Source organism: Micromonospora sp. NPDC005163 (genome assembly GCF_053599835.1).
Genome location: NZ_JBSFYP010000053.1, coordinates 1 through 46,524 on the forward strand (window position 1 = coordinate 1; position 46,524 = coordinate 46,524).

The 46,524-nt window shown below is 69.9% G+C and carries 44 protein-coding genes and 6 pseudogenes; 35 read left to right on the forward strand and 15 right to left on the reverse strand.

Annotation, left to right across the window (positions count from 1 at the left end; genetic code table 11):
- Window positions 1–386: 386 nt before the first annotated feature.
- Complete coding sequence (locus ACWD6N_RS27995; RefSeq protein ID WP_354968817.1) at window positions 387–791, forward strand: hypothetical protein; 405 nt, start codon at window positions 387–389, stop codon at window positions 789–791.
- Window positions 792–1,234: 443 nt separating this feature from the next.
- Window positions 1,235–1,759 carry a pantetheine-phosphate adenylyltransferase gene (gene coaD, locus ACWD6N_RS28000; RefSeq protein WP_450005303.1) on the forward strand — a complete coding sequence of 175 codons (525 nt, stop codon included), beginning with the start codon at window positions 1,235–1,237 and terminating at the stop codon, window positions 1,757–1,759.
- Between the two features lie 182 nt (window positions 1,760–1,941).
- Here coaD and ACWD6N_RS28005 read toward each other — a convergent pair whose 3' ends face one another.
- The gene (locus ACWD6N_RS28005; protein WP_354968815.1) at window positions 1,942–2,604 is read right to left on the reverse strand and encodes a Type 1 glutamine amidotransferase-like domain-containing protein; all 663 of its coding nucleotides are present in this window, start codon (window positions 2,602–2,604) and stop codon (window positions 1,942–1,944) included.
- Between the two features lie 546 nt (window positions 2,605–3,150).
- Between ACWD6N_RS28005 and ACWD6N_RS28010 the strand changes: the two genes are divergently transcribed.
- The gene (locus ACWD6N_RS28010; protein WP_354968814.1) at window positions 3,151–3,342 is read left to right on the forward strand and encodes a hypothetical protein; all 192 of its coding nucleotides are present in this window, start codon (window positions 3,151–3,153) and stop codon (window positions 3,340–3,342) included.
- 123 nt (window positions 3,343–3,465) lie between these two features.
- Here the strand turns inward: ACWD6N_RS28010 and ACWD6N_RS28015 are convergent, their stop codons facing one another.
- From ACWD6N_RS28015 to ACWD6N_RS28025, 3 genes are read right to left on the reverse strand one after another with little or no spacing between them, the layout of a single operon-like run.
- Window positions 3,466–4,086, reverse strand: coding sequence for a dihydrofolate reductase family protein (locus ACWD6N_RS28015; protein WP_354968813.1), 621 nt, complete (start codon window positions 4,084–4,086; stop codon window positions 3,466–3,468).
- Window positions 4,086–4,592 carry an SRPBCC family protein gene (locus ACWD6N_RS28020; protein WP_354968812.1) on the reverse strand — a complete coding sequence of 169 codons (507 nt, stop codon included), beginning with the start codon at window positions 4,590–4,592 and terminating at the stop codon, window positions 4,086–4,088. Before ACWD6N_RS28020 ends, ACWD6N_RS28015 begins: the two co-directional genes overlap by 1 nt.
- A gap of 3 nt (window positions 4,593–4,595) precedes the next feature.
- Window positions 4,596–4,937 (reverse strand): ArsR/SmtB family transcription factor, encoded by a 342-nt coding sequence (locus ACWD6N_RS28025; protein ID WP_354968811.1) that lies wholly within the window; start codon window positions 4,935–4,937, stop codon window positions 4,596–4,598.
- Window positions 4,938–5,312: 375 nt separating this feature from the next.
- Between ACWD6N_RS28025 and ACWD6N_RS28030 the strand changes: the two are divergent.
- The 3 genes and pseudogenes from ACWD6N_RS28030 to ACWD6N_RS28040 form a co-directional block, all read left to right on the forward strand.
- Window positions 5,313–5,642: pseudogene (locus ACWD6N_RS28030) on the forward strand (PhzF family phenazine biosynthesis protein); the annotation flags it as partial.
- A 143-nt stretch (window positions 5,643–5,785) separates the two neighbouring features.
- The gene (locus ACWD6N_RS28035) at window positions 5,786–6,664 is read left to right on the forward strand and encodes an IS5 family transposase (protein WP_387329961.1); all 879 of its coding nucleotides are present in this window, start codon (window positions 5,786–5,788) and stop codon (window positions 6,662–6,664) included.
- Window positions 6,665–6,686: 22 nt separating this feature from the next.
- Window positions 6,687–7,217 (forward strand): annotated as a pseudogene (locus ACWD6N_RS28040) (PhzF family phenazine biosynthesis protein); the annotation flags it as partial.
- Window positions 7,218–7,400: 183 nt separating this feature from the next.
- Here the strand turns inward: ACWD6N_RS28040 and ACWD6N_RS28045 are convergent.
- The gene (locus ACWD6N_RS28045) at window positions 7,401–7,718 is read right to left on the reverse strand and encodes a TetR/AcrR family transcriptional regulator C-terminal domain-containing protein (protein ID WP_354968267.1); all 318 of its coding nucleotides are present in this window, start codon (window positions 7,716–7,718) and stop codon (window positions 7,401–7,403) included.
- 378 nt (window positions 7,719–8,096) lie between these two features.
- Between ACWD6N_RS28045 and ACWD6N_RS28050 the strand changes: the two genes are divergently transcribed.
- On the forward strand, window positions 8,097–8,411 hold the full coding sequence (locus ACWD6N_RS28050) for an FAD-dependent oxidoreductase (RefSeq protein WP_450005310.1): 315 nt from the start codon (window positions 8,097–8,099) through the stop codon (window positions 8,409–8,411).
- Between the two features lie 391 nt (window positions 8,412–8,802).
- On the opposite strand, the gene ACWD6N_RS28055 is transcribed toward ACWD6N_RS28050, so the two are convergent.
- On the reverse strand, window positions 8,803–10,035 hold the full coding sequence (locus tag ACWD6N_RS28055) for an RNA polymerase sigma factor (RefSeq protein WP_354968266.1): 1,233 nt from the start codon (window positions 10,033–10,035) through the stop codon (window positions 8,803–8,805).
- A gap of 15 nt (window positions 10,036–10,050) precedes the next feature.
- Window positions 10,051–10,407: a YciI family protein gene (locus tag ACWD6N_RS28060; protein WP_354968265.1), complete on the reverse strand. Its 357-nt coding sequence runs from the start codon at window positions 10,405–10,407 to the stop codon at window positions 10,051–10,053.
- Between the two features lie 398 nt (window positions 10,408–10,805).
- On the opposite strand from ACWD6N_RS28060, the gene ACWD6N_RS28065 reads away from it, so the two are divergent.
- Complete coding sequence (locus ACWD6N_RS28065; protein ID WP_354968264.1) at window positions 10,806–10,946, forward strand: hypothetical protein; 141 nt, start codon at window positions 10,806–10,808, stop codon at window positions 10,944–10,946.
- Between the two features lie 107 nt (window positions 10,947–11,053).
- Here the strand turns inward: ACWD6N_RS28065 and ACWD6N_RS28070 are convergent, their stop codons facing one another.
- The 3 genes from ACWD6N_RS28070 to ACWD6N_RS28080 all read right to left on the reverse strand — a co-directional run bounded on the left by ACWD6N_RS28070 (window position 11,054) and on the right by ACWD6N_RS28080 (window position 14,442).
- Window positions 11,054–12,898 (reverse strand): LamG-like jellyroll fold domain-containing protein, encoded by a 1,845-nt coding sequence (locus ACWD6N_RS28070; RefSeq protein WP_354968263.1) that lies wholly within the window; start codon window positions 12,896–12,898, stop codon window positions 11,054–11,056.
- Between the two features lie 377 nt (window positions 12,899–13,275).
- Window positions 13,276–13,905: a VOC family protein gene (locus tag ACWD6N_RS28075; protein WP_387329938.1), complete on the reverse strand. Its 630-nt coding sequence runs from the start codon at window positions 13,903–13,905 to the stop codon at window positions 13,276–13,278.
- Window positions 13,906–14,025: 120 nt separating this feature from the next.
- A complete protein-coding gene (locus ACWD6N_RS28080; protein WP_387329935.1) occupies window positions 14,026–14,442 on the reverse strand; it encodes an SMI1/KNR4 family protein in 417 nt (138 codons plus the stop codon).
- Window positions 14,443–14,990: 548 nt separating this feature from the next.
- On the opposite strand from ACWD6N_RS28080, the gene ACWD6N_RS28085 reads away from it, so the two are divergent.
- The gene (locus ACWD6N_RS28085) at window positions 14,991–15,431 is read left to right on the forward strand and encodes a hypothetical protein (RefSeq protein ID WP_354968260.1); all 441 of its coding nucleotides are present in this window, start codon (window positions 14,991–14,993) and stop codon (window positions 15,429–15,431) included.
- Window positions 15,432–15,654: 223 nt separating this feature from the next.
- Here the strand turns inward: ACWD6N_RS28085 and ACWD6N_RS28090 are convergent, their stop codons facing one another.
- Window positions 15,655–17,913: an SDR family NAD(P)-dependent oxidoreductase gene (locus tag ACWD6N_RS28090; RefSeq protein WP_450005304.1), complete on the reverse strand. Its 2,259-nt coding sequence runs from the start codon at window positions 17,911–17,913 to the stop codon at window positions 15,655–15,657.
- Between the two features lie 315 nt (window positions 17,914–18,228).
- On the opposite strand from ACWD6N_RS28090, the gene ACWD6N_RS28095 reads away from it, so the two are divergent.
- Window positions 18,229–19,494, forward strand: a complete 1,266-nt coding sequence (locus ACWD6N_RS28095; protein ID WP_387329926.1) for an MFS transporter — start codon at window positions 18,229–18,231, stop codon at window positions 19,492–19,494.
- A gap of 168 nt (window positions 19,495–19,662) precedes the next feature.
- On the opposite strand, the gene ACWD6N_RS28100 is transcribed toward ACWD6N_RS28095, so the two are convergent.
- Complete coding sequence (locus ACWD6N_RS28100; RefSeq protein ID WP_387329923.1) at window positions 19,663–20,580, reverse strand: NADP-dependent oxidoreductase; 918 nt, start codon at window positions 20,578–20,580, stop codon at window positions 19,663–19,665.
- 107 nt (window positions 20,581–20,687) lie between these two features.
- Between ACWD6N_RS28100 and ACWD6N_RS28105 the strand changes: the two genes are divergently transcribed.
- The 3 genes from ACWD6N_RS28105 (at window position 20,688) to ACWD6N_RS28115 (ending at window position 24,179) form a co-directional block, all read left to right on the forward strand.
- Window positions 20,688–21,086: a winged helix-turn-helix transcriptional regulator gene (locus tag ACWD6N_RS28105; RefSeq protein WP_387329920.1), complete on the forward strand. Its 399-nt coding sequence runs from the start codon at window positions 20,688–20,690 to the stop codon at window positions 21,084–21,086.
- A gap of 204 nt (window positions 21,087–21,290) precedes the next feature.
- The gene (locus ACWD6N_RS28110) at window positions 21,291–22,514 is read left to right on the forward strand and encodes a hypothetical protein (protein WP_387329917.1); all 1,224 of its coding nucleotides are present in this window, start codon (window positions 21,291–21,293) and stop codon (window positions 22,512–22,514) included.
- A 489-nt stretch (window positions 22,515–23,003) separates the two neighbouring features.
- A complete protein-coding gene (locus ACWD6N_RS28115) occupies window positions 23,004–24,179 on the forward strand; it encodes an IS110 family transposase (RefSeq protein WP_450005305.1) in 1,176 nt (391 codons plus the stop codon).
- A gap of 309 nt (window positions 24,180–24,488) precedes the next feature.
- Here ACWD6N_RS28115 and ACWD6N_RS28120 read toward each other — a convergent pair.
- Window positions 24,489–25,693: pseudogene (locus tag ACWD6N_RS28120) on the reverse strand (IS110 family transposase).
- A 524-nt stretch (window positions 25,694–26,217) separates the two neighbouring features.
- Here ACWD6N_RS28120 and ACWD6N_RS28125 point away from each other — a divergent pair.
- From ACWD6N_RS28125 to ACWD6N_RS28220, 20 genes and pseudogenes are all read left to right on the forward strand, one after another.
- Window positions 26,218–26,514, forward strand: a complete 297-nt coding sequence (locus ACWD6N_RS28125; RefSeq protein WP_354968254.1) for a pilin — start codon at window positions 26,218–26,220, stop codon at window positions 26,512–26,514.
- Between the two features lie 11 nt (window positions 26,515–26,525).
- Window positions 26,526–27,443, forward strand: a complete 918-nt coding sequence (locus ACWD6N_RS28130) for a hypothetical protein (RefSeq protein WP_387329911.1) — start codon at window positions 26,526–26,528, stop codon at window positions 27,441–27,443.
- Window positions 27,440–28,330 (forward strand): PrgI family protein, encoded by an 891-nt coding sequence (locus tag ACWD6N_RS28135; protein WP_387329908.1) that lies wholly within the window; start codon window positions 27,440–27,442, stop codon window positions 28,328–28,330. Before ACWD6N_RS28130 ends, ACWD6N_RS28135 begins: the two co-directional genes overlap by 4 nt.
- Before the next feature lie 20 nt (window positions 28,331–28,350).
- A complete protein-coding gene (locus ACWD6N_RS28140; protein WP_450005311.1) occupies window positions 28,351–30,078 on the forward strand; it encodes a VirB4 family type IV secretion system protein in 1,728 nt (575 codons plus the stop codon).
- On the forward strand, window positions 30,075–32,537 hold the full coding sequence (locus ACWD6N_RS28145; RefSeq protein WP_450005306.1) for a type IV secretory system conjugative DNA transfer family protein: 2,463 nt from the start codon (window positions 30,075–30,077) through the stop codon (window positions 32,535–32,537). Before ACWD6N_RS28140 ends, ACWD6N_RS28145 begins: the two co-directional genes overlap by 4 nt.
- A 325-nt stretch (window positions 32,538–32,862) precedes the next feature.
- Window positions 32,863–33,303: pseudogene (locus tag ACWD6N_RS28150) on the forward strand (replication-relaxation family protein); the annotation flags it as partial.
- 597 nt (window positions 33,304–33,900) lie between these two features.
- Window positions 33,901–34,593: a hypothetical protein gene (locus ACWD6N_RS28155; RefSeq protein ID WP_387329955.1), complete on the forward strand. Its 693-nt coding sequence runs from the start codon at window positions 33,901–33,903 to the stop codon at window positions 34,591–34,593.
- A 94-nt stretch (window positions 34,594–34,687) separates the two neighbouring features.
- Window positions 34,688–35,419, forward strand: a complete 732-nt coding sequence (locus ACWD6N_RS28160; protein WP_450005307.1) for a hypothetical protein — start codon at window positions 34,688–34,690, stop codon at window positions 35,417–35,419.
- 14 nt (window positions 35,420–35,433) lie between these two features.
- On the forward strand, window positions 35,434–36,024 hold the full coding sequence (locus ACWD6N_RS28165; protein WP_354968247.1) for a hypothetical protein: 591 nt from the start codon (window positions 35,434–35,436) through the stop codon (window positions 36,022–36,024).
- 177 nt (window positions 36,025–36,201) lie between these two features.
- On the forward strand, window positions 36,202–37,425 hold the full coding sequence (locus ACWD6N_RS28170; protein WP_387329899.1) for a helix-turn-helix domain-containing protein: 1,224 nt from the start codon (window positions 36,202–36,204) through the stop codon (window positions 37,423–37,425).
- Window positions 37,426–37,499: 74 nt separating this feature from the next.
- Window positions 37,500–37,757, forward strand: a complete 258-nt coding sequence (locus tag ACWD6N_RS28175) for a hypothetical protein (RefSeq protein WP_354968245.1) — start codon at window positions 37,500–37,502, stop codon at window positions 37,755–37,757.
- A 77-nt stretch (window positions 37,758–37,834) separates the two neighbouring features.
- A complete protein-coding gene (locus ACWD6N_RS28180) occupies window positions 37,835–38,824 on the forward strand; it encodes a DUF932 domain-containing protein (RefSeq protein WP_387329896.1) in 990 nt (329 codons plus the stop codon).
- Window positions 38,825–38,943: 119 nt separating this feature from the next.
- The gene (locus ACWD6N_RS28185; protein WP_387329894.1) at window positions 38,944–39,345 is read left to right on the forward strand and encodes a hypothetical protein; all 402 of its coding nucleotides are present in this window, start codon (window positions 38,944–38,946) and stop codon (window positions 39,343–39,345) included.
- Window positions 39,342–39,788: a hypothetical protein gene (locus ACWD6N_RS28190; RefSeq protein WP_387329891.1), complete on the forward strand. Its 447-nt coding sequence runs from the start codon at window positions 39,342–39,344 to the stop codon at window positions 39,786–39,788. The genes ACWD6N_RS28185 and ACWD6N_RS28190 overlap by 4 nt, the downstream gene beginning before the upstream one ends.
- A 100-nt stretch (window positions 39,789–39,888) precedes the next feature.
- A complete protein-coding gene (locus tag ACWD6N_RS28195) occupies window positions 39,889–40,218 on the forward strand; it encodes a hypothetical protein (protein WP_387329888.1) in 330 nt (109 codons plus the stop codon).
- A 237-nt stretch (window positions 40,219–40,455) separates the two neighbouring features.
- Window positions 40,456–40,635: a hypothetical protein gene (locus ACWD6N_RS28200; RefSeq protein ID WP_387329885.1), complete on the forward strand. Its 180-nt coding sequence runs from the start codon at window positions 40,456–40,458 to the stop codon at window positions 40,633–40,635.
- A 75-nt stretch (window positions 40,636–40,710) separates the two neighbouring features.
- Window positions 40,711–41,730: a C40 family peptidase gene (locus tag ACWD6N_RS28205; RefSeq protein ID WP_354968239.1), complete on the forward strand. Its 1,020-nt coding sequence runs from the start codon at window positions 40,711–40,713 to the stop codon at window positions 41,728–41,730.
- 610 nt (window positions 41,731–42,340) lie between these two features.
- Complete coding sequence (locus tag ACWD6N_RS28210; protein WP_387329882.1) at window positions 42,341–43,351, forward strand: mechanosensitive ion channel family protein; 1,011 nt, start codon at window positions 42,341–42,343, stop codon at window positions 43,349–43,351.
- Between the two features lie 92 nt (window positions 43,352–43,443).
- Window positions 43,444–43,944: a hypothetical protein gene (locus tag ACWD6N_RS28215; protein WP_387329879.1), complete on the forward strand. Its 501-nt coding sequence runs from the start codon at window positions 43,444–43,446 to the stop codon at window positions 43,942–43,944.
- A 61-nt stretch (window positions 43,945–44,005) separates the two neighbouring features.
- A complete protein-coding gene (locus ACWD6N_RS28220) occupies window positions 44,006–45,199 on the forward strand; it encodes a hypothetical protein (protein ID WP_450005308.1) in 1,194 nt (397 codons plus the stop codon).
- Window positions 45,200–45,220: 21 nt separating this feature from the next.
- On the opposite strand, the gene ACWD6N_RS28225 is transcribed toward ACWD6N_RS28220, so the two are convergent.
- On the reverse strand, window positions 45,221–45,385 hold the full coding sequence (locus ACWD6N_RS28225) for a hypothetical protein (protein ID WP_450005309.1): 165 nt from the start codon (window positions 45,383–45,385) through the stop codon (window positions 45,221–45,223).
- Window positions 45,386–45,587: 202 nt separating this feature from the next.
- Between ACWD6N_RS28225 and ACWD6N_RS28230 the strand changes: the two are divergent.
- Window positions 45,588–45,758: pseudogene (locus ACWD6N_RS28230) on the forward strand (DUF7586 domain-containing protein); the annotation flags it as partial.
- Between the two features lie 113 nt (window positions 45,759–45,871).
- Window positions 45,872–46,228, forward strand: a complete 357-nt coding sequence (locus ACWD6N_RS28235) for a hypothetical protein (protein ID WP_354968235.1) — start codon at window positions 45,872–45,874, stop codon at window positions 46,226–46,228.
- Between the two features lie 110 nt (window positions 46,229–46,338).
- On the opposite strand, the pseudogene ACWD6N_RS28240 reads toward ACWD6N_RS28235, so the two are convergent.
- Window positions 46,339–46,524 (reverse strand): annotated as a pseudogene (locus tag ACWD6N_RS28240) (IS110 family transposase); the annotation flags it as partial.

Consider the following 46,524-nt stretch of genomic DNA (forward strand, 5'->3'; position numbering starts at 1 on the left):
AGAGTAGGAGGTCCGGGGAGTTCCGAGGTATGAGGTCGTCCGCCCAACTCGGACCCGGACGGCCCGATCGTTGACCAACTGCGCGCTCATCGGCATGACAGGACGTTTCGTCGGCGGCCAACCTGCCGCCCCCTAGATCGCTGGAACCTGTCGCACATCTGTTGGCGGAGTTGTGTCGCAAGTCAGTTGTCGGATCACACGCCAGCAGCCGGCTGTCCTGCGCCGGGTGATGCTTGACGTCGTGGCCTCGGACGACGCTTGACATGATCGCGAGGCGACAACCGCGCGACTCGCGGCAGATCAGCGCATTGCCCTGCGGCTGTCTGACCGCTGAGCTGTCATGCGATCGTGGAATCCTGGGACCAGCGTCTGGCGGAAGGAAAGCGATGGCCATACTCGCCGAGGGTCTGGATGCGCTCAACGTTCGAGCACGCGCTGTCATCGAGATCGCTCAGATATGTGAGCCCGACGGGTACCTCCAGGCGATCCAACTGGTCTTCACCGACGGTCTGTCGCTTACGCTGACGGTCTGGACCGATTGGCGACTGGTAGCCGAACTCCGGTCCCAAGTCGAAATGCCCGACTACCTTTGGCCCCCCGAAGCGATGACGCGATCGGTGATCGATCAGATGACCGGCCCAGTCTCAGATGTGGTACCCAGCCACAACCAGGTCGGTGAGCTCGTCGAGGTCCGTTTTACAGTCGGCAACCGGCGGATGCTCGTCGGCTCGTTCGCCGGCGACCTCACCATTGAGCTTTCGCAGGCCGACGACGACGGCGGCCGACGATAGGTCATCGCGGCACGAGGCGATCAACCGAATGACCGCTCATCGGCATGTCCGAGCGTCGACCGCGCCGGTTCACCGTAACGCTGGGTAGCGCGCGGATCGCGGCATGAGGGTGCGGTGCGGTGGTCGTTGATGTGGCTACCCGGCGGCGGGAGACGGGATGGTGGCTGCCTGCAAGAGCCGGCGAAGAGCCGACAGGTCGCCTGCGGCGACGACGCTCCCGTCGGACACGGCAGCGTCGAGCGCGGCCGGGTCAGCGCGGAGGCATGCGTCTGCCCTGCTGGGTTCGCCGGGCTCGACATGCACCTGACCGGCCGCTGTTCGGATGGTCCAAACGCGGTCGTCGAGCTCGACCCAATAGATGGTTGCGGGCGCCTTTGAGGCAGGGCGCGCGGCGGTTCGCAGAAAGAGCAGCACGGAGGTGGCGCTGAGCGTGGTCGGCGCGGATGTACGGCTGGGATGATCGTGGCCATGTGGTTGGAGTCGCGGTGACGGCTACGTCGGATCGTGGAGTGGTGCCGGTACGCGGTTCGTTGGCGGTCTATCCCGGTACGTTCGATCCATTCACCGCGGGGCACCGCGACCTGGTGGCCCGTGCCCGGGTGATGTTCGACCAGATCATCGTGTTGCTGGCGGTGAACGCCGACAAGCGACCAACCGCCGAGGCCACGACCAGGGCCGTACGCGTGCGCGACGCCATGCCGGCAGCCTGGGGCGATGTCGAGGTGGACACCTGGACCGGCCTGACCACCGCCTACTGCCTGCGCCGCGGCGCCACGGTCATCGTCCGCGGCCTACGTACGGCTGCGGACCTTCGCCATGAGTACCAGCTCGCTGCGATGAACGAGCAACTCGGCATTCAGACCGTCTGGTTGCCGTCCCGTCCGCAGCTGGCCGCCACTTCGTCCACGGTCGCACGCGCATACCGCTCGGCACAGTCGGCCCGTCCGTCCCTGAACGCTGAAGAGTGACCCCCAGGGGTACCGGAACGGTGGCAACGCCTCGAGGTGGGATGCACTCTTCTCGGCAGATCCGCGCACAGTCGGCGGCAGATCCGAGAGCGCACGCGACCTGCGACATGGGCAGGCGCTCTCGGAAATGCTGCAAGTCGATGGGTCACGTCCAACGACGCGACGTCACGGATGCCGGGCGGCTATGACCCGAACTTCTTCCATTGCCCTTCGGAGACCACCTCGACCGAGCCGTCGACGACCTTGATGGCCGTCTGTTCGTCGATGGCGTAGGCCGGGACACCGATTTCGGCGGCCCACCGCTCTGCGTCGGCCAGGGTGTTTGTTGGGAAAGCGTCCAGGTGCGGGAAGATCGAGAAGTCGACGACTCCCAGGGTGCGGTCGTCCGGTGCGGACGGCCACTCGACGAAGTACGTTCCGATCCGGGGCGTCATCACCATGCTTCCGGCACTCACTCCCACCCAGACCGTGTCGGGCAGCGATGGCAGCAGATCGGCCAGCCCGGACTCCCGCATCCAGTGGCACAGGTACGTCGCGTCGCCGCCGTCGACCAGGAGAACGTTGGCCTCCCGGACCCAGGGGACCCATCGCTCCGCGCCGATGGTGGGCAGTGCGGTGAGCTCGAGGACGCCGAGCGATGCCCAACCCAGGCCGGACAGGTACTGAAACACGGGCTCGGCGGCTACGAAGCCCCGCACCGATTTCGGACCGCACATCGGGTGACCCCATTGTGCTGTCGGGACGCAGAGGGCGTGGCACTCGGCGATCGGCTTGCCGAGGAGCTGCACGAGCGCCGAGTGGATGCTTGGGTTCGTGACGCCGCCTGACGTAAGCAGGAGCTTCAAGGTGCCTCCAGATTCACGCGCGGAGGGTGGATGTGCCTAAGACCCGGGACCGTGCTGGAACTCATCGGAGGTCGAGCAACCTCTTCAGAGGTCCCTCAGGTCGCCGGGTGCGATTGCCCACTAATCCTCCACCCGGTCCTACCCGCACAGCACGTGCGCCCGACCGACGCACGCAGGATGCGCATGTCGCGGCGACCGCTCATCGGCAGTTCAGGATGCCCGCTCGACTCAGGCCACCTACCGACCGTGGCCGCTCTTGATCAGTCAGCATGTACGGACGGCGGCAAATCCGGATGCGTTGGCGTCCGCCGAGTGGCGAAATGCGCCGTCGTGCTGAGGCGGACGCTTCTGCGACCTGCGCACTACCCTGACGGCTGAGCTGGCGCCTTCTTTCTCGGTGTTATGGTCGCGGCGCAAGCCCGTCCTGCGCACGATCGCCGAGCCACCCGAGGCCAAGGCACGGCCGGCCTCGGGGTACCACGCGGCGTTCAGCGGCCCCTACACGGTCGCCGCGCCGCCGCCGCCCGTGACCCCCGCCGCCTCGCCGTGGCCGCCCTGGTGCGCTGCGTCGAGGACGAGCGCTGCAGCGCGTCGTTCTCGCACGCCTTCCCCGCCGTCCTGCGCGTGACCACCCGCACGGCCGAGGAACTCGAGGCCCGCGTCGAGGTCAACCGCGGCGGCCTCGGCAACCCGTGTCCGACGAGGAGCTGGCGAGGAAGTTCCACAACAACGCCGTGAGGTCCCTCCCGGAGGAGCGCGCGGCCGAGATCGCGGCCCGAACGCTCGCCCTTCCTGACGCTCAGAGCGTCGGGGATCTCACCGCGCTGCTGACCTCGGCGGGGAGCGCTGAGGTCGAGACAGTTACCGCTCCCGGACTGCGTAGGTCAGGTGGGTCACCCGTTGCGTCGGCTCTGCGCGGACTGGCTCCAGGGCCACGCGGCCCGCGTCCACGCCCTCGAACAGGCGGATTCCGGAGCCGAACAGCACGGGTGAGAGCGCGATCGAGAACTCGTCGATCAGGCCGGCGTTCACGTACTCCAGGATCGTTGCGCCGCCGCCCGCGATGCGGACGTCCCGGTCGCCGGCGGCCTCGCGGGCCTGGTCGAGCGCGGGCTCGATGCCGTCGTTGACGAAGTGGAAGGTGGTCCCGCCCGGCCGCTCCCAGGGGTCACGCTTCTCGTGCGTCACGACGAAGACCGGCGTGTGGAACGGTGCCTCCTCCGGCCACGCCTGCTCGCCGGCGTCGAACATGCGCTTGCCCATCACGCTCGCGCCGGCGCGCTCGAACGTCTCCCGCACGATGTCGTTGTCGCGCCCCTCCGCGCCGCCCTCGCCGAGCTTCAGGTTCTCCCGGATGAACCGCTGCGGGAAGATCCACTGCTGCAGTTCCATCCACTGCTGCCCCATCAAGTCCTCGAGGGACTCGGGCGCGATGAACCCGTCCAGCGACATCGACACGCTGAAGAACACCTTCCCGGCCATCAGCCCTCAACTCCCTTCCGAACGATCTCGGTGACGTAGGCCGCCAGGTTGCTCAGGGTCTGCTGGCCGCCCTCGATCGCGTGGTACTTCTCGACCGCCTCGTCGCGCAGCTCCTTGGTGGGGAAAACCGTGCGCATCTCGATCCGGGTCGCCACACCGTCGGGCGCGAACGTCAAGACCGACTCGAAGGCGTTCGGGTCGCCGCGGGACTCACCGTGCAGTAGCGCGATCCGCTCCGGCGGGGCGATCTCGTTCCAGGAGATCCACTCCTGGTAGTCCGTCCCGTCCGGTCCGTGCATCACGAAGTCCCACTCCCCGCCGACGCGGAACTCGAACGCCCGCGTGGTGGTGGTGAACCCCTCCGGTCCCCACCACCGCGACAGGTGCCGCACCTCGGTGAACGCCTCGAACACCAGCTCCCGTGGGGCATTGATGACCCGCGAGATCACGATCTCGCGGTCGGCCGTCGCGGACTGCGCCGGCGCTACTCGTCCCGTCGCGCTCATCAGCTACTCCTCCTGCCTTGCCTGCTTGAGGTCCTGCACGTACGCGTCCAGCCGGTCGAAGCTCTCGTTCCAGAACCGCTCGAACCCGCCGATCCACTCGTGAACCGGTCGCAGCCCGCGGGCGTCAAGGCCGTACAGGCGCTGCTTGCCTGCCTTGCGGTCCCGCACCAGCCCGACCTCCCGGAGCACCCGCAGGTGTTTGGACGCCCCCGGCTGGGTCATCCCCAGCTCCTGCGCCAACTCGGTCACCGACCGCTCACCCGCCCGCAGCAGTACCAGGATCTCTCGGCGCTGCGGCTCAGCGATCGCGTTGAAGACGTCCGACGTCGTCGCTGCTCGTGCCATGGCAACCATCATATACCCATAACAGCATGCGTCATGCCGAGAGGAATCAAGCGGGTCTTGTGAGACGACGATCGTGACCCTTGTCAGCGGCGAGGACCATCCACAGGTTCTGATCATTGCTCCCCGTCGTCGAGCTACGGCAGCTGGTGGATGATCACGTCTCTGTCGTCACGCACGCCGTCATCGATCGGGGCGATGGCGCCAATGATCGTTGGACGCGACGGTAGCGGCGCGTCAGCCCGGTTCTCGGCAGATCCGGTCGTCTCCGACGCGCTGTCAGCGGCATGTGCGGATGCCGGGTGACGGGCTGCTCTTGCGGCGTGACGGGTGGATTGGCACTCGAATTTGGTGAGGCGCCACCCTATGATCGTGATCATGGAGATCCTGCGGTACGCCGCGTTCAGTGCCGATCCAGCCGGCGGCAACCCGGCTGGTGTTGTGCTGGATGCCACCGGGCTCGGCGACGCGGAGATGCAGCGGGTGGCGGCCGATGTCGGGTACTCCGAAACGGCGTTCCTCGTGCCTGGCGGGAATGGGCATTTCAAGGTGCGCTATTTCAGCCCGAAGGCAGAGGTCCCGTTCTGCGGCCACGCGACCATCGCGTCGGCAGTTGCCTACGCCGAGCGGCACGGTCCGGGAGTTCTGTATCTGGACACCCGCGCCGGCCTGGTCGAGGTCTCCACCAAGGTGCAGGCGGACGGCACTAGGCCGTGTTTCATAGCGGGGGCTGGCGGTCGACCTTGATCAGGGTTGTGGCGTGTCGGTGATCGATACGCAGTGAGGTCTCCGGTAGATGGTTCAGCGACCAAGCAGAACCTGAAACCGGAGACCTCGTGGCCACCATACCGGTGACGAGGCGGCACGACCTGACCGACGCTCAGTGGGCGGCGCTTGTGCCGCTGCTGCCCAGGGGTAAGAGGCCGGGTCGGCCGCCGAAGTGGAGTAAACGGCAGCTCATTGATGGGATCCGGTGGCGGGTGCGGGTGGGCTCGCCATGGCGGGACGTGCCGCAGTGCTACGGACCTTGGCAGACGGTCTACGGACTGTTCCGTCGCTGGCAACGCGCCGGGGTGTGGCAGCGGATCGTCGCCGGGCTGCAAACCCGCGCCGACGCGGCCGGTCTGATCGGCTGGGATGTCAGCGTCGACTCGACCATCGCGCGGGCGCATCAGCACGCCGCAGGCGCCCGCACCCAACCCGAGCGGCAGAAGGAACCACCCGGCGGAGTCGAGGACGAGCCCGCTGATCACGCATTGGGCCGGTCGCGGGGCGGCTGGACCACGAAGGTGCACCTGGCCTGCGAGCAGGGCCGCAAACCCCTGGCGATGCTGGTGACCGGCGGGCAGCGCGGCGACAGCCCGCAGTTCAGCCGGGTCCTGGCCTGCATCCGGGTCCCCCGGCTCGGCGGCGGCCGACCCCGCACCCGACCCGATCGGGTCTTGGCGGACAAGGCATACAGCTCACGCGGCAACCGGGCGGAACTACGCCGACGTGGCATCCCGGCCACCATCCCGATCAAGATCGACCAGGCCGCCAGCCGGCGCAGGAAAGGTGCGAAGGGCGGCCGGCCACCGACCTTCGACCCCATCGCCTACCGCCAGCGTCACGCCGTCGAGTGCGGCATCAACCAGCTCAAACGCCACCGAGCCATGGCCACCAGATTCGACAAACTCGCTGTGCGCTACCAGGCCACACTCCACGTCGCCGCGATCAACGAATGGCTCTGAACCGAGCTATGAAACACGGCCTAGCACCGCCACGCTGATCAGCGTCGAACCGCAAAGCAAACCTATCTCCGCCGGCGACCTTGCGGCGCTGCTCGAAGCGCTGCACTGGACGCCGGGCGACCTCGACGCGACGCTGCCGCCGCGGATCGCCTTCGCCGGGGCGTGGCATCCCATCGTGGCCGCCGCGAGCCGGCAACGCCTGGCCAGCCTGGACTACGACATAGCGGCGTTGGCCAGCCTGATGGCCCAGCGCGACTGGACAACCATCGACCTGGTCTACCGCGAGTCCGCGCTGGTATTCCACGCGCGTAACCCGTTCCCACCCGGTGGTGTTGTCGAGGACGCCGCGACCGGTGCGGCGGCCGCGGCGTTGGGTGGCTATCTGCGCGAGATGCGCCTGGTGGCGCCGCCCGCGACGGTCACCGTGCACCAGGGCCAGGACATGGGCCGTCCAAGCCTGCTCACGATCGAGATCCCCGCCCAACCCGGAACCGGGATCGCGGTGACCGGCACCGCCGTTGCCCTTCCTGACATCCAGGCGAGCGGGGTCTGACCAACCCAGTCGAGCCGTCAAGACTTGTCGTCGACGACTTGGCAATGCACTGTCATCGCCACGACCGCGCGCCGTACGCTGCCGCTCTCTCGTCACGTACTGTGACGCGCGATCGGCGGCAGATCCGGATATCTGATCAAGGTGCATCGGCTTCCAGCCGGCCGCTGGCCTCAGAGCGGTAGGTCACGTGGGGGGTCGGCTGGTGATGCCGTCCAAGACGGTGGTCAGGTTGTGGTTGAAGGTTTCCTCGGCATTGAGGTGGGCGCCGTCGATGACGAGCCGGGCGACGGTGGGGTATCGGCCGGTTTTCAACATGCGTGTGAGGTAGGGGCCGAGGCTGGCCTGCCAGGCGGCCTCATCGGTGCCGGTGGAACGGGCGGTGCGTCGCTCGGTGACCTCTCTGCGGACCGCTCCGATGATGAAGGCGTTGAGGGCGCCCAAAGCCTCGCGGCGCCCCCGCGACCTGACGGGGGCTGGGAACTGACGTTCGATGGCGGCCACCGAACCGGCTGCGACATCCTCATCGGCGCGGACGGCGCGCGCTCAGTCGTCCGGTCGCTGCTGACCGACGTCCAACTGTCCTATGTGGCCACACTCGTAGAGCTGAACATCGAAGACGTCGACCGGCGCCATCCCGATCTCGCCGAGCTGGTTGGCCCCGGGAACCTGTGGTGCGTCGGCGTGAACCAGATCCTGGCAGCGCAACGCCTCGGCGACGGCCGCCTACGTGTCGGGATCTCGCTGCGCGCAGACGATCGCCCCATCGACACATACCGTATTAAGCGCGCTCTGCTGGACATGTTCGCTGGCTGGGACCCACGCCTCACCGCACTCATCGAGGCCGGCGACAGCGCGCCGACGCCGCGCCCGATCGAAGCGATGCCCATCAGTACGCGCTGGTCCAGCCGGCCGGGCGTCACCCTCATCGGCGACGCCGCGCACCTCATGCCGCCGGTCGGCGAGGGCGCCAACCAGGCCATGCTCGACGCCGCCGAACTCGCCAGCCGACTCGCCGCCAACCCCGCCGACCCTGACTCGGCGATCCGGACGTACGAAGAGGCGATGTTCACCAGGATTCATCCGATCGCCGAAATGTCCGCACGAGTCCAGGCGATGATGCTGTCCCCAACCGCAGCGGAAGACATCATCCGCTTCTTCACGGCCCGGCCCGCCGAACCGGCACCCGCAGACTGAGAACGCGCTGCGGAAAGACCGCAGCGTGACCGACCCGGCACCTCACCCTGCCGTCCCCACCCGAGCCGAACGCGAGGCACTCAACGCCACCCTGCTCGCCACCGGCACCGAGACCGGCTTCTGGGACGACAACGGCCGCCACGCATTGTTCCGACTACCCAGATCCGCGCGAGGGTAGGCGGCGACTGACCAACGTGGGTCAGCCACCGGTTCATGACCCATGGCCCGGCGGGGTAGTCGCGGATGTCCTGAGCGGGTCCACCTCGACAGAGCGCGATCAGGATGCCGTCGCCATCGAAGTCAACCACTACAAGATCGGTAGACACGCCTAGCCGCCGTGGCCACTATGGCATCGACGGGTACTCCAAGACCGTCCGTGGAATGCTGACGATCACAGATACTGCTGCAGTTCGGTCAACCGCTCAGTGAGGAAGACCCGCTCGACGCTGTTGTCGGTGAGGGTCAGCGCCTCTTCGTAGGCCGTCGCGGCCTGCGGCCACTGCCCCAACTGGCGCAGGAAGTCGGCGCGGGCGGCACTGAGATATCCGTACGTGGCCAGGGCCGGATCGGCGAGCAACGGCGTCAGCGCGTCGAGTCCGGCCCTTGGTCCGTCGCGCAGGCCGATCGCGACTGCCCGATTGAGATCGACCACAGGCGAAGGCCACAGCCGGAACAGGGCATCGTAGAGGCCGACAACTTCTGTCCAATCGGTGTCCTGCCATGTCGGCGCCTCGGCGTGCACGGCCGCTATCGCAGCCTCCAGGGCGTACCGTGTGGGTGGCCGTCGGCGCAACGCATCGGTCAACAACGACTGGCCTTCGGCGATGAGCTGCCTGTCCCAGCGTGAGCGGTCCTGCTCAGACAAGAGCACCAGGCGCCCGTCGTCGGACACGCGGGTGTCCAGACGCGACGCTATGAGCACTAACAGCGCGAGCAGGCCGCTGATCTCGGCGTCGGTCGGCATGAGCAGATGCAACATGCGGGCCAACCTGATCGCGCTGTCCACCAGGTCCCGGCGGACCAGGTGAGCGCCGAGCGGTGCCGTGTGACCGGTGGTGAAGATGAGATGAACGACCTCGAGGACGGCGCTGACCCGCTCCTCGAGTTGGTCCGGGCCCGGTACCCGGTATGGGATGCGTGCCGTGGCGATCTTCTTCTTGGCCCGGGTGACACGCGCGGCCATGGTGGCCGGCTGCACCAGGAACGCGCGGGCCACCTCAGGCGTGGACAGCCCGCACACCAGGCGCAGGGTCAGGGCGGCCTGCGCCTCCCTGGACAACGCAGGGTGGCAGCACGTGAAGATGAGCCGCAGCCGGTCGTCGACCAGACCGTCCTCGGGGCCCGGCACCGCCTCGTCCCGAACGAGTAACGGCATCTTGCGACGGAACACCGACTCGCGGCGCAGGACATCGCGGGCCCGGTTGCGCGCGATGGTGGTGAGCCAGGCGCCCGGTCGCTCGGGAATGCCGGTCTCTGCCCAGGTCTCCAGGGCCTGGGCGAAAGCGTCCTGGGTGCATTCCTCGGCGAGGTCGAGGTCACGGGTCAGATGGGCAGTGGTGGCGAGCACCTGGGCCCAGTCGCGGCGGTGCGCCTGCGCCACCGCCGCGAGGACGTCATCGTTCATCCGTGCCTCACCACGTCATCCGCGGTCGACCACCGGGCGGATCTCCACACCGCTGTGCGTCTGGTGCACCTCGCGTAGCAGCGTCACCATCGACAGAACCTCGTCCAGGTCGGCCGCCTCGAGCAGGTAGTAACCGCCCAGCGCTTCCTTAGTTTCCAGGAACGGCCCATCCGTCGTGTGGATCTGGCCGGACGCGTCCGAGCGCAGCGAGGTCGCCGTGGGCACCGGCTCCAACTGCTGTCCGTCGATGATCCGTGAGCCTGCTTTGGCGGCGAACGCTTCGTGGGCGGCGTGGTTCGCCTTCCACTCCTCATCAGTCATCGCGTTCCACTGCTGGGCGTCGCCAAAGATGAGAATCAGGTACTTCGCCATTTCTCATAGCCCCATCGTGTGCCGGCCCCTCTGTGGTGGCCTCTACCCTACGACGAGCCCGGAGGGTGGCAGATCGACAGCCGGGACGAAATTCTGGCGCGACGACCTGGGAACGATCGCGGGCCGTCGATCCGACCGAGAGTGCTCTGCACGACGTTTCCGCCGGTAGGTCCCGCGGCGGACAGCCCGATTCGTCACCGTCCTCGACGAGGGGACGATCAGCTGGCCGGACTACGTCGGCAACTCCTTCTTCATGAGCCTCGGCGGCATGCAGCTCGATTCCCGAACCGGGCTCGTCCACCCCGACTGGGAAACCGGCCGCACCCTGTAGCTCAACGGAACCGGGCGGATCAACTGGGACCCGGAGCGAGCGAGCCGGTTCCCCGGTGCACGGCCGGATGGTCGAATTCGAGATCGACCACGTCGTGGAGATCGAACAGGCCAGCGCGCCTCGCTGGCAAGTGCGCGCCTGCTCCCGGTTCAACCCGCCGGCACCGACGGATGCGTCGCTGGAAGGCTCCTCCGCCGTCTCCGATTGAGCCCGTTCCAGGCCCAGCGACAGGTGCTACGCCGTCGGCGCCAAGACGCACGGAGGTGGCGTGGACCGGTGCCGGACCGCCCGGCCCACCCCACGCCACCTCCACCGTCAGGCCCGCATGAACCGGCTCACCGGCAGCGGACGGTTCACCACCCGCATGTCACCGATCCAGCCGTAGAAGCCCTGCTCCACGATCCGGTCGTAGTGGTACGCCCCGACCAGCCACGGCTCGTTCGACGTGGCCAGGCCGACCGCCGGGGTGGACGGGTTGCGCAGCAGTTCGGCGCCGTCGACGTACAAGGTGGTGGTCTTCCCGTCGTTGACCACCGCGACGTGGAACCACTCGTCGGCGGGCATCTCGTGGCCCCAGTTGCTGGAGATGTCGTTCTGGTTGAGCGGGAAGACGGCCCACTGCAACGCCATGCCGTCCGACAGGCTCAGCGTGGCGATCGGCTCCGACGGGTCGCCGCCGGTCTTGCCCGCGTCCCGGCCGGCGCCGAAGCGGCTCAGGATGCTCATCCACGCGTGGTTGCTCGCCCGAACGTCGGCGGGCAGCTTGACGAACGCTTCGATGGTGTAGCCGTCGCGGAAGGTCTCGGCGTTGAGCGGGGCGCCGTCGACGGTCCGTAGGTACGCGCCGCGCGCCGGCTTCTTGGCACCGTCGAAGCGGAGGCTGGCGTGAGCCGGCTGGTCGGGGTGGTGCTCTCCGGACCAGCGCAGCGCCTCCGGCCCGCTACCGGCGAGGGTGGCCCGGGTGAGATGGTTCCCGCGCCCGGAGAGATCCTCGATCCGGCCGCCGTCCGGCACTGCGACGCCGTCGCCGCGCCCCTTGTCGAACCGCCAGTAGGCGAGCGTGCCCGGGACCAGCATGGTGGCCGGGTTGCGGGGCGCACGAGGCGGCACCGGGTCGAAGCCTGCGAACCGCGCCGCGAAGTCGACCCCGATGCTGAACCGGTTGGTTGCGCCGGTCAGCTCCATCTCGCGCTGCTCCAGGACGTTGCGCTGCTCGGGCCGCTGCCCGAGGATCCACGGCGAGAAGGTCTCCACGTCGATCGTGTTGCGTGCCAGGTCGAACTGGTAGAGCCGGATCATCGCGCTGCCGCCGTAGTAGCGGTCCTGGTAGTTGGTGATGTGCAGGTGCACGTCGTGCCCGGCGGCGTTGCGCAGCACGGTCCGGCCGGGCGGCCAGTAGTGCCCGTTGAGGGTGAGGAAGATCTGGTCGCTCTCCGCGACGAGTTCGTCCCAGAGCCGCTGACCGTGCCCGGAGAGCGTCGCCGCTGCGGTGTCGTCCGCGTACACCATGTCGTGGGTGGTGAGGATGACCGGGATGTGCGGATGCGCGGCCAGGACCGACTTCGCCCAGGCGAGACCGGCGTCCGACGGACGCCAGTCGAGCGCTAGCAGCAGCCACTGCCGCCCCGCGGCGGTGAAGACGTGGTACGTGTTGTAGCCGTCCTTGGTCGCTCCGCCGTACGTCGGCAGCTTCCGGAACCGCTCTGGCCCGAACACGTCGAGGTAGGGGCTCGGCCCTCGCTGGTCGGTCGTGGACGAGTTGATGTCGTGATTGCCGGCGAGCACGCTGTACGGCATCCGTTGACGGTCGAAGGTCTCGAACACCTTGCCGGCGGCGGCGAGTTCGTCGGCGCGCGCGTTCTCGACGATGTCGCCGAGGTGGGCGGTGAAGACGATGTTCCGCTGCGCCTGGTTGTCGATGATCCAGCGCAGACTCGCCGCCAACGGCGCCGGGTCACCGCGGTCGGTGTCGAAGAGGTACTGCGTGTCCGGGATGACGGCGAGCGTGAAATGGGGCAGGTCGGGGTCGGGCCGACCGCCGCCGCCGTGCGCGCTCGCCGACGCGGGGGCCTGGGCCCCGACGGTGCCGGCGCCGACCAGACCGGCACCGACCAGGCCGGCGTTCTGAAGGAATCGGCGCCGACTCGGGCCTTGTTGCATGGGGTTGCTCCTCAGATCGATGATGCTCCAGGCTCAGTACGCCCCCCGACCACGAACGTTGATCATGGTGCCCGGCAACGCCGCCCGAACTCCCCGTGAATCTCGACCACCTGCCGCCACCGACGCACCCACGGCTACGCCCGCAGCTCGCGCCGCCGGCGACTACACGCGTACTCCCGGGTTAACCCGCCGGGCACGCCCCGGTCGCCCCTCCGGGCTCGCACCACGGCCCCCGACCGCCGATGGATCGTGAGCTGCCGACCCCAGGGCCTCGGCTGGCACCAGCGCTGGCTCCCGACGCCGCATCGGTCGATTTGGGGGGCGCGCTCACGAACGCCGCGCATTGTCAGCGGCATGAGAGTGTGCGGGGCGGCCTGTTATCCGCGTCCAAGCCAGGTGGCGACGCACGCCTCGTTGCCCTCGGCGTCGGCCAGGACCCACCACATGGGCGCGTGTGCATCGGAGACCAGTCGGCCGCCCGCGGCCAGGGCGGCGGCTATGCGGGCGTGCGCCTGATCGTGCGGGACGGCGACATCGAGATGCATGCGGTTGCGTTGTAGACGCGTGGTATCCATTCGCTGCAACCCAAAGCCCGGGCCACGGCGCGACGGGTCAAACAGGTAATCCTCGCCGATCTGGCGGTAGCCCAGCACCGCGCGCCAGAACGGCAGCACTTCCGTTCCGACGAGTGCGTCGAGGGTGACGTTGATGAGCTGCACGGCAGCCGGGTCAGCCGAGATGTCCAGATCCCTGGCGGCGGCCGAGATACGTCGGGCCAGAGCTATGTCGCGCTGCCCGAGGGATACGGTGACGCCGGCGTCGCGCAGGTCGATGTTGAGGTAGCGCTGTTCAGTTTCGTCGGCGAGCCGGCCGATTTCATCGACGAGCGCGATGCCTTTGGCAAGCGAGCCGGTCTTGAAGTAGGCCGAGACCACATGGTATAGGGAGCGCCAGTCCTCGACGCCGTCGGCCTCGTGGAACTGCCCTGCCGTGATCTGGCCAGTCATGCCAGCGAACATAGACGGTGTGTCACCGTCGCGGCACCGGCAACGCCTCTAAGCGGCAGATTCGGACGTCGGGCGGAGGCAGATCGGTGAGGGTGCGCCAGTCGTACGGATCCCCCGTGCCTACTTGGTTGCGGAATTGACGAGCGCTGTCAACGCGGGTAGCTCGGTATCGGCGGCGGCGATCAGTGCCGCAACGGTCCGTGGCGCAGTGTCGGTGTATCGCTGAGCAAGGGCGACGAGCTCCGGGACGGGCTCGGGTACGCGGTGAAGGCCGTCGACGGTCTCCAAGGGTCCAACGCCGCTCGCCAGCAGCCAGAGGTAGTCACCCAGGTCTCGGGCGATGACGTGCAGTTCGCCCTCCGAACCGAGGAACACGATGGGTTGTGTTTCGATTGCGGCTCCCGGCGCACGGATCCAGAAGGCAGCCAACCCGCCGGACCCGTCGCGCCCGAAGACCCGAAACGGTGGGGCGTCGGCGGCTGAGTCGCCGGTCCAGTGACGCCACCACTCGGTGGTCCCGGCGGACCCCATGAACATGGCGTCCGGCTGGAAGTCGTGGCCATCGTGGTCCTCGAAGAACCCCGATGCGTGTGCTTCTTCGACGACGGCCGGCAGTGTTCGGTCCTCTTCTGTCAGCAGGCGATCCTACGCAGACGGACACGGCTGCCCTGCCGGGAAGACCTCGCCTGCGGTCGCATGACGGACAAACCGCCGGGCATCCACTCATCGTCAGTCGTGCGCGCAGGTGTACTTGTCGCCTCAACCCCTCGCAGCTGGCTGAAGGATGTGTGGGCTGCCGGTGTGCGGCGTCGGATGGTAGCCGGGGTGCGGCTGCGGCAGTGCCGCCACGCACGCTGCGGAACATGCGTTCACCAACAGCGGCAGTACGTCGGTGGCGACCAGGCCAGAGATCCAGACTTGGTGCAGCTCACCGTCAACAGCTGCCATCGGCGGTGCGATATCGCACCGCGATTCAAGGCGGACGGCGCAGGAGAGCGAATTCCTTGCACCCCTTTACGGACTGGCGGCGCTCGCCGCGGCCGGGGCTGTCGTTGGCCGGGGGGCTGACAGGCTAGTTTGCTCGGATGAGTCTCCTCGATGACGTCGCGAGGCGTGACAGTTGGCGATGCTGGGTGTGCGACGAGCCGGTCGACGCCGACATGTCGGTGAACGACCCGCGTGGTCCCAGCGTCGACAGCCGCACCGCCGACAAGAAGGCCAAGGTCGCCGAACGACTTGCGCACCGTGCGTGCAACACCCGCAAGGGCGCTGTCAAGGTGATCATCGCCTGGCCGGACCGTCTGCACGTGGTGGAGCCTGCGCCATTGATCACCGTCGCCGAGCGACTCGAACGCAAGGGCGGCCGCGAGCTGGTCGCCCGCTGTCCGAGCAAGAAGGACGCCCAGGAGGCGGCGGACTGGCTGGTCGACCGGTTCTCCCGGCTGGTGCCCGGACTGCCGGTGACCGCGAGCGTCGACGCAGGCGGCGGACAGTTCCTCGTTGCCCTGGCCACCGGCCGCCGCTGACCGGTGGCCTTGGTCGGCGGGCCCCCGCCGACCCAGGGCAGCCCGGGCTCGAGCCACTACCAGCGCTGCTGCACCACTGACGGTCCCGACGGTCATCGATCAGGGACTTCACGGGGCGTGACCTGGCCCGGCTGGCGTCACTCGGGATGGCCCAGCCGCAGGTCGCGGCCGTCGTCGTCCCGGCCGTTGATGGTCACGGTGTCGGACCCGGGCGGGTACTTGGTTACCGGTCCCGGGTCGGCTTGCCAGTGGCCGAGCGGGGCAACGTCGTGACGATGACGATGTCACGGGGCAGTTCGGCGCGGGTGAGCCGGTGCCGTAGCCACTCGCGGAGGCTGGCCTCGGTCAACGTGCGATCTGTATGCACCTCGACCGTGGCCAGCAGGCGCTGGCCGAACCCCTCGTCGGGTACCGGCCGCAGCACGGCGTCTGCTACGTCGGGGTGGCTGGTGATCACGGCGGCGACGGGGGCGGGGTACACGTTCTGTCCACCGGAGACGATCATGTCGTCGATCCGGCCGTCCAGCAGGAGCCGGCCCACCAGGTCGAGGTGGCCGAGGTCACCAGTGGCGAGCCAGACTCTGCCCGGCTGCCATCCGCTGACCTGTACCTCACCGACGTGGCCGGGTGGGAGGGGCGCGCCAGCGCCGTCGACGACCCGCAGTCGTACGCCTCGCGGTGACCGGCCGACGGTGCCGGGCGCGGCTCGCAGGTCGGTAGGCGTGGCCATCGCGGCCCAGCCTGCCTCGGTCGTCGCGTACATGTTGAAGACGCGGTCGCCGAAGAGTCCGCGCAGCCGCTCGCCGAGTTCGGCCGGTAGAGGGGCGGCGCCGCTGATCACCGCCCGCAGGTGGCGGAGCGGGGGGCGATCGGTCACGGGTAGGTCGCACATGCGCCGCAGTTGGATGGGCAGTGCGACGAGCAACCGGGCGCGGTGCTCCTCAACCGCGTCGAGGATGTCCTGCGGGTCGCGGCCGCTGACCAGCACCACCGGGCTGCCGAGGGTCAGGCCGGCCGAGAGGTACGTCAGCCCGTAGCCGTGGTGGATCGGTGCGGCGACGGCGATCGGTTCCCCAGGGCGGACCGGGGTGAGCCGCAGGTGGGTGATGGCCGGGCCGAGGAGCATGCGCACCGGCAGGGGTCGGGACACGCTGCGAGGGGTGCCGGTGGTGCCGGACGTGAGCACCGACATCCGGCCCTTGCCGCGCCCTCGGGGCGGATACGTCGCCGGGTCGCCAGCCAACAGCACGGATATCGGCACGGCGGGCACCGGGCACGCCGGCGCGCCCGACTCGTGTACCAATGCGACCAGGCGTTCCCGGGTCACCAGGTCGGTTAGCCGGTCGGCGGGCAGGTCCGGGGGCAGCAGCAGCACGTCAGCGCCGGCGCGGGCTAGGCCGGCCGCTGCCGCGACGAAGCCGCGGTGGTCGCGGCAGGCGAGGCCCACCCGGTCACCGGGCTGTACGCCGAGGGTCGCCTGGGCCGCCGCCGCGCACCTGCCGGCGGCCGCGTCGAGTTCCGCGTACGTGGCCGGTCCGTCCTCATCGATCACGGCGACCGCCGTCGGCGACCCGGCGGCGACCGCCGTGGCGAGGGTACGCCCGTGGCGGCGGCCAGCCCGCGCCAACCGCACCAGCCGGCCCGGCCGCAGAAGGCCCGCGCCGACCATGACCCGTACCGGTTCGGTCGCCGCCACCACCTGTAGCCCCGCGGCGAGCGCCCGCTCCACCGCGCGGGGCAGCGTGGCCGCCGCCGCCGCCGAGCCGAGCCGAGCCCACCATGGCCACCAGATCCGCGGGCGCGCGACGGCGCGGCACACGATGCCCGCCGCCTCGTCGGCCGACATCGCCGGCGCACGCCGGTAGTGCGCGGTAGGTGCAAGCATCCGGGTACGCACCAGGTTGCAGTACACGGTGCTGACGGTGACGTCGTCATGCCGCAGCTCCGCGGCGGCAGTGCGCAGCCACGTGTCGAACGCCGCCTTCGAGGCGTGGTACGCCGACCAGTGCGGGGCGTTGATGGCGAGTCCGGCCGTCGAGACGTTCACGACGTGCCCACCGCCGGTGGTCCGCATGCCGGACAGCAGCACCAGCAGCAGTTGCGCCGGCCCCAGGTAATTCAGGTTGATCGTGCGTTCGAGGTCGTGGAACCGGTCGGCGGTGTCGGCCACCGCACGGCGGATCGACCGCCCGGCATTGTTGACCACCACATCGATCCGGCGGTACCGCGTCAGCAACTCCTCCGCCAGCGCGGCGGCCTCCGCGGGTACTGAGAGGTCAGCGGGGTGAACGTACGCCACGCCGCCGCCCGCGACGATCTCGTCCCGAACCTGCTCCAGCCGCGAGGCCGTGCGTGCCACAAGAAGTACAACGGCGCCCGCCGCGGCCAGCCGGCGGGCAGTCACCGCGCCGATCCCCTCAGACGCGCCGGTCACGAGGACAGTACGACCGGCGACCGCCGCGCGCAGCCGGTCAGGACTCACGCCACGTCCGGTGACACCCGCAGCAATCCGCACCCAATGCATGAGCCCGCCCATCGCATGATTGTGGCTTCAGCTCGGAACCTGTCAAGATCAATGAGATCTGAAACCGCTATCGGTCCACCGACCTCATCAACGACGCCGCTGACCCGATCTTGTCTTCGTGGCCGAGCCGGTGCGCGATGGCTTTGGCCTGGGCGTGAGGATCAGTACCGTTTTCCGGGAAGGTGAACACTGGACATCCCGGCGGATGCGGCCCTGCCACGCTCAGGCCCTCGCTGGGCCCCACGCCTTGATCCCGCGCCTTAGCGTGGCAGGGTGGCAGCACCCCGCATGGCACCGCCGTCGGAGATGAGCCGCCGGCTGACGTTCCTGTTCGCGTTGGCGGCGGGAGCGGCCATCGGCAACCTGTACTGGGCGCAGCCGCTGCTCAGCTTCATCGCAGGCGATCTACGCGCCGCGACCGCGACGGCCGGCTGGCTCGTCACCGCGACGCAGGTCGGGTACGCCGTCGGCGTGCTGCTGCTCGTGCCTCTCGGCGACGTCCTGGACCGCCGCCGGTTCGTCCCGGTGATGCTGCTGACCTCGGCCGCCGCACTGCTGCTGTGCGCGCTGGCGCCGTCGATCGGCGTACTCCTCCTCGCACTGGGCGTGCTCGGCGTGACGACGATCTCCGGGCAGGTCCTCACGCCGCTCGCCGGGGACCTGGCCGGCGACGCCCACCGCGGTCGGATCGTCGGCGTCGTCGGGTCCGGGACCCTCACCGGTATCTTGGCCTCCCGCACGATCAGCGGGTTCGTCGCCGGCGCCGCCGGGTGGCGTGCGATCTTCGCCCTCGCCGCGGTCGTCGCCGTCCTGCTCGCGGTCCTGCTCTATCGCGCGATTCCACCGCTGGCACCGCGGACGCGCATGCCGTACCCGCAGCTCATCGCCTCGGTCGGCGCGGTGGTCATGCGCGAGCGGGCGGCCCGGTGGACGCTGGTCCTGGCCGCCACCGGGTTCGCCGCGTTCTCGCTGTTCTGGACGGCGCTGACGTTCCTGCTCAGCGGCCCACCGTTCCGGTACCCGATAGCGGTGATCGGGTTGTTCGGGTTGGCTGGCCTCGCCGGTGTCCTTTCCGGCCTGCACGGCGGTCGTCTGCACGACCGCGGTTGGTCGCTTCCGGCCACCGGCGCGGCCTGGGTACTGGCCATCGGCGCCTTCGTCGTCGCGGCGTTCGCCGGCCGGTCCGTCGTACTTATCATCATCGCGATCATCATGATCGATGTTGCGCTCCAGGCGCAGGCCCTCCTCAACCGGGCGCGGCTGTTCGCCCTCTCCCCCGAGGCCCGCAGCCGGCTCAACACGGCGCTAGCCGCCGGCAACTTCATCGGCGCTGCTATCGGCTCCGCCGCCGCGACCACGCTCTGGTCCGCGGGCGGCTGGACAGCGGTCACGATCACGGGAACGGCGCTCTGCTGCTTCGCGCTCACCGTGTGGGCGCTGGGACGTCGTGGTCCACTCGTGCTCCGCTTCGCCGTGATGGACGGCGCTGTAACGGACCGCGGTGAAACCTCCCCTCAACCGCGCGACATTCGCACGTAGTGCTCGTAGTGCTCCGGAGTCGAACCCGCCATGACGCCCTCGTGCGCAGTCCACGCGTCCGCTTCTCGGCACGACCGGATGCCGGCACGATCCACTGGCCGTGACACTCGGTAGCGCGCGGTCGGCGGCAGGAGAGTGCGTGTTGGGGCGGTGATCCAGTGCGGCAGATTAGGGAACGATCACTACGCCGCCTCGCACGCCGCCTTGGGCCAGCCGGTTGTGGGCCGCTGCCGCGTCGGCGAAAGAGTAAACACCGGCGACCCGTAGCGGGATGTCACCGCCTTCTACCAATTTCACCAGTTCGCCTAGCCGGGCGCTGTCCGGCAGCACGTCCAGTGCGAACGTCCGGATTCCCCTCACCGGCTCCGGGCGCAGCGGGGGTGAGGCGGCCACGTAACCGCCGCCGTCCCTGACGAGTTCCATCAGTGACGAGCCGATCAGCGCCAGGTCGACAACCGCGTCGAACCTGTCCGCCGCTGCCGCGATCGGATCGTCCGAGCGCGGCACGAACGCCGCACCCTGCGACTCGACGAACTCGCGGTCCTCAGCCCCCGCTATTCCTGTGGCGTGCAGGCCGGCGACTCGGGCCAGCGCCAGGGTGAACCCGCCGACCTGTCCCGCGGCGCCGGTGACGAGCACGGACGAGCCCGTCGGGAGCGCGAGCAGGTCGAGGGCCTGGGCGGCGGCGAGGCCGTTGGTCGGCAGGGTCGCGGCCTCGCTGGCAGGAACCCCGACGGGCGCGGCGGTCAGCCATGCGGCATCGAGGACCACATACTCCGCGTGGGCACCGAGGGTGGTGCGCAGCCAGGGTGAGACGCCGATGACATCGTTATCCACAGTGAAATCTCCGACGGAACGACCCACCGCGTCGACCGTGCCTGCCACGTCCCAACCGGGTACGTACGGCAGCCCGGCCGGCAGTGGTGCCGGGAATCGACCGGCGCGAATCATGAGGTCAACCGGGTGCACGGCGGACGCGGCGACCCGTACTCGCACCTGCCCCGGCCCCGGCTCCGGCACCGGCATGTCCGCCACCACGTGCAGAACCTCCGGCCCTCCGAACTGTGCATAGCTGACTGCGCGCATCGCCGTACCCTCCGCTGAACGTCATGGTCGTCATTACGGTAGGTATCCTTGGGCACCGTGAGGAAGTAGGTACCTGGAAGTGCCTAGGGCACCGGAAGGGGTGGCACATGGCGACGACGACCGCCGGGCAACGACGAGAGCAGGCCAAACGCGACTATGACGCGTTCCTGGCGGGCTGCCCGACTCGGGAACTGTTGAGCACGCTCACCGACAAATGGGCGGCGCTGGTGGTCGCGGCGCTCGCCAGTGGCCCGCAGCGGCACAGCGAGCTCGCCCGCCGCATCGCCGGCGTCAGCCAGAAGATGCTCACCCAGACCCTGCGCACACTGGAACGCGATGGTCTGCTCACCCGCACCGTGACCGCGTCGGTGCCGGCCCGCGTCGACTACGCGCTCACACCGCTCGGCCACGACCTGTTCCCGGTGATGGTCGCGATCAAGACCTGGGCAGAGACACACATGGATCGCGTCTTTCAGGCGCGCGCCCAGTTCGACGCGCGATCATGAAGTCCAGCGGGCGCTGACCTCCGACCCGGTTCCCGTCCCTGCTGGCCCAGATGCGGCACGTCTTCGGGCACGACGCCCTGACGGTGGTCTGGGCCCTTCCGCGTCCCGGGTTGGCACCTGTACGGCTTCGCCGTGATCCACGCCCGTATAGCGCGTTGATCAACGGGAACCCCGCGGTGGCGCCGCCCTGCGAGCATCGGTGCCATGCGCAAGATTGCCCTGACGTTGGCCGCGGTCCTGCTGGCGTCGGGGTGCGCCGGCACGAGCACCTCGGCATCACCCTCGGGACCCTCCGCGACCGCCGCCAGCGGGTCGCCCGAAGCCGTCGTTACCAACGCGCCGGCACCGGCCTGGCGCCTGGCCACGCTGCCGGAGCTGGCCGGGCCGACCAGCGTGCTGTGGGACGTCGTGTCGGTGGACGCCACGCACGCGTGGGCCGTCGGCAGCGAGGCCTACTCGCCCGAACAGCCGAACGACACCGGCACCCCGTTGGTCCTCCAGTGGGACGGGACGCGTTGGGCACGCGCGGCGCTGCCGGCGATCGCGTGGCGCGGTCGGTTCGACCTCGTCGCGGCCGACTCGCCCTCGAACGTCTGGGCGGTCGGCAGCACGGCCGCCGCCGTCCCGGAGGACCAGGTGACGCACGTCCTGCACTACGACGGGACCGCCTGGCGCGAGGTGCCGTTCGCGCGGGGCAACAGCAAGAGCTACGCGCTGATCACCGGACTCACCGTCGTGGGTGGACACGCCTGGGTGGTGGGCAATCATCAGAGCGAGGTGATCATCGAGCAGTGGGACGGCCGGTCCTGGCAGTCGCACCAGTCGCCCGCCGAATGCCGCACCGGCGGCACGTCCTTCGGTGGCATGCCGAACTTCTGCACCTTCACCGCGATCAAGGCCTTTGGCTCGGATGACGTCTGGGCCGCCGGCAACGGCGCGTGGAAGGGGTTCAAGGGCCCGCTGCTCTTCCACTGGAGCGGCTCAGGCTGGCGTACGGTCCAGGTGGGCATCAACGAACAGGAGTCCTCGTTCGAAGCGCTCGCGGGTCGCTCGTCCGGCGAGCTGTGGGCGGTCGGCGACGGTGGGTTGGCCGTGCGCGGCAGCGGTGGATCCTTCGAGATGCTCCGGGACGCGCCGGGTGGCGCGTTGCCCGACGTGGCGACCGACCCGGCCGGACTGCCGTGGTTGATCGAGAACTCCCGAGCGCCGAGCGCGGCGCTCGCCGCGTACAGCACGGGCGCGTGGGTCGGCATGCCCGCGCCGCAGCCGCTGGACGCGGTCGGCATGAGCCTGCACGGGATCGCCGGGACCCCGGGCAGCCCGCTGATGTTCGCGGTGGGAGCGGTCGATCTCCCCACCACCCCGCGCTACCTGAGGGCGGTCGTGCTCGAGTACGTGCCAGGCCTGTCGACCGAATCGCGACCCTGACCGGTCCGATGCGACGGTTCTGGCCGGTTTTGCGGGCTAACGTCATACGGCGTGTCGCGGCTGACAGCCACCCACTCGGGAAGATCGCGCTTTCCGTGCTCGTGCGGCTGCGGGCGATGCTGGGGGTGGAGAGCTCGCCGAGGCGCTCTACACCCACGCGACGGGACTGAGAAATTCTCTGGCTCGACGCCGAGCGGCACGTGGATCTCCACGATGTGGAGCCATCTCATCGGGCCTCGTCCAAATGCACTCATCTCGGCTACTTGTTTCATTGACCTATGACCCCGGCCCGGCCAGGCTTCGGTCGAGGCGCCCGGGCTGTCGCTCTCATTTCGGCTGCCCACGCTGGTTGTGTGGCTCTCATTTGGCCTGCGCAGGCCCGGGCGTCGCCCCAAGGGCGGGGAGAGGCTCAAGAGGGGTTTGCTCTGCTCGAAGTAGCGTTGCCCTCCCGGCTCGATGAACCAGGTGGATCGAGCATGGGAGGACCTGTTGAGTGTCACGTCGGATCGCGTGGTCATCGGCATGGACCCGCACAAGCGTTCAGCCACGATCGAGGTCATGGCCGGCGACGAGACCGTCATCGGCGCGGGCCGCTTCGACACCGGCCGGGACGACTACGCGGCGATGAAGAATTACGCCAAGCAGTGGCCGCACCGGGTCTGGGCGATCGAGGGCTGCCAGGGCATCGGCCGGCACATCGCCAACCGGCTGCTGGCCGATGGCGAACAGGTCGTGGATGTCCCACCGAAGTTGTCGGCCCGGGCGCGGGTGTTCGCCACCGGCCAGGGCCGCAAGACCGATGCCACCGACGCCCACTCCATCGCGCTGGTCGGCACCCGGATGGCCGGGCTACACCCGCCGGTCAACGACGAACAGCTTGCCCTGCCGCGGATCCTGGTCGACCGGCGCCGCTCCCTCGGCGAGGACCACACCCGAATGGTCTCTCAACTGCACCAACTGCTGCTGGAGCTGATCCCTGGTGGAGCGAAGAAGAGTCTGTCCGCCGCCCAGGCCAAGGCACTGCTGGCCACGGTGAGACCCCGTGACGCGGTCGGCAAGGCCCGACGCCGGGTCGCCGCCGAGCTGATCAGTGACCTCGAACGGATCTACCAACGTTCCAAGGACGCCGACAAAGAACTAAAGGAGCTGGTCGCCTCCACCGGAACCACGCTGATGGACCTGCATGGCATCGGGCCCTCCGGCGCCGCCCGGCTGCTGGTCGAGGTCGGCGACATCGCTCGCTTCCCCAACCGGGCCCACTTCGCTTCCTGGAACGGCACCGCCCCCATCGACGCCTCCTCCGGCGACCAGGTCCGACACCGACTTTCCCGCGCCGGCAACCGACAGATCAACCGGGTGCTGCACATCATGGCCACCGTCCAGCTGCGCAATCCCACCGAAGGACGCGCCTACTTCGACCGGAAAAAGGCATCCGGCAAGACATCGATGGAAGCCATGCGCGCGCTGAAACGACGCCTGTCCGACATCGTCTACCGACGCATGCTCAACGACGCCGCAACCGCGGCAGCGGGCCCGGGAGGACACCGGGAAACGACTACAGACTCCAGCGTGACCAGCTCGCATCCCCATGCCGGTTCTTCGGAGAAGTCACTTCCCGGACCCGCCGAGACCCAGCTTAGAACCCCGCTCGCGGCGGTGTCTTGACACAGAGGGGAGCCAGATCCGGAAGTTGAGCGGTTAGCCGCGCACAGGGCATCTGACACGCAGGGTCACCGACCGCGCTGACCGTCAGATCCCGCGGACGTCGGATAGCTGCTCTCTGAAGGAAGGCCTACCTGCTGTCCAGTTTCACTCCGAGCACTCTCCTGGCTCTGTTGTTGGGCCGCACGCCGATCCCTTACTGGTCTCGGCACAAGGCCGTCTCGTGCGAACGCCCGGGACGGCCTCTTGGCGTTCCGGTCCGCGCCAACCTTCCTGGTTCGCGGTCCCGGGGGGGGTGTCCCTATGGTTTTGTCAAGCGGCGACGGTTGCGGTGGGCAGCGGGCGTTGTTGGTAGGGGACCTTGTCGCGGAGCATGGCGAACAGGACGTCGACGCGGCGTCGGGCGAGGCAGATCAGGGCAGCGTTGTGGCGTTTGCCCTCGGCGCGTTTCCGGTCGTAGTAGGCGCGGCTGACCGGGTCGGCCAGGGCCGCGAACGCGGCGAGGAAGAGGCGCGTTTCAGCTGCTTGTTGCCGCCCCGGGGTGGGTGTTCACCGCGGATGCTGCTGCCGGAGCGGCGGGTGACAGGTGCCAGGCCGGCGTAGGCGGCCAGATGGCCTGGGCTGGCGAACGCGGTGCCGTCGCCGACTTCGAGCAGGATCCGGGCTGCGGTCCTGACGCCGATGCCGGGCATCGAGGTCAGGACCTCGGTAAGAGGGTGCGCATCAAGCATCCTGTCCACCTCGGCGGCGACCTGGTCGCGCTGTTTGAGCACGTCGCGCAGGCTGTCAGCCAACCGGGGCAGGACCGTTTCCGCAGCGGTCGTGCCCGCGACGACTACGGTCTGCTCGTCCAACGCGGTCATGACCTGCTCGATGAGGCGTTCGCCCATGCGGGGCGCGTTCTTGCTGGCGATGGCGGTGAGTTTGCGGCGGCCGGCCTTGCGCAGCCCGGCCGGTCCGCCGCAGCGCGACAGCAGCTCCAGGACGGCTTTGTGCTGCACCTTCGGCCCCAGCACCCGTTCCAGAGCAGGGTGGATCTGCGTGAGCAGCCCGCGGATGCGGTTGGCGATCCGGGTGGACTCGCCGGCCAGGTCGTCGTCGAAGCCGACCAGGACCTCGAGTTCGGCCAGGGTCTCGTCGCCGACGTCGACTCGGCGCAGCGTGTGCGGCAAGGTGCGGGCGGCGTCGGCGATCACGTAGGCGTCGCGGGCGTCGGTCTTGGCGCTGCCGGGGTGCAGGTCGGCGATCCGTCGCATCGCGAGTCCGGGCAGGTAGGCCACTTGATGACCACACGCTCGGGCTACCGCGACGGGCAGCGCGCCGATCGTCGCGGGCTGGTCGACCACGACCAGGACGCGGCCATGGCGGCCGAGCTTGTCGAACACCTGCCGCAGTTTCGCCTCGGTGTTGACCAGCGCCCCGTCGTGCAGCCGTTTGCCGTCCCGAGTCAAGGCGACGGCGTGGTGGCCGTCCTTGCCGACATCGAGACCGAGAAACACCTGGTAGTCGCCGTGCACCGCATCGCCTCCCCGCGACGTCACCCGTCAACCCGGTCGATCAGGCGTCGACTGCCGGCAGCCACGTTACGAAGAGACCTACCCCAACAAAGCGGGTGGCCGTGTCCCTATCAGCGGTCCATCGGCGCCACCCGGCCCGGCGACAACACCCCCCGGATCATCCGAACGACAGGGGCAGTAAGTCATACCGAGCCGGGCGACCGAGCAGTCCCCGGCTGGGGACGATCAAAAAGGTAACGGGGGGGACTACGTGAGTCGCTGACCGGTCTTGTCAGGTCGTGACAGGCGCCAGGCGAGTTCGATCGGCCTGACAGCCGAGATCTGGGCAGTGCATGTCATCCACGGCATGCCCGCCCGGTGGGGACCTCCCATCCGGCGAGGCCACTGGTCCGGCACGGCTGGCGCGGCGTACTGACACCGCAACCCATCCCATAGCGCAAGGGAGGAGCGCCCCCACCGGCCCAGTCGAAGCTCCGCCCTGGTCCCCACCGCGGCGGCCCGCCGATCTCCTGTGGAGCGTCGCAATGCACACGACTCTGTCAGTCCTGTCCGACCTCGCTGCCGCCGCGCCGCAGCCACTCGCGGCTCCAAAATCCATCAACGAGGTCATCTCCTCGATCACCACGTGGATCATGGGCATCATCGCGCTGGTCGCGACAATGTTCCTGGTCATCGGCGGCCTCCGCTACATGGCCGCCGGCGGTGACCCGGCCCAGGTCGAGCAGGCGAAGGGCAACCTCAAGTCCGCCTTGATCGGCTACGCGCTGACGGTCCTCTCCCCCGTGATCCTGCAGGTCCTGCAGGGCATCATCGGCGGCTGAGGACATCTGTCATGGTCAACTGGATGATGAATGGCCTGGTGGAATGGCTCGCCGAGCGGCTGCAAGAGCTCCTCGGCGGGCTGCTGGCCTATCTGACGTCGTCGATGTTCCTGTCGCCGGACGTCACCGTGTTGCCGCAGGTGCAGACCATCGCCGCGAAGAGCGCGCTGGTCGTCAACGCCTGCTACATCCTCGCGCTGGTAACCGCCGGTATCGTGACGATGACCAGCAGTTCGGTCGAGATGCGATACGGCGTCAAGGAACTCGTGCCACGCCTAGTCGTCGGGTTCATCCTGTCGAACTTTGCGGTCCCACTCTGCGCCGTGCTCATCGATGTCGCCAACGCGTTGACTGTGGCCATGGTCGGCACTACGGCTCCGACCACGCAAGCTGTCACGCTGGCCCGCACCCACGTGGCCGCCGCCCTCATCGATCCGGCCAACGCCCTCATCGCACTGATCATCGGGCTGTTGATCGTCGGACTGATGTTCACCCTCGTCACCGGTTGGGTCGTACGCGTTGCGGTACTGGTCATCCTGGCCGGGCTCGCCCCGCTCGCGCTGGCCTGCTATTGCCTGCCCTGGACGCAACCCACCGCCGAACTGTGGTGGCGCAGCCTGCTGGGCTGCCTCGGCACGGCCGTGCTGCAGGCCATCGCGTTCTCCACCGGCATCCACCTGCTCACCGACCCGGATGCGAGCGTTCCGGTCCTGATCGGTCTGCCGGGCTCGGACGTGTTGAATCTGCTGCTGGTCGCCGTGGTTCTGTGGATGACGGTCAAGATCCCCGGACTGATGGGTCGCTACGCGACGGGCAAGGGGTCGCCGAACAGCGGCGGGGTTTTGCTGCGGGCAGTGGTCATCCAGGGCATCACCCGTCGTCTACCGCTCGGCAGGCTCGGACGTGCGGCCTTGCGAGGTGGGCGATGACGATCGAGGACACCGTGCCGCGCGCCGTTGTCCCGGCCAATGTCAACGAGCCCGACCGCATCGCGTTCGGGCTGACGTTCCGGCAGCTGGGCATCGTCGGCGGTGCCGGCCTGGTCGGGTTCGGTGTCTACCGCACGTTCGGGCATCTGCTGCCGCAGGTGGCGTGGATCGTCGCTGGGGCAGTCGTGTTCGCCGTGGCGGTCGTGGTGGCGCTCGGCCGCCGGGACGGCCTGCCGCTGGACGTGTGGCTGCGACACGGGTTCGCGCTCAGCCGCAGGCCGCGCACCCTCACACCGGGTAGGGCTCGGGTCAGCTCGGTCGCGGACGTGGCCGGCAAGCCGAGCCTTCCGACGCCGCTGCACTCTCCGGTCACGGCGGTCAGCCCGACCGGAGTCCTAACCAGTGAGGGCAGCGGCAAGGTCCTGATCGCCTGCGGCACGACAAACATCCACCTGCGCACCGGCGGTGAGCAGGGGGCCCTGTTGGAGGGGTTTGGCCGGTTCCTCAACAGCCTGACCGGGCCGGCGCAGATCGTCGTGGCCGCGCAGCGGCACGACCTGAGCGTCTACGCGCAGGCAACTGCCGACCACGCGCCACGCCTGGCGCACCCGGCGTTGCAAGCCGCCGCCGACGACTACGCCTCGTTCCTGCTCGACCTCGACAGCCAGCGCGATCCGCTGCGCCGCCAGGTCCTCGCCGTCGTCACCGGCGAGTACGCGGCCGACACGGCTGTGCGCGCCCTGTGCGGGCTCGGTGTCGAAGCCGCCGCTCTGGACGGGCCGGCTGTCGCCTCCGCGCTGGCCGGCGCGGTCGATCCGTTCTCCCCACCGGTGCCTGGCCCGCGTGCGGTACCCGGCGCCCCGATCACCCTGCGGAGCACATCGTGAACCTGTTGAAAAAGCGCAAGATGAGTGTCGCGGCCGGGGACGGGATGCCCTCCCCGGCCGCGTTGTCGGTCACGCCGTGGCACGTGCAGGTCGGCGACGGGTACGCCGCCACCTACGCGGTGTGCGGCTACCCGGCCGAGGTCGGCCCCGCCTGGCTCGACGCGCTGCTGTCCTACCCCGGGCGGGTCGACGTCGCGGTGCACCTGGACCCGGTGGCGCCGCAACTGGCCGCGCCGATGCTCAAGCGCCAGCGCGCCCGCCTCGAATCCTCCCGCCGCCTCGACGCCGGCCAAGGCCGGCTGGGCGACCCGATGGTCGAGGCGGCAGCGGCCGACGCCGCCGACCTCGCCGAACGCGTCGCCCGCGGGGCGGCGAAGCTCTTCGACGTCGGCATCTACGTCACCATCCACGCCCGTACCCTCGACGAACTCGCCACCGTCACCGCGGGCGTGAAGTCCGCCGCGGCCAGCGTGCTGCTTGACGTGCAGCCGGCGACGTTCCGCCACCAGCAGGGCTGGGTGGCCACGCTGCCGGTCGGCGTGGACCCGCTACGGATGCGCCGCATCCTCGACACCACCGCCCTCGCGGCGGCGTTCCCCCTCGCCTCGGCCGACCTCGCCGCACCGGCCCCGGGCACCGTCGCCCCACCACAGGGGGTGCTGTACGGGGTCAACACCACCTCCAACGGGGTGCTGATCTGGAACCGGTGGGCGCAGGACAACCACAACAGTGTGGTCCTGGCGCGCAGCGGCGCCGGGAAGTCCTACTTCGTCAAGCTCGAGGTGCTGCGCAACCTGTACCAGGGCACGACGGTGTCGGTCATCGACCCCGAGGACGAGTACGCGCCCCTCGCGGAGCACGTCGGCGGCGCCGTCGTGCAGCTCGGTCAGCCCGGCGTCAGGGTCAACCCGTTCGACCTGCCCGCCGACAACCGTCCCGACACCCTGACGCGGCGCGGGCTGTACCTGCACACGCTGATCTCGGTCATGCTCGGCGCGGCACCGCCGCCGGCCGAACGCGCCGCTCTGGACCGGGCGATCACCGCCACCTACAACCGGGCCGGGATCAACGGCGACCCGGGCACCTGGACCACACCCGCGCCGCTGCTGCGCGACCTGGCCGCAACCCTCGACGCGGAGGGCGACCCCGCCGCCGGGCACCTGGCCGCCCGGCTCGCGCCGTGGACGGTCGGCAACTTCGCCAGCATGTTCGACGGGCCGACATCCACCCGTCCGGAGGGCCACCTGGTGGTGTGGAGCCTGCGGCACCTGCCCGACGAGTTGCGCACCGTGGGAACTCTGCTCGGCCTCGACTCGATCTGGGCCGGCATCGACACTGCGCCCGCGGGCGCCCGCCGGCGTCGACGGCTCGTCGTCGTGGACGAGGCGTGGCTGCTGATGCGCGACGGCGAAGGCGCGCGGTTCCTGTTCCGGATGGCCAAGGCCGCCCGCAAGCGCTCCGCAGGTTTGTGCGTCATCACCCAGGACGCGGCCGACGTCCTGTCGAGTGACCTCGGCCTGGCGGTGGTGTCCAACGCCGCCACGCAGGTGCTGATGCGCCAGTCCACGCAGTCCATCGACGCGGTGTCCGAGGCGTTCGGCCTGACCGCTGGGGAGTCGAGGCTGCTGCTGTCGGCGCCGCGCGGTGAGGGGCTGCTCGTTGCTGGTCGTAGCCGGATCCCGTTCCGCAGTGTCGGATCGGCGGCCGAGCACACGCTCGCCGTGACCGGAATCGGGGAAGCCGAATGATGACCACTGCGACCTGGCCCGGCGACGTCGGGCACTGGATCATCGCCCGGCCGTGGCTGGGCTTCATCGCCGCCGCCGCGATCCTCGCCGCAGTGTTCGGCCACGATCAGGTGCTCGCCTGGCGGCACAAGCGGTTCACGATCGGCGCACGGTGGCTGAGCATCGCCGCCCCGCCGGAGGTCACCGCCGAGGCAGCCGCGGCGTTCTGGATGACACTTGTCGGCGTGCTGACGCCGTCGGTGTGGCAGCAGCGCCTGTTCGGCATCGCGCACGTCGGCTGGGAGTACATCTGGACCGGCCGGTCCCTGACCATCCGGGTCTGGGTGCCCGGCACGGTGCCGGACGGCGCGGTCGAGGCCGCCGTCCGGGCGGCCTGGCCCGCGGCCACCCTCACCACCTCCGGCGCCGCACCGCCGATTCCGCCCACCGTCGCCGAGCAGGTGGGCGGGGCGCACTGGCCGCAGCACACCGACGGGCTGCCGCTGCGCAGCGAGCACGACACCGACCCACTGCGGGCGTTGCTCGCCGCCGGCGCCCAGGTACGCCACCGCGAACACGCCTGTGTGCAGATCCTCGCCCGCCCGGCACCCACCCGCCGCGTCCGCCTAGCCCGACGGGCCGCGGCGAGCACCAGCAACCATCGCCACGGGCGGCCCGACCTGGCCACCCGCGCCGTCACCGGGGCGGTGCGGGTGGCCATCGAGCCCCTGCTGTGGTTCCTCGACGTGTTCACACCCGGCTCGTCGCGGCCACACACCCATGCCCCCGTGGTGCGTCCGGGCGAGCGGGACCCGGTGGCCGCCGCCGACGCCCGCACCATCGTGGACAAGGCCGTGCGGGTACCGCACTACGAAATCGCAGTCCGGTTCGCCGTCGCGGCCGACGCCGGCACGTCCCCACCAGACCCGCAACGGGCCGCCCAAGTCCGCTCACGCCTCGTCGGGCTCAGGCACACCATCGCCTCAGCTGCCGCGGCGTACACCGGCCCGAATCGGCTGCGGCGGATGAAGATGCCCCAGCCGGTGGCCACGATCGCCGGACGGCGACTGCGGCGCGGGTTCCTGGCCACCGTCGCGGAACTCGCGGCCCTCGCCGCCCTGCCGCAGGACCTCGCCGTCCCGGGCCTCGATCGGGCCCGGGCCAAGGCCGTGCCGGCGCCCGTGCAGGTCCCCTCCGGCGGCCGGGGCGTGAAGGTGCTGGGCCGCTCGCAGATCGGCCACCACAGCGTCGGCCTCGCTGTCGCCGACGCCCGCCAGCACGTGCACGTCGTCGGCAAGACCGGCGTCGGCAAGTCCACGCTGCTGCTGAACATGATCCTCGGCGACATCAAGTCCGGGCGCGGGACCGTGGTCATCGACCCGCGCGGGGACCTGATCACCGACATCCTCGACCGACTGCCCGCCTCGCAGGCCAAGAAGATCGTGATCATCGACCCGGATCAGGAGAACCCCGGCTGCTTCAACCCGCTCGATGACGGCGGCGACCCGCACCTGGCCGTCGACAACCTCGTCGGCATCTTCGCCAAAATCTTCCAGGGCCAGTGGGGGCCCCGCATGGACGACACCATGCGGGTCGCCTGCCTCACGCTGATGCGCCACGCGAAACCAACCCTGAGCCTGGTCCCGTCGCTGCTGCAGGACCGGGACTTCCGGGCCCGGTTCACCCACGGCCTGGACGACCCGGACGGCCTCGGCGGGTTCTGGCTCTGGTACGACGGCATCAACGAGCAGTTCCGCGGCCAGGTCATCGCACCCGTCCTCGCCCGACTCCGAGCCTTCCTGCTGCGGGACTTCGTGAAATCGGTGATCGGTAACGCCCACTCGTCGTTCGACATGGGCCGGGTGCTCGACGGCGGGGTGCTGCTGTGCCGGCTACCCAAGGGCATCCTCGGTGAGGAGACCAGCCGCATCCTCGGCTCGATGATCGTCGCCCGGGTGTGGCAGGCCGCCATCGCCCGCGCCAACATCGCCGAAGACCAGCGCAGAGACGCCAGCCTCTACATCGATGAGTGCCACAACTTCCTCACGCTGCCCGGCAACGTCGGCGACATGCTGGCCGAGGCGCGCGGGTTCCGGCTCGGGCTGGTCCTGGCGCACCAGGACCTGGCGCAACTGCCCCACGACATCGCCGCGGCGGTGTCGGCCAACGCACGGTCGAAGCTGTTCTTCACCGTCGACCCGGCCGACGCGCGGGAGTTGTCCCGACACACCAAACCGGAGCTCGACGAGCATGACCTCGCGCATCTCGATGTGTACACCGCCGCCGCCCGGCTGCTGGTCGGCAACCGGGAGCTGCCCGGGTTCACCTTCGTGACCAACCCGCCGGCGCCGCCGGTGGGTGAGGCGACCGCGATCCGGCAGGAGTGCGCCGCCGCCCACAGCCGCAACGGTGGTGAGCCGCCGATGCAGCAGCTCGCCCGTACCGCGATGAAGCGGCGCATGACCGACCGCGACCGCTGAGCCCTGCGGCTCGTGTGGGGGCTCGGCTGGGTGCGGCACCGGGGGCTCGTGTGGGGGTGTCCGCGACACGAGACCCCACACGCGTCCCTTACACCTGGTCTGTCAGGTGCCTGACCTGCCGCAACTCACCCGACGCCAGCACCGACATCGAGATCAACTCATCCAGACTCCCTCCGGGACTCTCTCTCCAGGGGTGTATGCACCGATGCCGCAATCACGCTCGGCCAGCCTGCTGGCCATCTACCCCCACATCACCAGCCGTGACCGTCGGCTTCTGCAGCTGCTCGACGACCACCAAGTCCTCACCACCGATCAGATCCACCGCATGCTGTTCCTCGCCCGCCGAACCTGTCAGATCCGCCTCGGCGAGCTCGCCGCTTTGGGCCTGCTGGACCGTTTCCGGTTCGCCCGCGCCGGGGGTGGTAGCCAGCCGTGGCACTGGACGCTCGGCCACCAGGGGCACCGGTTCCAGGCCGCCGCTCACCACCGGCCCGAGCCCACCGTGCGCGCCAGCCGCCAGGGCGTCGACCGGCTCTCGGCCAACCCGAACCTGACCCACCTGCGCATCGCCAACGAGTTCTTCGTTCGGCTCACCGTGCACACCCGCCAGCACCCGCAGGCGCGGCTGGACCGGTGGTGGTCCGAGACGAAGACCACCAAGCAGTTCCGGACCATCACCGCCGACGGGCACGGCCTGTTCAGCGTCGCGCACACCACGGTGGGATTCTTCCTGGAGGCCGACACCGGCACCGAACCCCTCGGTCGGGTGGTGGCCAAGCTCGACCGGTACGCGCAGCTGATCCGCCGCGGCGGCCCCCGCTACCCGGTGCTGTTCTGGCTCGGCAGCGAGCACCGGGAGGAACACCTGCACCGACTCCTGCGCGGCCGGCGCGACAGCGTTCCCCTCGCGACCGCCACCCACCCACCGACCCCGCCGACGCGGTCTGGCTTGCTGGCGGCGCCACCGGCCGAGTCCGGCTCACCGAGCTGCCCAGCGACCACGGCCAGCCCGTCGCGGACAACCCGAACTACGACGAGAGCGGCTTCGTGTTCTGACAGACCCTGGCAGTCTCGCGACGAAATCCTGTCAGCGCAGCTCAGAGGCGTCCTCGGCAATCCTGACAGAGCTGGTGCTGTCAGGTCGCGACGCTACGGTGCAGCTTCTTCTTTTGCTCGCACCGCCGCCCGTCTGTCCCCTGGACCTGCCCGCGCCAGCGGGATCACCCACAGCCCACCTCCCGGTCGGCTCGTGATCCACGCCCCGCGCCCTTGCACGGCAGCTTCCCGGCGCAGACGCCGCGATCCGGTGGCACCACGACGCACACCCTCCACGCCCACCCCTGCCCGAAGGGAGCACCCTGCCATGCCCACGCCCATGCCGCCGTCCGACCAGGTCGTCGTCACCGTCTGCTTCGCCCCCGGCGAAGACGCCGACTGGTTCGCCGCCTCGGAGAAGGTCAACGACCTCCTGCACGCCGACGGCACCCCGGCCCGCCGCTACCACGTCCGCCACCGCCGCCTCATCGGCTGGCTGACCCGCTTCCTCGGCTACTACCTCCTCGACGCCGCCCGCCGCTTCGGCGCGCTCACCATGGCCGCCGGAGGCCGCAAGGGTCGCCTCGACCTCACCGGCACCGCGGCCAAGGCCGCCAACGACGCCGCCCTGCGCTGGCGTGCCTGGAACACCCACATCGCCGCGACAACCCGTGCGGCCCATCCGTGGGAGGACTACCTCGCCCAGCACCAGGCCGACCCGACCAAGCTCCGCCTGGCCGAGGCCCGCCGCCGCTTCGAGCAGCAACCCCGAGTCCTGGCGATGCTCGCCTTCTCCTTCAACCCGTACGAGCTGTCCGTCTACCAGGCCGGCGAAGCCACGTACGTCGGGCTGCACTGGCGCATCGCCCTGATCGGCGACGCGCTGATCACCACCGACGGCCGCCTACTCACCCCGGCCAGTGACTCCGTGGCCGACCGGTTCCGCTTCCTCAACGAGGCATGCGGCTACCTGCGCAGCCTGGGCTCCACCGCACGGCTGTGCGCCGTCGCCATCGCCTAACCACAACGCCTGACGGACCAAAGGACCGGTCGCAGCCCCGCTGCGACCGGTCGTCGCCATGCCCCCAACCCGACCGCTCGCCAAGGAGATCCCCGTGTTCCTGACCGACCCGGCGCTGCGGCGCATCGCCGCCGACACCAACGACGTCCTCCCCGAGCACCTGTGGCGCCACGACACCGCCACTCTCGACGCCCTCGGCGACCTCGCCCGCGTCCTGCACAAGACCGCCCGCGACTTCACCGACAGCACCACCACGCTCGATGAGGCCCTCGCCCGCACCGGTGCGCTCGCCGAGAGGGCACGACAGGGGTTGGCCGCCCGCGCCGACCTGCACATGGCCGGCTACCACCAAGCCCTCACCGAGGCGCTCGCCGCCCGCGAGCGACACATCGTGCTCGGCACCGTGCTCGTCGGCGCCTACCGCGCCTGGCGCAACCACCGAACGATCGGCGACGGCGACCAGCGGCACCTCCTGCTGTACCCCGGTGACCCGTCGCGCGGCGTCGCCACCCTGCACCGCACCGAGGCCCGCACCTGGCTGGTGGTGCCCGACAGCGAGGCCACCAGCGCCTTCGACATCCCCTACCCGGACCGGGTGATCGGCGAGGTCACCGAAACCGCCCCGGGGTGGACGCCAACCGCGTACATCACCCTGCTGCACCACCAGACCCCACCCACGATGGCGTACCCGCTGCCCGCGTGCGACGACCTCGCCTCGGCCTGCCGGTCGCTGCTGCGCTGGTGGCACCTGCGCCACTCCGACACCTGGCGCAACCGCACCCCGAACCAACTCGACCCCGCCGAACTCGCCCACCTGACCAGCTGAAGGAGGGGAACCTCATGCCGCACCTCGACACGATCAGTCGCTGGATCACCGCGACGACCGAGCGCACCCTCGACCAACACGCCGCCGACCCGGTCCCCGCCGCCGCGCACCTGCCCGAAGCCGCCGCCACCCTGCGGCACCTGCGCACCGAACTGCTGCACGCGGTGGACCAGCTGCGCACCCTACTGATCAACGAAGACGACCTGAACGGTTCCACCAGCACGGTCGCCGGCCCGGTGGAGACCATCAGGGAGCTGGCCGGCGAGTACCGGTACGCCCGCAACTGGATCGACACCCTCATCGGCGACGAGGCACGGGCCGCGTACGCGCAGGCGAACCCGGGCCGGTCGGTGCGGCGGCGCTACGTCAACCCCGGTGACACGGTCCTGGTCGTCCTGCCACACACCGACTCCTGCCGCCGACAGAACCTCGCCGGACACGCCACCCACATCAAGGTCGGCACGTCCGACGCCAGGCTCCGCCCGCCCGGCAGCGTCAACCCGCTGTGGCTGTCCCACGGCGACGCCGGGATCTACCGCGACCCGACCGAGGACCGCCTCTACATCCTGCAGGCCACCGCCGGCGAGACACTCCCCTGCCACTGACCGGCCGGCGCGGCACCATCCACCGCCACGACTACCGGGCCGCACCTAGGCGGCACCCCTCGCCAGCGCACTACGTCACGCGCCTACCGCGCTGACCGCTGCCCGCAACTCGGCGCACCACGTCCGGCACACCACCGTGCCGGGCGTCCCCACCAGTTCCCGAGGAGGGAAACCCTGATGGAACACCTGTCCCTGACGCCTGCCACGCAGGCCGTCCTCGATGCTCTGACCGATCTCGGTCAGGGCAACGTCCACGAGTTGGCCGACAAGTCCGGCAAGGCTCGCTCGACCGCCGACAAGGCGATCAAGACCCTGGCCGACGCCGGTGTCATCGTCGCGGTGGACACCGGCGCCGACCCGGCCGAGGGCACCCTTACCCGGTGGACCCTCACCCCGCCGAGCTCCGTCGATGCCCTCTTGTCCGCCGATGCGGCCGACATCGGCGGCCCGGACTCCGACATCGCGGCCGACCAGGCGCGCATGGAGATGGCCGACCAGCCCACCGATGCGGTCCACGGCGCCGACGCCGAGAACGACCGACCGGACGACGGCAGCGACGACGCGACCGACCCCGACGACACACCCGACGACGACGCCGACGGTCGCGAGGACGAGCAGGCACCGACGGTCGCCGCCGTGCAGCCCACTCGACCCGGTGACCGCAAGGTCATGGCCATCAAGGGCGTCCTGGCCGACTACGGCGACAGCGGCGCGACCCTCGACGTGATCGTCGCCGAGAGCGGTATCAGTCACCCGAGCGCCTCCCGGCTGCTCACCGCGATGGAGCAGGCCGACGCCGCCCGCCGGCTGCCCGGCCCGCCGCAACGGTGGATCGCCGGCCCGACCAAGGCCAGCGAGGTCGACCCGAACCCGGAGCCGCCTCGCTGCCCGCTGTGCTACCAGGTCATCCGCGCCCTGGCGACCGCGCCGAGCGCCACGGCGGCGGTGCTGCCCCTGATCCGGGCGGACGGCACGCTGCACGTCGTCGCGTCGGACGGCGAGACCCACGTCGTCACCCTGCCCCGTCGCACGCCGTCGCGTGCGACGGGCATCACCGCGAGCGTGGGCCGCCGCAGCGACGCGACCGCCAACGCCGACGGCAGCCAACCGTTCGGCCGGGGCGAGCTGGAGAGGCTCACCCTCACCGTCCTGGCCGCGAACCCGGGCCGGGCGATGAGCCCGCAGGACATCGCCACCGCCATCAGCGGACAGCTCGGTCGCGCGGTCAGCTCCGGGGCGGTGCGCAACAACTGCACCAAGGCCGCCGCCGGCGGCCGGATCCTCCTGGTCTCCGACGCGCCGCTGACCTTCGCGTACTCCGCGCCGGCCGACACCGGCACCACCGCCGGAGCCGACGCGGACGGCACCGGGCAGGCAAGCGACGACACCACGCAGTCCTGACCCGGCACGGCCGACGTCACCCGGGAGCCGGGCCACCGCCCGGCCCCGGGAACCTGCTCACCGGGAGAAACCCCATGCCCGATGTCCGGCCACTGTCTGACCTGGTTCTGGACTACCTCGCCGAGCGGCCGGGCCATCCGTTGAAGCCGCACGAGATCGCCCGCTTCATCAACGCCACCCTCGGTGGGCGCCGCATCGGCACCAGCGCCGTCACCACGTGCTGCCTGCACGCCGCCGCCACCGGTCACCTCATCCCGGTCACCGAAGAACCGATGGCGTTCGCCTACGCCGGTGCGATCACGACCGGCGAAGGTCGCGCCGAACAGTCCTGACCCGCACCATCCCGAACCCGTCGCGGGGGCCGAGCGCATGTGCTCGGCCCCCGTGGCACATCGAAGAGGAGAAACCCGTGCCGCACGAACTTGAGACGTTCGCCGACGGAATGACCGCCTTCGCCAGCGCCCGACTGTCGGCCTGGCACCAGCTGGGCACCGTCACCCAGGACACGATGAAGGCAGAGGAGATCATGGCCGCGGCCCGGCTCGGCGACTGGGGCGTGCGGACCATCCGCACCGTCGGCATCGACATCGTCAACGGCGTCGAGGTGCAGATCCCCGCCGACGACAAGCGGATGACCGTGCGCCGCAACCCGGTCACCGGTGATACCGAGTACCTGGGCATCGTCGGCACTGACTACACCGTGGTCCAGAACGAGCAGTGCGCCGAGATGCTCGATCGCCTGGTCGATCAGGTGGGCGGCGCCCACTTCGAGACCGCCGGGAGCCTGCGCCGCGGCAAGAGCGTGTTCGTCACGATGAAGCTGCCTACAGCGATGGAGATCGCCGGGGTGGACCGCCTCGACCTCTACCTGATCGGCACGACCTCCCACGACGGCACCGCCGCGCTGCGGGTCGACGCCAGCCCGATCCGAGTGGTGTGTGCGAACACCCAACGCGCCGCCTTCGCCCACTCGGTCGGTCATTACACGTTCCGGCACACCTCCAACGTCAACTCTCAGATCAGCCAGGCCCGCGAGGCGCTGGGGCTGATGTGGAAGTACATGGAGACCTTTGAGAAGGCCGCCGAGCGGATGCTTCAGACCGAGCTGGCCATGCGCGAGTTCGAGGAGGTCGTCGGCCAGGTGTGGCCGGTCAAGGACAACGCCTCCGAGCAGACCCGCAACAACGCCAAGCAGCGCCTCGGCACCCTCAAGTACCTGATCCGCGAGGCCGACACCCAGAAGGCCATCACCGGCAGCCGGTGGGCCGGATACCAGGCCATCACCGAGTACCTCGACCACTACCAGCCCGCCAAGGACGAGTTCGCCCGCGCGAACCGGGTGCTCACCGGCAACGTCGGCGAGCTGAAGGTGGCCGCCTTCGACCTGCTGAAGGTCTGACCGCACCTCAATCCGCCGGGGCGGCGGTCCACCGACCGCCGCCCCGACCCGCAGAGAACGGACATACCCATGGCACCGCCGAGCACCAGGCGGCGCGGATCAGACGGAACGGCCTGCCGATGATCCGCCACATCCGCCACCCCCGAGACCTCCGACAGTCCGTGTGCGGTCTGCCCGCCGCCGACGTTCAGCGGTGGGAAACCGAAGACCCGCCGCGCGTCGAGTCCACCTGCGAGGACTGCTACACCCTGCTGCCCGAAGCGCAACGACCCGACGACGCCAACCATCCACCCGGAGACGCCACGCTCATCGACACGCTGCGGCGCATCGTCGCCCACCGGCAGCACGCCAAGATCGACGGCGTCCTCGTCGACCTGTGGTCGGCCAGCGTCACCGTCCTCATCTGGGACCAGCTCCGCGACGACAAGCGGCAACGGCTGCTGACCCTGGCCTCACACGAGCTGATCCTGCGCTGCATCGCGATCTACACCCGCGTCACCGCGAACAAGGACCACCAGTGACCGGTTCTCGACTACCCCAGTGGTTCCACTTCGGGCCGTGGGTGTTCTCGATCGACGCCGCGCAGGCGCTGATCGCGGTGTCGCCCCGCGACACCCGGCCCGTGGACGTGCCGGCGTGGGCCGCCGCGTACGGCCTTGCCCATCTCGACAACCCCAACCCGTGGGCAACCGGCCTCATCGGCCCGACCAGCACCGCCCTCAACCGGACCTACGCCATGACCACCGACCTGACCCGCCCGCTGATCGTGGGTCAGCTCAGCATCAGCGGACACCCGCCTGGCCCGCTGCTCATCGACGGGACCCACCGTCTCTACCGCGCCTGGCGCGAACACGTGCCCCGGCTGCCGGCCCACCTGCTCACCGTGCAGGAGACCCGCCAGATTCAGGACGACGTGCTCCTCGAACCAGACGCAATCTCCAGCACCCCGCCGTCGACCCGATGACGGCCTGACACCACCCGTCCCCACCGCGTACGCCTCGGAAGCCGCCCCTACGCCGGTGGCGACCGAGGCGTACGCGCATTCACCCCTTGCGGAGGAACCCGTGACGTACACGCCACCGTGGCGCAGGGTCTGCGACTGCCGCTGCATCATTCACCACCGCCTGCCGCGCACCACCTACAACGAGCCCGGCTGCGCCTGCACCATCAGCTTGCCCACCCAACCCATCACGCTGCTGCCCAACCAGCGGGACCGCGCACTCTTCCTCGACCAGGGCGGCGACCTCTGGCACGTCCCCGCCATGACCAACGGCACCTGGGACTGGGACAACGCCACAAAGGTCGCCACCCGCGCCGACGTCTACGACGCCGGCCTCGTCATCGAGCACCTGCTACGCCAGGCCGCCAATGTCCTCCACACGTCCACCGACTGAAACGACCGGTCAACGTGGGCCGCCCAAGCGGGCGGCCCACGACCCTTTTCGTGCTCCACGACCAAGGAAGACATCTATGCACCGCACCTACCGCGATGCCCGCGAGCGCGCCTGCGACTGCCGCTGCCCGATGCACCATGGCCAACCGCGCTCGATCTACAACGACCCCGACTGCCACTGCCTGGCCGCCTGGCCAGCCAGCCCCTGCCCCTGCTCGCCGGACAGATCAACGGCGCCGTGTTCCTCGAATTCGCCGACGCCCTCCGGTACGTGCCCAGCTTGCAGCCCGGGCACTGGGACTGGCGCTACCCCACCCGCGTCGACATGGGCTACCCGCTGTTCCCGGCCAGCACCCTGATCGCCGACCTCCTCCGCGAGACCCACGCCGATCTACTCCCCCTTGTCTACCGCCGCTAGAACGCGCGTCGCGGCTTCCAGCCGCACACCCGCACGCAGACCGACCCCTTCTGGCTATCCCGAGAGGTCATCACCATGACAAAGCTCATCATGGGCGTCGTCACCGTCGTCGTCATCGCCTGCTTCGGCCTGCCCCTCCTGCTGCTGTCCTCCGTCACCGGCGGCGGCCCCGGCGGATGCGCCATCGCCGCCCCGTCCGCCCTACGCCCCTCCGGGCAGCCGCCTGGCCCCGACCGATGGGACACCGAGCAACTCGACATCGCCGCCGCGATCGTCGACGTCGGGGTCACCAAAGGCGTACCCCGCTGGGGCTGGACGGTCGCCGTCGCCACCGCCATGCAGGAATCCGGCCTGCGCAACCTGCCCTTCCTCGGCGACCGCAACGACCACGACTCCATCGGCGTCTTCCAGCAACGCCCCAGCCAAGGCTGGGGCACCATCGCGCAACTGTCCGAGCCCGCTTACCAGGCCGGCAAGTTCTTCGACAGGCTCCAGACCGTGCCTGGCTGGCAGACGATGCCGCTCACTCAGGCCGCGCAAGCCGTCCAGGTGTCGGCATTCCCCGACGCCTACGCCAGGTGGACCGACGACGCCCTGCACCTCGTGGAGCAGCTGACCAGCACACTCGTCGACTGCGCCACCGACGCCCTCGACGCGCTCCCCGCCGGGTTCGCGCTACCCGCCAACACCCCACCCGCCGTAGCGACCGCCATCGTCTGGGCCGTGAGCCAACTCGGCACGCCGTACCACTTCGGCGGCTCCTGCACCGACCCGCACTCCGGTGACCCCGCCAACCAATGCGACTGCTCCTCGCTTATGCAATCCGCGTACCGGGCCGCCGGCATCTTTATCCCGCGCGTCACCACCGACCAGGTAAACGCCGGCAAGCCGGTGGCCGACCCGGCGCTCCTGCTACCCGGCGACCTCGTCTTCATCCCCGGCAGCCAAGGGACTATGGCCAACCCCCGCCACGTCGGCATGTATCTCGGTCAGGGATTGATCACCGAGGCGCCAAGAACCGGCGACGTGGTCAAGGTCTCGCGACTGAGCAACTGGTTAGGCCAGATCGCCGCCATCAGGCGGGTTGTGCTGTAACAGCCTCGGATACCACCTCGATCCCGCTTGATGCTCCATCACTGCCGACCTTGGTGAGCGGATCGCGGCAGATCCGTGCATCTGTCACGGCCGGGGATGAGGCCGCAGAGACCGCTCCGGCGGACCGGACACAACCGGCGCCGATGTACCTCCCGCGTGTGGACCGCGTTCACCTTGCCCGCATCCTGCACCGGCCCGACAGCACCGGGCCCCAGTAGTGCGAGTCGGCGAATAGCCAACCCTCGTCGGCGGCGCCTCGGCGGGCGCGGGCTCGCCCGCGAAGTACGCCGCCAGCTCCGCGTCGCATTCCCGGCGAGCCAGCGCTGGGTGGCGCGCAGCGCCTCGGGGGGCGGCACCCGGCCGCACGTTCCGGCACGCCTAAGAGCAGCTGACAGCGCTGCATGAACGGTCCCGGCAGGTCGGCGACCGGCCATAGGGTGCCGATCACGCATCCTGCGTCGGCTCGCAGGAAGCCTGCGGGCAGGCCGACCGTCTCGTCTGGCATTCTCGATATCCGCCGCTTGCCACCGGATCTGATGGCACCCTGAACGCGGGGGTGCGGTCGCGAGCCCGGGAGAGGCGGCATCGGGATCACGGTGAACGGCTTCTGATGCGTACCGCGTTGATCGTGTTGGCCGCGCTGGCGGCGGCCGTGGTCGTGGACCTGGTCTCCGGCGTGCTGGTTCGCCGGGTTGCCCGTGGCCGCTACAAGTGGCTGCTGGAGCCGCTGCGGCTCGCCTGCCGCCGCCCGGCAGCCACGGTCCTGCTGATCGGGGCGCTGTACTACGCGCTGCCGCCCGGACTGGCCGGGTGGCAGCGTTATCTGCGGCACGCCATCCTGCTGGTCCTGATCGCCGTCGGTGCGTGGCTGGTGGTCAGGGCATTGCACGTCGCCGAAGCGGTCGCGTTCAGCCGACTGCCGAGTGATTTGGCCACGAGCCGGCGGGTCCGGCGGGCCCGGACCCAGATCCGTCCGGTGCGGCGGCTCACGGTGGCCGTTGTCACGGTCCTCGCGATCGGCCTGATCCTGATCACCTTCCGGCCGGTACGCCTCTTCGGCATCTCCATTCTGACCTCAGCCGGGGTGGTTGGCGCGGTGATCGGCCTCTCGGCCCGAACCGCGCTCGGTAACGCGTTCGCCGGCATCCAGGTCGCCTTCGCCGACGGGCTGCACGTCGGCGACGTGCTGGTGGTGGACGGCGAATGGGGCCGGGTCGAGGAGGTGAAGCTGACCAACGTGGTGATCCGGCTCTGGGACGAGCGGATACTCATCCTGCCGACCACGTACTTCACCGAGCGGCCGTTCCAGAACTGGACCCGGGACGAGTCGCGGGTGATCGGCAAGATCCAGATCCATGTCGACCACACCGCGGACCTGGACGACATGCGCCGGGAGGCACGCCGACTGGTCGAGTCCTCACCGCTGTGGGATCGAGGCCAGTGGGTGCTCCAGATGGTCGACGCCACCCCACAGACCGTGGTCATCCAGGTGCAGGCCTCGGCCGCGGACGGCGCCAGCGCCTGGGACCTGCGCTGCGACCTGCGCGAGGGACTGATCCGCTACCTGCGCGACCAGCACCCCCAGTGGCTGCCCCGCACCCGCAGCCAGTACCAGCCCTGACCAGCGGGTCCGGCGTGGTCGCCCGGGCGCGGATGAATGAGTCGGCGCCTACCGGGGACTAGCTGGACCAGGCGACAGGGACGGGGGCGGCGATGAGCGTCGACCGGGACTGCACCGAGGTGGGGGACGACTTCGTCCGGGTCACCCGTACCGTCAACGCTCCCACCGGTCAGGTCTTCGAATACGTCATCGATGTCGACCTGAGCCACATCTTCCCCAGAACCGGACACTCGCCGGCAATCGTGCGCCAGCAGCATCACCACCGACTGGAACACCCCAGGCCTGCGCCGGACGAACGCCTCGGACGACGGCTCGACCAACGAGGAAGAACTGCTCACGGTGGAGCCGCCGAACTCGTTCTCGTACCGGATCGACACCTTCAGCTCGCCGCGGCTGCGCGGAATGGTCGACAGCATCAAGGGTCCTCGTACTTCAGCGACCACGAGGACGGCACCACGAGCATCGAGTGGACGTACGCCCTGAACCGGGTGGACGAACCGGCCCGGACGCTCATCAAGGAGGACCTGCTGCCGCTCTACACCGAGCGGCTGAAGCCGGCGATGAGCATCCTGAAGGACGACCTCAAGTGTTGACGACGGCGCCACGGACCGGCGCCACGCCCGGGGGAGGGGCCGAGCCGGCTCCGGGAGTGTGGTGACCGGGCGCGGGTCCGTCGTCGTGGGTGTCGTGGCCGCCCCCGGGGCCGCGGCCGACCTGGCGCGGGAGGCCGCCACAGAGCTCGCCGACCGGCTCCGCAACCGGGTCCCGGAGGTCGACTGGGCGGTACGCCTCCAAGTGGCGCGGCTCGTCGAAGGGCCGGCCGACCTCGGCCAGCTCATCGAGGCAGCCCGGCGCCGGATGCTGGCCGAGGGCTGGAGTCTGGTCCTCTGCGTGACGGACCTGCCGCTGCAGACCGCGCGGCGGCCCGTCGTCGCGCACGCCAGCACCACCCACGGCGTCGCGGTCCTTTCCATGCCCGCGCTCGGCCCCGTCGCCGTGGCCCGGCGGATGGCCGAGGCCGGGGACCGGCTCCTCGCGGCACTGCTCGGCGATACCGACGCGGTCGGCGACCCGGTACGGGCCGGCCCGCGCCGCCCGCGCCTGGCCACCGGACGGCGGGCCCGGGAACTCGGCGCGCGCGTGAACCACCAGGCGTCCGGCATCGGCCTGCTGGCCGGGGTGATCGGCGGCAACCTGCGGCTGCTGCTCGGCATGCTCCGGGCGAACCGGCCGTGGCGGCTGGCCGTCCGGCTCTCCCGGCTGCTGGTCGGCGCCTTCGCGACCGCCGTCCTCGCCCTGGTGAGCGCCATTATTTGGCAGCTGTCGGCGGCCTTGGGCAACCTGCGGCTCGCCCTGCTCGCGGCCGGCTCCGTCCTGGCGGTGGTGCTGACCATGGTGCTCGGCGCGCGCCTCTGGGAGCGGGTTCCACGCGACCCGGGCGCCCGGGAGCAGGTCGTCCTCTTCAACGTGGTCACCGTGCTCACCGTGGTGATCGGCGTCCTCGCGCTGTACGTGGCGCTCGCCGCGCTGACCATCATCGGGGCGATCGCCCTTGTCCCCTGGGACCTGCTCGCTGAATCCACCGGCCGACCGGCCGGCGTCGCCCACCAGGTCAAGCTAGGCTGGCTGGCCAGCTCGCTGGCGACGGTCGGCGGCGCGCTCGGCGCCGGACTAGAGTCCGACTCGGCGGTACGGGAGGCGGCGTACCGCTATCAGCCCGACGCGGAGCTGACCGACGAGCAGGGTGGGCCGGACCCGACCGGCGGGGCCGGACCGGGACCGAGCGGCGAGTCCGGGTCACCGCGCAGAGACAGATCTGAGCCGGAGCGGAACCACGAGGCCGGCTGACGGCCCTGGTCAGCGTCGTGATCAGGACCCGGTCGCGGCGTTGCCCTCAGCAGCGCGGATCGCCAGCAGGGCGATGTCGTCGGTGGGCTGGTACGCGGTGAGGCTGGCCATCACGGTGGCGCAGACCACCGCAGGCCGGGACAGGGCGTGGGTGCGCGCCCAACGGAGTGACAAACCGCGACGCACGCCGACGGGCGGTGGCGAACGACGGCGGACTTCGACCGGGCCGTTCGCGGCCCAGCGAACCGCCGCTGACCTGCTGCGGACGGTCGCCGAGCGGGAGCCGTGGATCCCGGCGCCGTGGCGCCGCTGCCCGCGGTCGACCCGGAGCTGCTGAACCTCGCCGGCCCCCGGTGTTGGGGCCGGCCTCCTACGTGCTGCGGCCGCTGGCCGACGGCGTCTTGGAGCTGGCCCCGCTGTCCGGAGGCGGGCGCGGCACCCGGCTAAGCCCCACCACGACGGCCGTTGGGAGGGTCTCTGCGGCAATTTCGCCGGCGAGCGACTGCGGGTCGAGCGCGACGCAGCAGGCGCGGTGAGCCACCTCGACCTCGGCACCTTCGTCTTCACTCGGCAGCCGTACGACTCGGCGGCGCCGGTGCCCGGCGGTATCGACCGGGCGCCGCCCTCCGGATCAGGGTGCGCGGAGCGTCTGACGCCAGGCAACATGTACTCGTGTCTCCCGACCAACTTGCCGGCTGCTTCGTCGTGGAGATCGGCCTCCGCCAGGCGTGGCTTTTCCTCGGCTTCTGTGACAACCGATCGACGCCGCCGTACGAAAGCCGCCTTTACCTGGACACCGGCTGGTGTATCGAGGCAGGTTTTCGTGTTCGGGGCACCGCTGACGACGGGGTCACGTGGCTAACCGCTGGGTTCACCCTCAACGGCGCCACGATCGCAGAGGCCCATGTCGCGGACGACGGCACGCTGCTCTTGGCAACGACCGATCAACGGTCACTCATCGCGGCGGGGCAGCCGGATGCCACTCCGGTCGGCGAACCGTGGTGGCTCTCCGGCTCGCCCTCCAGGTAGCCATGCCGCCGCATTACTTTCGGCGTGCACAGGGCCTGGGCCGATGTCTACGCCGGGTGACGAGAGCCTGCCTCCCAGGGCGCCCGGTCGGCGGCATGAGTAGCCCTGTGTCAAGCGGCGGAGGCGAGAAGGGCCTGCAGAGCTCGGTGGCGGGTGGGGTCGTAGGCGACGCCGTCTTGCCAGCAGCGCCAGATCACGTGCAGCCAGGCGCGGGCGAGGATTCGCGTGGCGTGGGGGTGGTCGTGGCCCCGAGCCCGGGCCCGCCGGTAGAGGTCGGCGGCCCAGGGGTTGGCGTG

Bases quoted from the DNA above. Each gene is read 5' to 3' on its own strand.
- ACWD6N_RS27995 (WP_354968817.1), top strand. From the start codon at position 387: ATGGCCATACTCGCCGAGGGTCTGGATGCGCTCAACGTTCGAGCACGC.
- coaD (WP_450005303.1), top strand. From the start codon at position 1,235: ATGTACGGCTGGGATGATCGTGGCCATGTGGTTGGAGTCGCGGTGACG.
- ACWD6N_RS28015 (WP_354968813.1), bottom strand. From the start codon at position 4,086: ATGGCCGGGAAGGTGTTCTTCAGCGTGTCGATGTCGCTGGACGGGTTC.
- ACWD6N_RS28020 (WP_354968812.1), bottom strand. From the start codon at position 4,592: ATGAGCGCGACGGGACGAGTAGCGCCGGCGCAGTCCGCGACGGCCGAC.
- ACWD6N_RS28025 (WP_354968811.1), bottom strand. From the start codon at position 4,937: ATGGCACGAGCAGCGACGACGTCGGACGTCTTCAACGCGATCGCTGAG.
- ACWD6N_RS28050 (WP_450005310.1), top strand. From the start codon at position 8,097: ATGCCCATCAGTACGCGCTGGTCCAGCCGGCCGGGCGTCACCCTCATC.
- ACWD6N_RS28055 (WP_354968266.1), bottom strand. From the start codon at position 10,035: ATGAACGATGACGTCCTCGCGGCGGTGGCGCAGGCGCACCGCCGCGAC.
- ACWD6N_RS28060 (WP_354968265.1), bottom strand. From the start codon at position 10,407: ATGGCGAAGTACCTGATTCTCATCTTTGGCGACGCCCAGCAGTGGAAC.
- ACWD6N_RS28065 (WP_354968264.1), top strand. From the start codon at position 10,806: ATGGTCGAATTCGAGATCGACCACGTCGTGGAGATCGAACAGGCCAGC.
- ACWD6N_RS28070 (WP_354968263.1), bottom strand. From the start codon at position 12,898: ATGCAACAAGGCCCGAGTCGGCGCCGATTCCTTCAGAACGCCGGCCTG.
- ACWD6N_RS28075 (WP_387329938.1), bottom strand. From the start codon at position 13,905: ATGACTGGCCAGATCACGGCAGGGCAGTTCCACGAGGCCGACGGCGTC.
- ACWD6N_RS28080 (WP_387329935.1), bottom strand. From the start codon at position 14,442: ATGTTCATGGGGTCCGCCGGGACCACCGAGTGGTGGCGTCACTGGACC.
- ACWD6N_RS28085 (WP_354968260.1), top strand. From the start codon at position 14,991: ATGAGTCTCCTCGATGACGTCGCGAGGCGTGACAGTTGGCGATGCTGG.
- ACWD6N_RS28100 (WP_387329923.1), bottom strand. From the start codon at position 20,580: ATGCGCGCAGTCAGCTATGCACAGTTCGGAGGGCCGGAGGTTCTGCAC.
- ACWD6N_RS28105 (WP_387329920.1), top strand. From the start codon at position 20,688: ATGGCGACGACGACCGCCGGGCAACGACGAGAGCAGGCCAAACGCGAC.
- ACWD6N_RS28110 (WP_387329917.1), top strand. From the start codon at position 21,291: ATGCGCAAGATTGCCCTGACGTTGGCCGCGGTCCTGCTGGCGTCGGGG.
- ACWD6N_RS28125 (WP_354968254.1), top strand. From the start codon at position 26,218: ATGCACACGACTCTGTCAGTCCTGTCCGACCTCGCTGCCGCCGCGCCG.
- ACWD6N_RS28130 (WP_387329911.1), top strand. From the start codon at position 26,526: ATGGTCAACTGGATGATGAATGGCCTGGTGGAATGGCTCGCCGAGCGG.
- ACWD6N_RS28135 (WP_387329908.1), top strand. From the start codon at position 27,440: ATGACGATCGAGGACACCGTGCCGCGCGCCGTTGTCCCGGCCAATGTC.
- ACWD6N_RS28140 (WP_450005311.1), top strand. From the start codon at position 28,351: ATGAGTGTCGCGGCCGGGGACGGGATGCCCTCCCCGGCCGCGTTGTCG.
- ACWD6N_RS28145 (WP_450005306.1), top strand. From the start codon at position 30,075: ATGATGACCACTGCGACCTGGCCCGGCGACGTCGGGCACTGGATCATC.
- ACWD6N_RS28155 (WP_387329955.1), top strand. From the start codon at position 33,901: ATGCCCACGCCCATGCCGCCGTCCGACCAGGTCGTCGTCACCGTCTGC.
- ACWD6N_RS28165 (WP_354968247.1), top strand. From the start codon at position 35,434: ATGCCGCACCTCGACACGATCAGTCGCTGGATCACCGCGACGACCGAG.
- ACWD6N_RS28170 (WP_387329899.1), top strand. From the start codon at position 36,202: ATGGAACACCTGTCCCTGACGCCTGCCACGCAGGCCGTCCTCGATGCT.
- ACWD6N_RS28175 (WP_354968245.1), top strand. From the start codon at position 37,500: ATGCCCGATGTCCGGCCACTGTCTGACCTGGTTCTGGACTACCTCGCC.
- ACWD6N_RS28185 (WP_387329894.1), top strand. From the start codon at position 38,944: ATGATCCGCCACATCCGCCACCCCCGAGACCTCCGACAGTCCGTGTGC.
- ACWD6N_RS28205 (WP_354968239.1), top strand. From the start codon at position 40,711: ATGACAAAGCTCATCATGGGCGTCGTCACCGTCGTCGTCATCGCCTGC.
- ACWD6N_RS28210 (WP_387329882.1), top strand. From the start codon at position 42,341: ATGCGTACCGCGTTGATCGTGTTGGCCGCGCTGGCGGCGGCCGTGGTC.
- ACWD6N_RS28215 (WP_387329879.1), top strand. From the start codon at position 43,444: ATGAGCGTCGACCGGGACTGCACCGAGGTGGGGGACGACTTCGTCCGG.